Source organism: Oceanobacter mangrovi, assembly GCF_019740315.1.
Lineage (GTDB): Bacteria > Pseudomonadota > Gammaproteobacteria > Pseudomonadales > Oceanobacteraceae > Oceanobacter > Oceanobacter mangrovi.
This window is the reverse complement of the sequence record NZ_JAHXZR010000001.1, coordinates 173,015-228,936: the sequence shown is the minus strand read 5'-3', so window position 1 is coordinate 228,936 and position 55,922 is coordinate 173,015. Positions and strand designations below refer to the sequence as shown.

General features: G+C 56.6%; 58 protein-coding genes (2 of these 58 running past the window's edge). 33 read left to right on the top strand and 25 right to left on the bottom strand.

The annotated features are described in order from the left end of the window. The 5 genes in view from K6123_RS01015 to K6123_RS00995 are tightly spaced (at most 13 nt apart) and all read right to left on the bottom strand, a layout consistent with a single transcriptional unit that may run on beyond the window. Window positions 1-210: the start of a response regulator transcription factor gene (locus K6123_RS01015; RefSeq protein ID WP_221793241.1), read on the bottom strand. It extends 468 nt beyond the left edge of the window; 210 of the gene's 678 nt are visible here — the first part of the coding sequence; the start codon lies at window positions 208-210; the stop codon falls past the left edge of the window. Beyond that, window positions 207-611 carry a PepSY domain-containing protein gene (locus K6123_RS01010; protein WP_221793239.1) on the bottom strand — a complete coding sequence of 135 codons (405 nt, stop codon included), beginning with the start codon at window positions 609-611 and terminating at the stop codon, window positions 207-209. The genes K6123_RS01015 and K6123_RS01010 overlap by 4 nt, the downstream gene beginning before the upstream one ends. Beyond that, window positions 565-1,188, bottom strand: a complete 624-nt coding sequence (locus K6123_RS01005) for a diheme cytochrome c (RefSeq protein WP_221793238.1) — start codon at window positions 1,186-1,188, stop codon at window positions 565-567. The genes K6123_RS01010 and K6123_RS01005 overlap by 47 nt, the downstream gene beginning before the upstream one ends. A gap of 13 nt (window positions 1,189-1,201) precedes the next feature. Continuing rightward, complete coding sequence (locus K6123_RS01000; protein ID WP_221793236.1) at window positions 1,202-1,621, bottom strand: DUF1924 domain-containing protein; 420 nt, start codon at window positions 1,619-1,621, stop codon at window positions 1,202-1,204. Beyond that, window positions 1,608-2,294, bottom strand: coding sequence for a cytochrome b/b6 domain-containing protein (locus K6123_RS00995; RefSeq protein WP_221793234.1), 687 nt, complete (start codon window positions 2,292-2,294; stop codon window positions 1,608-1,610). The genes K6123_RS01000 and K6123_RS00995 overlap by 14 nt, the downstream gene beginning before the upstream one ends. Before the next feature lie 181 nt (window positions 2,295-2,475). Between K6123_RS00995 and rsmG the strand changes: the two genes are divergently transcribed. The 13 genes from rsmG to K6123_RS00930 all read left to right on the top strand — a co-directional run bounded on the left by rsmG (window position 2,476) and on the right by K6123_RS00930 (window position 12,989). Next, window positions 2,476-3,144, top strand: coding sequence for a 16S rRNA (guanine(527)-N(7))-methyltransferase RsmG (gene rsmG / locus K6123_RS00990; RefSeq protein WP_221793232.1), 669 nt, complete (start codon window positions 2,476-2,478; stop codon window positions 3,142-3,144). A 10-nt stretch (window positions 3,145-3,154) separates the two neighbouring features. Beyond that, window positions 3,155-3,925: a ParA family protein gene (locus tag K6123_RS00985; protein WP_221793230.1), complete on the top strand. Its 771-nt coding sequence runs from the start codon at window positions 3,155-3,157 to the stop codon at window positions 3,923-3,925. A gap of 26 nt (window positions 3,926-3,951) precedes the next feature. Next, window positions 3,952-4,875: a ParB/RepB/Spo0J family partition protein gene (locus K6123_RS00980; RefSeq protein ID WP_221793228.1), complete on the top strand. Its 924-nt coding sequence runs from the start codon at window positions 3,952-3,954 to the stop codon at window positions 4,873-4,875. A gap of 269 nt (window positions 4,876-5,144) precedes the next feature. Then, window positions 5,145-5,513, top strand: a complete 369-nt coding sequence (locus K6123_RS00975; protein WP_246624550.1) for an ATP synthase subunit I — start codon at window positions 5,145-5,147, stop codon at window positions 5,511-5,513. Window positions 5,514-5,535: 22 nt separating this feature from the next. Then, window positions 5,536-6,447: a F0F1 ATP synthase subunit A gene (gene atpB, locus K6123_RS00970; RefSeq protein WP_221793226.1), complete on the top strand. Its 912-nt coding sequence runs from the start codon at window positions 5,536-5,538 to the stop codon at window positions 6,445-6,447. Window positions 6,448-6,501: 54 nt separating this feature from the next. Then, window positions 6,502-6,729 carry a F0F1 ATP synthase subunit C gene (gene atpE, locus K6123_RS00965; protein WP_015488783.1) on the top strand — a complete coding sequence of 76 codons (228 nt, stop codon included), beginning with the start codon at window positions 6,502-6,504 and terminating at the stop codon, window positions 6,727-6,729. A 51-nt stretch (window positions 6,730-6,780) separates the two neighbouring features. Further along, on the top strand, window positions 6,781-7,251 hold the full coding sequence (locus tag K6123_RS00960) for a F0F1 ATP synthase subunit B (protein ID WP_221793225.1): 471 nt from the start codon (window positions 6,781-6,783) through the stop codon (window positions 7,249-7,251). Between the two features lie 11 nt (window positions 7,252-7,262). Continuing rightward, complete coding sequence (locus K6123_RS00955; RefSeq protein ID WP_221793223.1) at window positions 7,263-7,799, top strand: F0F1 ATP synthase subunit delta; 537 nt, start codon at window positions 7,263-7,265, stop codon at window positions 7,797-7,799. Between the two features lie 15 nt (window positions 7,800-7,814). Further along, window positions 7,815-9,353: a F0F1 ATP synthase subunit alpha gene (gene atpA, locus K6123_RS00950; RefSeq protein WP_221793221.1), complete on the top strand. Its 1,539-nt coding sequence runs from the start codon at window positions 7,815-7,817 to the stop codon at window positions 9,351-9,353. Window positions 9,354-9,423: 70 nt separating this feature from the next. Continuing rightward, a complete protein-coding gene (gene atpG / locus K6123_RS00945; RefSeq protein ID WP_221793218.1) occupies window positions 9,424-10,284 on the top strand; it encodes a F0F1 ATP synthase subunit gamma in 861 nt (286 codons plus the stop codon). A gap of 38 nt (window positions 10,285-10,322) precedes the next feature. After that, complete coding sequence (gene atpD / locus K6123_RS00940; RefSeq protein ID WP_221793216.1) at window positions 10,323-11,717, top strand: F0F1 ATP synthase subunit beta; 1,395 nt, start codon at window positions 10,323-10,325, stop codon at window positions 11,715-11,717. Between the two features lie 52 nt (window positions 11,718-11,769). After that, a complete protein-coding gene (locus K6123_RS00935; RefSeq protein WP_221793214.1) occupies window positions 11,770-12,198 on the top strand; it encodes a F0F1 ATP synthase subunit epsilon in 429 nt (142 codons plus the stop codon). A gap of 212 nt (window positions 12,199-12,410) precedes the next feature. Next, window positions 12,411-12,989, top strand: a complete 579-nt coding sequence (locus K6123_RS00930) for an outer membrane beta-barrel protein (protein ID WP_221793211.1) — start codon at window positions 12,411-12,413, stop codon at window positions 12,987-12,989. A 134-nt stretch (window positions 12,990-13,123) separates the two neighbouring features. On the opposite strand, the gene K6123_RS00925 is transcribed toward K6123_RS00930, so the two are convergent. From K6123_RS00925 to K6123_RS00915, 3 genes are all read right to left on the bottom strand, one after another. Further along, window positions 13,124-13,975, bottom strand: coding sequence for a histone deacetylase family protein (locus tag K6123_RS00925; RefSeq protein WP_221793209.1), 852 nt, complete (start codon window positions 13,973-13,975; stop codon window positions 13,124-13,126). Between the two features lie 65 nt (window positions 13,976-14,040). Further along, window positions 14,041-16,482 (bottom strand): putative bifunctional diguanylate cyclase/phosphodiesterase, encoded by a 2,442-nt coding sequence (locus K6123_RS00920; RefSeq protein ID WP_221793207.1) that lies wholly within the window; start codon window positions 16,480-16,482, stop codon window positions 14,041-14,043. Further along, the gene (locus tag K6123_RS00915; protein WP_221793206.1) at window positions 16,479-17,411 is read right to left on the bottom strand and encodes an ABC transporter substrate-binding protein; all 933 of its coding nucleotides are present in this window, start codon (window positions 17,409-17,411) and stop codon (window positions 16,479-16,481) included. Before K6123_RS00915 ends, K6123_RS00920 begins: the two co-directional genes overlap by 4 nt. A gap of 177 nt (window positions 17,412-17,588) precedes the next feature. Here K6123_RS00915 and K6123_RS00910 point away from each other — a divergent pair, with 177 nt between their 5' ends. Continuing rightward, entirely contained in the window at window positions 17,589-17,834 is a 246-nt protein-coding gene (locus K6123_RS00910; protein WP_221793204.1) for a hypothetical protein, read from the top strand. A 62-nt stretch (window positions 17,835-17,896) separates the two neighbouring features. Here the strand turns inward: K6123_RS00910 and argH are convergent, their stop codons facing one another. Then, on the bottom strand, window positions 17,897-19,291 hold the full coding sequence (argH, locus tag K6123_RS00905) for an argininosuccinate lyase (RefSeq protein ID WP_221793202.1): 1,395 nt from the start codon (window positions 19,289-19,291) through the stop codon (window positions 17,897-17,899). A gap of 208 nt (window positions 19,292-19,499) precedes the next feature. On the opposite strand from argH, the gene K6123_RS00900 reads away from it, so the two are divergent. Next, a complete protein-coding gene (locus K6123_RS00900) occupies window positions 19,500-20,558 on the top strand; it encodes a sensor histidine kinase (protein ID WP_221793200.1) in 1,059 nt (352 codons plus the stop codon). After that, window positions 20,555-21,313, top strand: coding sequence for a LytR/AlgR family response regulator transcription factor (locus K6123_RS00895; RefSeq protein WP_221793198.1), 759 nt, complete (start codon window positions 20,555-20,557; stop codon window positions 21,311-21,313). The genes K6123_RS00900 and K6123_RS00895 overlap by 4 nt, the downstream gene beginning before the upstream one ends. On the opposite strand, the gene K6123_RS00890 is transcribed toward K6123_RS00895, so the two are convergent. Further along, a complete protein-coding gene (locus K6123_RS00890) occupies window positions 21,305-22,111 on the bottom strand; it encodes a sulfotransferase family protein (protein ID WP_221793197.1) in 807 nt (268 codons plus the stop codon). The two genes, K6123_RS00895 and K6123_RS00890, sit on opposite strands and share 9 nt — an antisense overlap. Window positions 22,112-22,333: 222 nt before the next feature. Here K6123_RS00890 and hemC point away from each other — a divergent pair, with 222 nt between their 5' ends. Genes hemC through K6123_RS00870 form a run of 4 tightly spaced genes read left to right on the top strand, consistent with a single transcriptional unit; the run spans window position 22,334 to window position 26,572 of the window. Further along, window positions 22,334-23,275 (top strand): hydroxymethylbilane synthase, encoded by a 942-nt coding sequence (gene hemC / locus K6123_RS00885; protein WP_221793195.1) that lies wholly within the window; start codon window positions 22,334-22,336, stop codon window positions 23,273-23,275. A gap of 3 nt (window positions 23,276-23,278) precedes the next feature. Then, on the top strand, window positions 23,279-24,028 hold the full coding sequence (locus tag K6123_RS00880; RefSeq protein WP_221793193.1) for a uroporphyrinogen-III synthase: 750 nt from the start codon (window positions 23,279-23,281) through the stop codon (window positions 24,026-24,028). Between the two features lie 49 nt (window positions 24,029-24,077). Then, window positions 24,078-25,382, top strand: a complete 1,305-nt coding sequence (locus tag K6123_RS23440) for a uroporphyrinogen-III C-methyltransferase (RefSeq protein WP_221793191.1) — start codon at window positions 24,078-24,080, stop codon at window positions 25,380-25,382. Beyond that, window positions 25,379-26,572, top strand: coding sequence for a heme biosynthesis HemY N-terminal domain-containing protein (locus tag K6123_RS00870; protein WP_221793189.1), 1,194 nt, complete (start codon window positions 25,379-25,381; stop codon window positions 26,570-26,572). Before K6123_RS23440 ends, K6123_RS00870 begins: the two co-directional genes overlap by 4 nt. 54 nt (window positions 26,573-26,626) lie before the next feature. On the opposite strand, the gene K6123_RS00865 is transcribed toward K6123_RS00870, so the two are convergent. The 9 genes from K6123_RS00865 to K6123_RS00825 form a co-directional block, all read right to left on the bottom strand. Continuing rightward, window positions 26,627-27,868, bottom strand: coding sequence for an ABC transporter substrate-binding protein (locus K6123_RS00865; RefSeq protein WP_221793187.1), 1,242 nt, complete (start codon window positions 27,866-27,868; stop codon window positions 26,627-26,629). Window positions 27,869-27,990: 122 nt separating this feature from the next. Further along, a complete protein-coding gene (locus K6123_RS00860) occupies window positions 27,991-28,839 on the bottom strand; it encodes a mechanosensitive ion channel family protein (RefSeq protein ID WP_343223938.1) in 849 nt (282 codons plus the stop codon). Window positions 28,840-29,017: 178 nt separating this feature from the next. Then, window positions 29,018-30,058 (bottom strand): 2Fe-2S iron-sulfur cluster-binding protein, encoded by a 1,041-nt coding sequence (locus K6123_RS00855; RefSeq protein ID WP_221793186.1) that lies wholly within the window; start codon window positions 30,056-30,058, stop codon window positions 29,018-29,020. Between the two features lie 143 nt (window positions 30,059-30,201). Beyond that, complete coding sequence (gene ubiD, locus K6123_RS00850) at window positions 30,202-31,692, bottom strand: 4-hydroxy-3-polyprenylbenzoate decarboxylase (protein ID WP_221793184.1); 1,491 nt, start codon at window positions 31,690-31,692, stop codon at window positions 30,202-30,204. A gap of 59 nt (window positions 31,693-31,751) precedes the next feature. Next, a complete protein-coding gene (locus K6123_RS00845) occupies window positions 31,752-33,197 on the bottom strand; it encodes an ATP-binding cassette domain-containing protein (RefSeq protein ID WP_221793182.1) in 1,446 nt (481 codons plus the stop codon). Then, window positions 33,194-33,991 carry an ABC transporter permease gene (locus K6123_RS00840; RefSeq protein ID WP_221793180.1) on the bottom strand — a complete coding sequence of 266 codons (798 nt, stop codon included), beginning with the start codon at window positions 33,989-33,991 and terminating at the stop codon, window positions 33,194-33,196. The genes K6123_RS00845 and K6123_RS00840 overlap by 4 nt, the downstream gene beginning before the upstream one ends. After that, window positions 33,988-34,923 (bottom strand): ABC transporter permease, encoded by a 936-nt coding sequence (locus K6123_RS00835; protein WP_221793178.1) that lies wholly within the window; start codon window positions 34,921-34,923, stop codon window positions 33,988-33,990. The genes K6123_RS00840 and K6123_RS00835 overlap by 4 nt, the downstream gene beginning before the upstream one ends. Further along, window positions 34,920-36,470 carry an ABC transporter substrate-binding protein gene (locus tag K6123_RS00830; RefSeq protein ID WP_221793176.1) on the bottom strand — a complete coding sequence of 517 codons (1,551 nt, stop codon included), beginning with the start codon at window positions 36,468-36,470 and terminating at the stop codon, window positions 34,920-34,922. Before K6123_RS00830 ends, K6123_RS00835 begins: the two co-directional genes overlap by 4 nt. 114 nt (window positions 36,471-36,584) lie before the next feature. Then, window positions 36,585-37,445, bottom strand: a complete 861-nt coding sequence (locus K6123_RS00825; RefSeq protein WP_221793174.1) for a helix-turn-helix domain-containing protein — start codon at window positions 37,443-37,445, stop codon at window positions 36,585-36,587. Window positions 37,446-37,585: 140 nt separating this feature from the next. Between K6123_RS00825 and K6123_RS00820 the strand changes: the two genes are divergently transcribed. The 10 genes from K6123_RS00820 (at window position 37,586) to K6123_RS00775 (ending at window position 43,898) form a co-directional block, all read left to right on the top strand. Next, window positions 37,586-38,638, top strand: a complete 1,053-nt coding sequence (locus K6123_RS00820; RefSeq protein ID WP_246624548.1) for a bile acid:sodium symporter family protein — start codon at window positions 37,586-37,588, stop codon at window positions 38,636-38,638. Window positions 38,639-38,755: 117 nt separating this feature from the next. Next, window positions 38,756-39,247 (top strand): hypothetical protein, encoded by a 492-nt coding sequence (locus K6123_RS00815; protein ID WP_221793173.1) that lies wholly within the window; start codon window positions 38,756-38,758, stop codon window positions 39,245-39,247. 294 nt (window positions 39,248-39,541) lie between these two features. Further along, entirely contained in the window at window positions 39,542-39,856 is a 315-nt protein-coding gene (locus K6123_RS00810) for a hypothetical protein (RefSeq protein ID WP_221793171.1), read from the top strand. 264 nt (window positions 39,857-40,120) lie between these two features. Continuing rightward, entirely contained in the window at window positions 40,121-40,237 is a 117-nt protein-coding gene (locus K6123_RS23490) for a hypothetical protein (protein WP_221793169.1), read from the top strand. A gap of 99 nt (window positions 40,238-40,336) precedes the next feature. Next, window positions 40,337-40,723 (top strand): DUF423 domain-containing protein, encoded by a 387-nt coding sequence (locus tag K6123_RS00800; RefSeq protein WP_221793167.1) that lies wholly within the window; start codon window positions 40,337-40,339, stop codon window positions 40,721-40,723. 92 nt (window positions 40,724-40,815) lie between these two features. Then, a complete protein-coding gene (gene trmB, locus K6123_RS00795; protein ID WP_221794390.1) occupies window positions 40,816-41,565 on the top strand; it encodes a tRNA (guanosine(46)-N7)-methyltransferase TrmB in 750 nt (249 codons plus the stop codon). Window positions 41,566-41,702: 137 nt separating this feature from the next. After that, complete coding sequence (locus tag K6123_RS00790) at window positions 41,703-42,119, top strand: nucleotidyltransferase substrate binding protein (protein WP_221793165.1); 417 nt, start codon at window positions 41,703-41,705, stop codon at window positions 42,117-42,119. Continuing rightward, window positions 42,119-42,421 (top strand): nucleotidyltransferase domain-containing protein, encoded by a 303-nt coding sequence (locus K6123_RS00785; protein WP_221793163.1) that lies wholly within the window; start codon window positions 42,119-42,121, stop codon window positions 42,419-42,421. Before K6123_RS00790 ends, K6123_RS00785 begins: the two co-directional genes overlap by 1 nt. A gap of 132 nt (window positions 42,422-42,553) precedes the next feature. Continuing rightward, window positions 42,554-42,847 (top strand): PA4642 family protein, encoded by a 294-nt coding sequence (locus tag K6123_RS00780; RefSeq protein ID WP_221793162.1) that lies wholly within the window; start codon window positions 42,554-42,556, stop codon window positions 42,845-42,847. Window positions 42,848-42,923: 76 nt separating this feature from the next. Then, window positions 42,924-43,898, top strand: coding sequence for a DUF1444 domain-containing protein (locus K6123_RS00775; protein WP_221793160.1), 975 nt, complete (start codon window positions 42,924-42,926; stop codon window positions 43,896-43,898). Between the two features lie 106 nt (window positions 43,899-44,004). On the opposite strand, the gene K6123_RS00770 is transcribed toward K6123_RS00775, so the two are convergent. Together K6123_RS00770 and K6123_RS00765 are read right to left on the bottom strand one after the other, a co-directional pair. Further along, a complete protein-coding gene (locus tag K6123_RS00770) occupies window positions 44,005-44,883 on the bottom strand; it encodes a DUF4382 domain-containing protein (protein ID WP_221793158.1) in 879 nt (292 codons plus the stop codon). Between the two features lie 166 nt (window positions 44,884-45,049). Beyond that, window positions 45,050-45,796 carry a substrate-binding periplasmic protein gene (locus tag K6123_RS00765; RefSeq protein WP_221793156.1) on the bottom strand — a complete coding sequence of 249 codons (747 nt, stop codon included), beginning with the start codon at window positions 45,794-45,796 and terminating at the stop codon, window positions 45,050-45,052. Between the two features lie 274 nt (window positions 45,797-46,070). Here K6123_RS00765 and K6123_RS00760 point away from each other — a divergent pair, with 274 nt between their 5' ends. Beyond that, a complete protein-coding gene (locus K6123_RS00760; RefSeq protein WP_221793154.1) occupies window positions 46,071-46,754 on the top strand; it encodes a nucleoside deaminase in 684 nt (227 codons plus the stop codon). A gap of 127 nt (window positions 46,755-46,881) precedes the next feature. Here K6123_RS00760 and K6123_RS00755 read toward each other — a convergent pair whose 3' ends face one another. The 4 genes from K6123_RS00755 to K6123_RS00740 form a co-directional block, all read right to left on the bottom strand. Then, the gene (locus K6123_RS00755) at window positions 46,882-48,021 is read right to left on the bottom strand and encodes a tyrosine-protein phosphatase (protein WP_221793152.1); all 1,140 of its coding nucleotides are present in this window, start codon (window positions 48,019-48,021) and stop codon (window positions 46,882-46,884) included. Window positions 48,022-48,096: 75 nt separating this feature from the next. Continuing rightward, a complete protein-coding gene (locus K6123_RS00750) occupies window positions 48,097-50,553 on the bottom strand; it encodes a TonB-dependent receptor (protein WP_221793150.1) in 2,457 nt (818 codons plus the stop codon). Window positions 50,554-50,675: 122 nt separating this feature from the next. Continuing rightward, a complete protein-coding gene (locus K6123_RS00745; RefSeq protein ID WP_221793148.1) occupies window positions 50,676-51,884 on the bottom strand; it encodes a hypothetical protein in 1,209 nt (402 codons plus the stop codon). Further along, window positions 51,862-52,707, bottom strand: coding sequence for a hypothetical protein (locus tag K6123_RS00740; RefSeq protein ID WP_221793147.1), 846 nt, complete (start codon window positions 52,705-52,707; stop codon window positions 51,862-51,864). The genes K6123_RS00745 and K6123_RS00740 overlap by 23 nt, the downstream gene beginning before the upstream one ends. Window positions 52,708-52,926: 219 nt before the next feature. On the opposite strand from K6123_RS00740, the gene pta reads away from it, so the two are divergent. After that, window positions 52,927-55,014, top strand: a complete 2,088-nt coding sequence (pta, locus tag K6123_RS00735) for a phosphate acetyltransferase (RefSeq protein WP_221793145.1) — start codon at window positions 52,927-52,929, stop codon at window positions 55,012-55,014. Further along, a protein-coding gene (locus K6123_RS00730) for an acetate/propionate family kinase (protein ID WP_221793143.1) crosses the window boundary here: on the top strand, window positions 55,014-55,922 show its 5' portion. It continues 294 nt past the right edge of the window; the window shows 909 of its 1,203 coding nt (coding positions 1-909); it begins with the start codon at window positions 55,014-55,016; its stop codon lies beyond the right edge, outside the window. The genes pta and K6123_RS00730 overlap by 1 nt, the downstream gene beginning before the upstream one ends.

The window sequence follows — 55,922 nt, the reverse complement described above, 5'->3', positions numbered from 1 at the left end:
TCCTTGCTGGCGCCAGCTTTTGAGCACTTCCAGGCCGTTTTTGTCGGGCAGGCCGAGGTCCAGAATAATCAGGTCAAACGGGCATTCGAGCCCGAGAAACTCAGCATCTACGCCGTTTTCGGCCACTTCCACCGCATAGCCTTCGCGGGTCAGCAAGGGCTTCAGAGCTTCATGAATCAGGCGGTCATCTTCTACCAATAACAGTTTCACTCATACTCTCCTTGCTGTGGTTCAAACTCAGGATGCGGTGGGTGGTCTCTGTGGTGATGAGGCAAGCTATCGGGGTCCGGCCGCCGTTCTCGTGGATTACCACACTCATGGCGGCGCTCCAGAATCAGCGGGGTGCCGGTTTCGGCATCCAGATAGACCTTGCAGCGGTGGCCATCACCACGCAGCAGTTTAACTTCGTAGACCAGATGGTCGTCTTCCCACTCCACCTCGGCATCCAGAATCCGACCTCGAATTGCCGGGCTGGAGAGGATGGTATCAATGGGCAGAATGCGGCCCTGCTCGACCCACTGGCGGATGGTAGCCGGGTCTATTTCGTCGTTGGCAAGGGCGGGATTAATCGTCCCAGCGGCCAAAGCCAGGAATATCCACGGTATCTTCATTAAAGACTCCACGTTTGGCATCGCGATGGCAGGCGTCACAGTTGCTGAAGGAATTGACCTCCGGGTTGCCATTAACCATACGGCGCGGCACTTCATCGTGTTTACGAACAAAGTATGGCAGCTCGGTTATGCGCTGGGGAGTGCGATCGTCACTGATCCGCAGCATAAAACGGCTGTTTTTGAGCGCAGCATGACGCGTGAGGTAGTCGGTAATTTCCTGGCGGGTGGTGTCGTCGAGCGAAGCGTCTTCGCCAAAGTGGTTATCCAGAGTCGCCATGGTCAGTTGCCAGCTGCGGGCCGGTAACAGCGCGGGTGGATAGGCCACATGGCAGGCGCTGCACTCTTCCTGATAAGCCACTGACAGCTCGGCGGACGCCAGGTTATAGCCGCCGTGACGGTCGGATTTTTCGTAACGCTCTTTCGATTCAGATTTTTCGTGTTCGCCGTCTTCGTGCTTGCTGAACAAGCCGCTGGCATAGGCTTCACGAGCCATGCTGGCCAGTGCCAGCACAATAATGGCACTAACGGATAATGCGGCAGCCAGCCCCAGCAGGCGGCCCGTTTTATTGATACTCATGCGAATTCCCCGGTTATTGCTGGCTCAGCCAGCTGATCAGATCACCTTTTTCCTGCGGACTGCATTCGCGCCCCAGGGTCCATTTGCAGTTACGTAGCAACCATTTATCGATAAAGGCGGTGTCGGTCAGGCGTTTGGGGTTGACCGACGGTGCCATTGGCGCAATCGCTTTGCCGGTGCGCTGGTGTTTACCTTCGAGCTTGAGGTCGCTGCCATGACAGCTGCGACAGGAGCGGCCATCAAAGTCTTGTTGCCAGAGGGCAGCGCCACGGCTGGCGGAGTATTCAGTTGTCCCCTGTTGTTGCCACTCAGCCAGTTTTTGCTGGACGGCGGCCTGTTTGGGCTGCGCTTGGGCGGCGGAAGCTGCCGGTGTTGATGTTGCCAGTGCTGTCAGCAGCAGGCTGGCGATCAGAGCCTGATTAACGTTTTTCATGGGCATGCTCCGGAGCTGGCTGGGTTGTGGTGTGCTGGCTATGGTCAATATCTCCAGCACGCGATGGCTTGAGGCCGGTAATCATGGCGCGGACCAGGTTTTCCCGGTGATGCAGGCTGCTGAACAGCACGCCGCCAAGGTGCAGGACGACCAGCAGCAGCGACAGATTGGCGAACAGTTCGTGGGCACCTTTCACCAGCCCAACCGGTAATGCTGTGATGGCCATGCCTGCCAGTGGGCCGTCGCCATCACCGCCGATCAGGATCAATCCCAGCGAGACGGTTGCCGATAATGACAACAGCAGTGCAATCACCATGGCGCCACCGGCCGGGTTGTGGCCGAGATAACGGCCAGAGCGGCCCTTGAGGGTATCGCTGAAATAACGCTTGAGCGTCGCCGGACGGGTCACAAAGTCACTGAAACGGGCGTGGCGACTGCCGATGACTCCCCAGATCAGCCGAAACAGCAGCAGGCCACCAATGCTGTAGCCGGCAATCACATGAACGGACTCGATCTCTTTGGCGCTCAGCCAGGCGATCAAAAAGAAGCTCGCCAGTGACCAGTGAAACAGGCGGGTAGCAAGATCCCAGACGCGGACCCTGGCCGGTGTGGCTGTGGTGTGATGCGAGGTCTGGCCAGCTGGCTGGTGATGATGTTGGTTCGCGGTTGTCATACGACCTCTCCTGCAAGGATATGAGGTCAGCATGACAGCAGTGGCTTAATCCATGCTTAATGCACGGAATTGTTGCCAGAATTTGTAAAATTGCAGGCTGATGGGAAAATTGACCACGCTGGATTTGTGGTATGATCCGCGGCTATTCCCTACCCCGATGATTTGAAGAGGCGCAGTCTTGATGGCGGACCATTCCGTGGCGTTTGAGCAACTACAGGCCCAGTTGGCTGATGGTGCACAGAAACTCGGTATCAGCCTCAGTGAGCAGCAACTGGCTGCCCTGATGGAATACCTGCAGCTGCTGATCAAATGGAACAAGGCCTACAACCTCACGGCCATCCGTGATCCGCGTGAAATGGTGGCGCTGCACCTGCTCGACAGCCTGGCGGTTGACCCCTTGCTGGGCGATGCCCGACGGGTGATTGATGTCGGCACTGGCCCGGGCTTTCCCGGTATTGTGCTGGCGATCATGAATCCGCAGCGCCAGTTCGATTTGCTCGACAGCAATGGCAAAAAAACCCGCTTTATGTTTCAGGTGAAAACCGCCCTGAAGCTGGCCAATGTCACCATTATTAATGATCGGGTTGAGGCATATCATCCGTCTGAGCCATTCGATATTATTGTCAGCCGGGCCTTTGCCTCGCTGCAGGACATGGTCAGCTGGTGTCGTCACCTGGTGGCCGCAGACGGTTGTTTCCTGGCCATGAAAGGCCTGTATCCGGAAGATGAACTGGCAGCCTTGCCTGCGGATATCCAGTTACTGGAAAGCGTCCGACTCGAAGTCCCCGGTGTCGATGCCCAGCGTCACGTGCTGCGCCTGGTCGCTGCCGATCAATCCATTCCCTCTTAGAGTGACAACTATGATTCTGGCGATAACCAACCAGAAAGGTGGCGTTGGCAAGACCACCACGGCGATCAATCTGGCAGCCTCGCTGGCTGCAACCAAGCGCCGGGTGTTGCTGCTCGACCTGGATCCCCAGGGCAATGCCACTATGGGAAGCGGTATTGATAAATACTCGCTGGAAAACTCCCTTTATGAAGTACTGACCAAGCGCTGCGAAATCGAAGATGCGATTGTTGCCGCCGAAGGCGCTGGCTACGACCTGTTGCCCGCCAACGGCGATCTGACCGCCGCTGAGGTTGAACTGATCAATGTGATTGGCCGTGAGCAGCGGCTGGTTCGAGCGCTCGACCGGGTGCGCGACCGCTACGACTACATCCTCATCGACTGCCCGCCATCGTTGAACATGCTGACGATCAATGCGCTGGTGGCTGCTGAAGGTGTGGTGATTCCAATGCAGTGCGAATATTACGCACTGGAAGGTCTGAGTGCGCTGATGGACACCATTGAGTCGATCCAGGAAGCCTACAATCCGACACTGCGCATCGAAGGTTTGCTGCGCACCATGTATGACCCTCGCAACAGCCTGACCAATGATGTATCCGCGCAGTTGCAACAGCACTTTGGTGATCGTGTCTACGACACTGTTATTCCCCGGAATGTGCGGCTGGCGGAAGCCCCCAGCCATGGCATTCCGGTGCTGATGTATGACCGCAACTCCCGCGGGGCTATTGCCTATCTGGCGCTGGCCGGCGAAATGAACCGACGCCACCGCGCATTAACTGCCTGAGCAGACAGGCCAACGGAACAACAAGTATGACTAAAAGAAAGCGTGGCCTCGGGCGTGGCCTGGATGCCTTGCTGGCTGGCTCACATGGCAGCATGTCGGTAGCGGAAGAAACAACGCTGGCGGAAGCGGGTGACGATAGTCAGCCAGTTGTCGTCAGTCAGCGTGATGGCGAATTGACCGAGCTGCCACTGGACGTGATTCAGCCGGGCCAATATCAGCCACGGCGGGCGATGGAACCGGAAGCGCTGGAAGAATTGGCGGAGTCGATCAAGGCCCAGGGCCTGATGCAGCCGATTGTGGTGCGTCGTCTCAGCAGTGACGACCAGCGCTATGAAATCATTGCCGGTGAGCGTCGCTGGCGAGCCAGCCGGGTGGCGGGTCTCAGCAGTATCCCGGTACTGGTACGTGATGTGCCGGACGAAGCCGCGATTGCGATGGCGCTGATTGAAAATATCCAGCGTGAAAACCTCAATCCAATGGAAGAAGCCATTGCACTGCACCGTTTGCAGCAGGAATTCGAGCTGACCCAGCTGGAAGTGGCTCAGGCGGTTGGAAAAAACCGCACCACTATCGCTAACCTGTTGCGTTTGATGAAGCTCAACCCGGACGTCAAGACGCTGCTGGAAAACGGCGATATTGAAATGGGCCATGCACGCGCCCTGCTGGGGCTGGAAGGTCAATCGCAGAGTGATGCTGCTGCCCATGTGGTTGCCAAGGCGCTGACGGTGCGCCAAACCGAAGCACTGGTGCGCGCGCATGAACAAAAACAGGCCGCGCAACCGGCTGCCAAAGCGGTAAGCGATCCGGATGTTGAGCGTCTTGAACGGCTGTTGGGAGAGCGACTGGGGGCGGCGGTTTCCATCAGTCACAACGCCAAAGGCAAAGGCAAGCTGGTTATCAACTACACAAGTCTTGATGAGCTCGATGGCATTTTGAGCCACATTAAATAGCCTGGCGTAGAAGGGCATGCGACCAAAGTTGCATGTCCTTACTCCAAACAGGGTTTCTTTTCTGCTGTGATTGGCCCGTAAGGTAGCAAATCCGGCAGCCACACAGGCGTTAGCTGCATTTCCGTTGATCTGGATCGAAAACCAAAGCAGTACGACCAATTTATTACGGCGAACGCGCGTAACTGGTTGAAGGGGCACCACCTTGCCCATATAATCACGGCGCTTTTGCACTGGCTAAAGCAGAAATCCAGAAAATTCGAGAGGTCAGGTTGTCTACTGTACCGCGCCCGCCAGCGTACCGAATCGTCATCTTGCAGTTGGCGCTGGCCCTGATTTCTGCCCTGATAGCCTGGTTACATAGTGATGTAGCCGCCAAGTCTGCGTTGTACGGAGGCCTTACCTGTGCCCTGCCCAACGCCTACTTTATCTGGCGCGCTTTCCGCTACAGCGGAGCCCGGTCGGCTCCGCAGATTGTGCAATCGTTTTACCAGGGAGAATCCTGGAAGTTTTTGCTGACGGCGCTGTGCTTCATGGTCATTTTCCAGCGCGTCGAGCATCTGAATGTACTGGCACTGTTCGCAGGATTCATAACAGTGCAGCTGGGCCATCTGGCCTCGGCAAAAGTCGCCCGTTTATAAACCTATGAATTGAGAGTAGACAATGGCTGGAAACTCCCAAGAGTATATCTCGCACCACCTTACCAACCTTGCATTTGGCAAACTGCCAGAAGGTTATGTCCGTAAACATGTTGGCGAAAATGGCCACGTAGAGACTCATACCCTTGAGCACTCTGAGTGGACCATCGCGCACAGCAAAGAAGAAGCCGCAGCAATGGGCTTCAACGCTGTGCATCTGGATTCGCTTGGCTGGTCTATTGGTCTGGGCCTGCTGATCATGTGGATTTTCCGCTCAGCTGCGAAGCGCGCTACTACCGGTGTACCAACCGGCATGCAGAACTTCGTTGAAATGATCGTAGAGTTCATTGACAACACGGTTAAAGAAGCGTTCCACGGTCGCAATCCCCTCGTTGCACCGCTGTCACTGACTATTTTCACCTGGGTCTTCATGATGAACTTCATGGACTTGATCCCGGTTGACGTACTGCCTGCCATCTTCGGTGCCTTTGGTGTGCATTTCATGAAAGTTGTTCCGTCTACCGACGTCAACATCACCATGGGTATGTCCCTGACCGTATTCGCCATGATGATTTTCTACTCCATCAAGGTCAAAGGTATCAGCGGTTTCGCCGGTGAACTGTGTCTGCAGCCGTTCAAGGTTTCCAACCCTGTTCTGCAAGCAGTATTCGTTCCAATTAACCTGTTCCTCGAATCTGTTGCCCTGATTGCCAAGCCAATCTCTCTGGCACTGCGACTGTTCGGTAACATGTACGCTGGCGAAATGATTTTTATCCTCATTGCATTGATGTTCTCTGCCGGAGCCGTACTGGGTCTGCTGGGCGGCGTACTGCAGTGGGCGTGGGCTGTTTTCCACATTCTGGTGATCACTCTGCAAGCCTTCATTTTCATGATGTTGACCATCGTGTATCTGAGCATGGCCCACGAAGATCATTAATTTCTAAACCATTAACTTTCAATAACTCACTTAACTAACTTTTGGAGAAAAACTATGGAACAAGGTCTGGTATTCCTGGCTGCAGCTCTGATGATCGGTCTGGGTGCTCTGGGTACTGCTATCGGTTTCGGTCTGCTGGGTGGTCGTCTGCTGGAAGGTACTGCACGTCAGCCTGAACTGGGTCCAATGCTGCAAGGTAAAATGTTCCTGATCGCTGGTCTGTTGGACGCCGTGCCAATGATCGGTGTTGGTCTGGGTCTGTACCTGATGTTCGCTGCCTAAGGGTTCATTTAGAAACGAACTTCCTTAATCAACGAACATGAGGGCCCTGGCGTGAACATTAACGCGACACTTATCGGCCAGATCATCACTTTCGCAATCTTCGTGTGGTTCTGCATGAAGTTTGTATGGCCTCCTCTGCTGAGCGCCATGCAAGAACGCGAAAAGAAAATTGCCGATGGTCTGGATGCAGCCAATCGTGCTGAGCGTGACCTGGAACTGGCTAAAGAAAAAGCCGCTTCCCAGTTGCGTGAAAGCAAGGAAAAAGCTGCCGAAATCATCGAACAGGCTAACAAGCGTGCCAACCAAATCATCGACGAAGCGAAAGAAACCGCTCGCGCTGAAGGTGAACGCCTGATTGCCGCTGCTCAAGCTGAAGTTGGGCAAGAGGTTAACCGCGCTAAGGAAGCTCTGCGCAAACAGGTTTCTGAACTGGCCGTTACCGGCGCAGCCAAGATCCTAGGCAAGTCTGTAGACGCATCAGCTCATGCCGAGCTGCTGAACACACTGACTGAAGAGCTTTAAGCGAGGTTGCCATGGCTGAATTAACTACTCTCGCTCGGCCATACGCCAAAGCCGTGTTTGCTGAAGCGCAAGAGAAGAACGCCCTGGACGCGTGGTCAGACTCCCTGACCACTCTGGCTGCCTATGCAGCCGATGCCAACATGGCCAAGGTGCTGGTGCACCCTTCTCTGACTGCTTCCCAGCAAGCACAGGCGCTTATCGACGTATGTGGCGAAAAGCTTAATGAAGCAGCCAAAAACCTGGTGAACGTTCTGGCAGAAAACAAGCGTCTGCCGCTACTGACTGAAATCGCAGCCCTGTACGAAGAGTACAAGGCCGAACTGCAAAACACAGTTGATGTTGTCGTTACCTCTGCATTTGCACTGAGCGACGAACAGTCAGAGAAATTGGCGCAGGCACTGAAAGCCAAACTGCAACGTGACGTACGCATGTCCAGCGAAGTAGATGAGTCTCTCATCGGCGGTGCTGTGATCCGTGCTGGCGACCTGGTTATTGACGGCTCAATCAAAGGCAAGCTGTCAAAGTTGGCCGAAGCGATGAACTCCTAATTGAGGGACGATTGCATGCAGCAACTGAATCCATCCGAGATCAGTGAAGTCATTAAAAAGCGCATCGAAAGTCTCGATGTGACTTCACAAGCCCAGAACGAGGGCACTGTCGTATCTGTATCCGACGGTATCGTTCGTATTCACGGTCTGGCTGACGCCATGTACGGTGAAATGATTGAATTTGAAGGCGGTGTATACGGTCTGGCACTGAACCTGGAACGCGACTCTGTAGGCGCGGTAATCCTGGGTGACTACCAGAACCTGGCCGAAGGCCAAACTGCCAAGTGTACTGGTCGTATTCTGGAAGTTCCTACTGGCAAGGCTCTGCTGGGCCGTGTAGTAGACACTCTGGGTAACCCAATTGACGGCAAAGGCCCAATCGATGCAGCAGAAATGCGTCCGGTTGAGCGTGTTGCGCCAGGCGTTATTGCCCGTCAATCTGTTGACCAGCCACTGCCAACTGGCTACAAGGCCGTTGACTCCATGGTTCCAGTCGGTCGTGGCCAGCGTGAGCTGATCATTGGTGACCGTCAGACTGGTAAAACTGCCATGGCCGTTGACGCCATCATCAACCAGAAAGGTTCTGGCATTAAGTGTATCTATGTTGCGATTGGTCAGAAGCAATCTTCTATCGCCAACGTAGTACGCAAGCTGGAAGAGCACGGCGCAATGGAACACACCATTGTGGTTGCTGCTGGTGCCGCTGATCCTGCAGCAATGCAGTACCTGGCTCCATATTCTGGTTGTGCCATGGGTGAATACTTCCTGGACAACGGTGAAGACGCGCTGATCATTTATGACGATTTGACCAAGCAAGCCTGGGCATACCGTCAGATCTCCCTGTTGCTGAAGCGCCCACCGGGCCGTGAAGCATACCCGGGTGACGTTTTCTACTTGCACTCCCGTCTGCTGGAACGCGCCTGTCGCGTAAACGCTGACTACGTGAAGTCTGTAAGTGGTGTTGAAGGCAAAACCGGTTCCCTGACTGCTCTGCCAATCATTGAGACCCAGGGCGGTGACGTTTCTGCGTTCGTTCCGACCAACGTAATTTCCATTACTGACGGTCAGATCTTCCTGGAAACCAACCTGTTCAACTCCGGTATCCGTCCTGCGATGAACGCTGGTATCTCTGTATCCCGTGTAGGTGGTGCAGCGCAGACCAAGATCATCAAGAAGCTGGGCGGTGGTATTCGTCTGGCACTGGCTCAGTACCGCGAACTGGCAGCATTCGCCCAGTTTGCTTCTGACCTGGACGAAGCTACCCGCAAGCAGCTGGAACATGGTAAGGCTGTAACCGAGCTGATGAAGCAAGGTCAGTACGCACCTATGTCTACTGCTGAAATGGGTCTGGTGATTTACGCCGCCAACGAAGGCTACCTGGAAGACGTTGATACTGCCAAGATCCGTCCGTTTGAAGCCGCTCTGCTGAGCTACGCCAACAGCACCTATGGTGAACTGATGGCGAAGATCAACGTTAAGGGTGACTACAACGACGAAATCGCGGCTGGCCTGAAAGAGTGTATTGAAACTTTCAAGAACTCTCAGACCTGGTAAGTCCGTTGCTGGCGGTGTTCCCTGAATGACCGCCAGCTGGATTCAACCTTCAACGTAAGGCAGCTTAATTATGGCAGTCGGTAAAGAAATTAAAGAGCAGATTACGAGCGTAAAAAGCACGCAAAAAATTACCTCTGCAATGGAAAAAGTTGCAGTAAGTAAGATGCGTCGCGCTCAGCTGCGTATGGACCAGAGCCGTCCGTTTGCGGACAAGATCCGCGGCGTGATTGGTCACCTGGCCAATGCGACATCTGAATACCGCCATCGTTATCTGCAAGAACGTGACGTGAAACGCGTTGGTTATATCGTGGTTTCCTCCGACCGCGGTCTGTGTGGTGGCCTGAACAACAACATGTTCAAGCGCATTGCTACACAAGCCAAGGACTGGAAAGCCAAGGGTGTTGAAGTGGACTTCTGTGCTGTTGGCGCAAAAGCCACCCTGTTCTTCAACGGCTTTGGTGGTAACGTTCTGGCCGCTACTACCCACCTGGGTGATGCGCCTGAACTGTCCAGCCTGATCGGTTCGGTAAAAGTGATGCTGGATGCATTCGATGACGGCAAGATTGATCGCCTGTTCATCGTCCACAATCGCTTTGTAAACACCATGACTCAGGAACCGGTCACGGAACAATTACTCCCGCTGAAAGCGGCTACAGACGATTCCCTCAAACATCATTGGGACTACATCTACGAGCCAGACGCCAAGGAAATCCTTGAAGGTCTGCTGGTTCGTTACGTTGAATCCCAGGTGTACCAGGGTGTGATCGAAAACAACGCCTGTGAGCAGGCTGCGCGCATGCTGGCGATGAAAAACGCCACCGACAACGCCGGCAACATGATCACCGAGCTGAACCTGTTGTACAACAAGGCTCGTCAGGCTGCGATCACCCAGGAAATCTCTGAAATCGTTAGCGGCGCCGCGGCTGTATAAGCCGGGTTGCAAAGGTTTTAAGTTAAGAGGAACCGAAAATGAGCGGATCTATCGTACAGATCATCGGTGCCGTAATCGACGTGGAATTTCCACGCGACAGTGTACCCAAGGTCTACGACGCCCTGACCGTTGATGGTACTGCAACTACCCTGGAAGTTCAGCAGCAGCTGGGCGATGGCGTGGTTCGTACCATTGCGATGGGCTCCACTGAAGGCCTCAAGCGTGGCCTGAATGTGATTAACACTGGTGCTCCAATCTCTGTACCTGTTGGTACCGAGACTCTGGGTCGCATCATGGACGTACTGGGTCGTCCTATCGACGAATGTGGCCCTATCGGCGAAAAAGAGACTTACTCTATTCACCGTAAAGCACCAAGCTTCGACGAGCAATCCAACTCCACTGACCTGCTGGAAACCGGTATCAAGGTTATTGACCTGGTATGCCCGTTCGCCAAGGGTGGTAAGGTTGGTCTGTTCGGTGGTGCCGGTGTTGGTAAAACCGTAAACATGATGGAGCTGATCAACAACATTGCGAAGGCACACTCCGGTCTGTCTGTATTCGCTGGTGTTGGTGAGCGTACTCGTGAAGGTAACGACTTCTACTACGAAATGGCGGAATCCGGTGTTGTAAACCTGGATGACAAGGCCAAGTCCAAGGTAGCAATGGTTTACGGTCAGATGAACGAACCCCCAGGCAACCGTCTGCGTGTGGCTCTGACTGGTCTGACCATGGCCGAGAAGTTCCGTGACGAAGGTAAAGACGTACTGTTGTTCGTTGACAACATCTACCGTTACACCCTGGCGGGAACCGAGGTTTCTGCACTGCTGGGTCGTATGCCTTCTGCGGTAGGTTACCAGCCAACTCTGGCTGAAGAGATGGGTGTTCTGCAGGAGCGTATTACCTCCACCAAGACAGGCTCCATTACTTCTATCCAGGCGGTATACGTACCTGCGGACGACTTGACTGACCCGTCTCCAGCGACCACCTTCGCCCACTTGGACTCCACTGTGGTACTGAGCCGTGACATCGCTTCCAAGGGTATTTACCCTGCGATCGATCCACTGGACTCTACTTCCCGTCAGCTGGATCCACTGGTAATCGGTAACGAACACTACGATGTAGCTCGTGGCGTTCAGGGTGTTCTGCAGCGCTACAAAGAGCTGAAAGACATCATTGCGATTCTGGGTATGGACGAACTGTCCGACGAAGACAAGCAGCTGGTTGCTCGTGCACGTAAGATTGAGCGCTTCCTGTCCCAGCCATTCCACGTGGCCGAGATCTTCACCGGCGCTCCTGGCAAGTACGTTTCACTGAAAGAAACCATCCGTGGTTTCCAGGGTATCCTGAACGGTGAATTCGACGATCTGCCAGAGCAGGCGTTCTACATGGTTGGTACTATCGACGAAGCGATCGAGAAAGCCAAGGGCATGTAATTCGGGCTGGCGGGGTTGAATGACCCCGCCTCCTCAACATGAGGAAAACGTTATGGCGATTACCGTACATTGCGATATCGTCAGTGCAGAAGAAAGCCTTTTCGGTGGTCTGGTAGAGCGAGTAATTGCTTCAGGCCAACTGGGTGATTTGGGTATCGAGCCTGGCCACGCGGCCCTGCTGACCCCACTGAAGCCAGGTCCGGTTCGTATCGTCAAACAAGGCGGTGCGGAAGAGGTTATCTATGTATCTGGTGGCTATCTCGAAGTTCAGCCTAACTGTGTGACCATTCTGGCCGACACAGCTGTTCGCGCCGATGACGTGGACGAGGCTGCTGCACTGGAAGCCAAGAAACACGCCGAACAGGCACTGGAAAATCAGGGTGCAGACTTTGATTACTCTCGTGCATTGACCCAGCTGGCAGAAGCCGCAGCCCAACTGCGTACTATCCAGCAACTGCGTGAGAAGCTGGGCAAGCACTAAGCTTCCCGGTTCTAAAAAAACCCGCCTTGAGCGGGTTTTTTTATGTCCAATGACGACAGAAACTGAAATTATTTATTGCCTTGCGTCATAATAAGTAAGATCTTCGTATGGCAACATGCCAAGGTTTTAAATTTTGAAATTAATCCGACAGGAAGTTGGTAAAAAGTCCAAGGGTCACTTCTGGTCGCTGAAGTAAAGAAACGGAGTTTCAAATGAAAAAGTCTCTTTTATCTGCATTGGTTTTAGTATCGGCAAGTCTGTCAGCTCAAGCCGGGCAATTCTACATTGGAGCTGGTACCGCTGGCTTGATAGGTTCGGGAGAGGAAGAATGGAGCATGGGGTCGAACTCCATGTCCTATGACTACGATTATTCCGAAACCAGCCTGTCTTTTGGCTATAAATTCAATAATAACCAGCGTCTGCAAGTGTCCTATAACTCGATTGATATCGACTATGATGCAGGTTTTGATAACTCTACCTACTCGGGTTTTGACTTCGATTACTATTTTGCTTTTGGCTCAAGTGACTGGAAGCCTTTCTTGATGGCTGGCCTCGGTAGCTACGTATATGAAGATACCGCAGAATATTATGTCGATGACGAGGATCTGAGTGGTCTGTCGCTTAATCTGGGTGCCGGGGTTATCTGGCAGCCTATTAAGCACGTTGACCTGGAGTTGGCGTATAAATACCGGAGCATCCAATGGCAAGACCAGATAACATTTGGTGGAACCACAATTGAAACAGACTCAAGTCACCACGGTTTAGCCCTCGCTGCTCACTTCCTGTTTTGACGTCGAGGCTGGTTACAAAACCAAAGCCATTGGCTGGGAGACGGTGACGAATAACGGCCAGAATTATTATCTGACTTCTGGCCAGCATGGCGCTGAAGTCGCCTGCCATTATCGTTTCTGAATGCTTTTGGAGTTCAGAAGTGGTGGCTGTTGTAAACCATAGCGGCAGTCTCTATTACTGAAGCATGGCGTCTGGCCAGCCGCTCGTGGTCGGTGTCGTAACCGCCGCCGATCACCGTCACCACGGCAATGCCCCGCTGTTGGCAATAACGCAATATCCATTCATCGCGCTGGCAAATGCCTTCGATCGATATATTCAGATGCCCCAGCGCATCGTGCTCCCAGACATCAACGCCAGCGTCATAGATCACCAGATCGGGCCGTTGTTCAGCTATCAGGCGTTCGAAAGTTTCCATAACGACTGCCAGATAGGCGTCATCCTGAAGATATTTATCGAGGCCAATATCAAGATCGCTGATGGATTTACGGAACGGAAAGTTCTTTTCGCAGTGAATGGAGCAGGTAAACGCTCGTGGCTCGTCAGTCAGAATTGCGGCGGTACCATCACCCTGATGGACGTCGAGGTCAAAGATCAGCAGCTTGCTGACCTCCCCTGTCGCCAGCAGGGTTTTGGCGGTATAGGCCAGATCATTGACCAGACAGAAGCCGCTGCCAAAGTCCCAGTGGGCGTGATGGGTGCCGCCAGCCAGATGACTGGCAATACCGTGTTGCAGGGCCAGCCGGGCCGCTAACAAGGTGCCGTTCGGCGCGGTAAAGGTTCTGTCTACCAGGCCCTGACTCCAGGGCAGGCCAAGTCGCCGCCAGGCTTTGGCTTCGATGGAGTCCTCGCTCAGCCCTTGCAGGTAAACCGGGCTGTGGGCGATGGCCAGATCGCTGACCGAAGCTTCAGCTGGTTGCCAGAGATTGTCCTTGCCGATCAGTCCTTGCTGCTGCAGATAGTTGTACAGGCGCACAAACTTCGACATCACAAATCGATGTTGTTCGGGAAACGGGCAGGAATAATTGGGGTGGTAAACCAGCGGTAATTGCATCAGGCCTTGTCACTCAGATAGCGGACAAAATCGTCGGGTTGCAGCGGTTGGCTGAACAGATAGCCCTGAAACTTCTCACAGCCCAAGGCTACCAGATAATCGTACTGGCGGCTGGTTTCCACGCCCTCCGCAATAATGTCCATCGACAGGTTGTGGCCGAGCTGGATGATGTAGTCGACGATATTGGCGTCGTCCGGGTTGTCCTGCAGGTAATTCACAAAGCTGCGGTCAATCTTGAGGGTCTGGATTGGCAGACTTTGCAGATAATTCAGCGATGAGTAGCCGGTACCAAAGTCGTCCAGCGACACCGAAAAGCCGTGTTCGACCAGCTCCTGAATCAAGAGCTGCACCATGTGCTTGTCGTTGACGAACACGCCTTCGGTGATCTCCAGCTCAATCATGTCCGGGTGTAACTGATAATAGCGGGTGTGTGCCAGCAGCCGTTCGATAAAGTCGGCTTCAAGGAACTGGTGCGGGCTGATGTTGATGGCCAGGCGTTCAAAGCTGTCAGGCATGACACCGTCATCCTGCCATTGCCGCAGCAGCCGACAGGACTCTGCCAGGATCCAGTCTCCAAGCTCAACAATCAGGTTGGCCTCTTCAGCAGCGGCAATAAAAATATCCGGCGGCACCGGTTGGCCACGATTGCTCCAGCGACACAGGACTTCGGCGCCAATCACCTGGCCTTCGGCATTGACCTGGGGTTGCATGACCAGATTAAAGGCCCGCGCCTGAATCGCATCATGCAGGTCATTGAGCAGGTTCAGACGACTCTGGCTCTCCTGCTGCATGCGTTCGTTGTAGATGCTCCAGCCATTACGACCGTTAGCCTTGGCGTAATACATCGCCGTATCCGCCTGACGAATCAGATCGGATGCCGACAGCTGTTTGAACGGGAACAGGGCGATCCCAATACTGGCCGATAGGTGGAAGCTGTGGCGTTCATAATTGAAGGGCAGCCGATACTGTTGCAGTAGCACTGAAGCCAGATCGGTGGCCTTGTCGATCAGCTCGGCGGCGTCGTGATAAAGCTGGTCGATAATCAGCAAAAATTCATCACCACCGAGGCGAGTGCAGGCATCGGACGGCTGGCAGACGGAACGTAAGCGTGAGGCGGCTTCCTGCAGCACCGCATCACCAACGGCATGGCCCATGGAATCATTGATCTTCTTGAACTGGTCGAGGTCAACAAACAGCACTGCACCAAAACATTGTTGCTGTTGCGCCTGCTGCAATTTGATCGCCACCATTTCGAGCGCATGCTGGCGATTGCCAAGGTTGGTCAGGGCGTCGTAATGGGCACGGTATTCGATTTCGATCTGCTTCTGTTGCAGCTCGGTCATATCCCGCAGCACCCACAACACGTTTTGCTGTTGGTTACTCTCACGTACGAATGGCGTCATACGCGATTCAAGAAAATGCCCATCGTGCTGGAAAGAGCGAATCACGGTTTGCTGTTCGGCACAGGCCTGCTGCCAGGCACCACGCACCTGGGCTTGTTGTGAGTCTTCAAGCCAGCTCCACAGCAGCTGGCCGCTGAGGTCGGTTTGTGGGTCCAGCAATTCCGGGCTGCGATTGCCAAAGCGTTCCCTTATGCGGCCTTCAGCATCCACCACAAAGGCAATATCCGGAAACGTGTTGGAGAATGCCTGTTCCAGCGAATAGCGGTTCTTGATGCGGGCAATCGAATGCTGCAAATAGGTGTTGAGCTGCTGAAACGCCTTACCGAGGCGGTAAAATTCCCGGATTGGCGTTGCTGGCAGCACCGCGCAGGCATGGTCATTTTGCAGCTGTTCAACATAGTGGCCGAGGTCACGCAGCGGTTTGAGCACGTAATGGCGCAGCAAGCGGGCCATGCCGAGGAAATAAAGCCCGAGCACCAGTAACAGCAACAGGAACTTCAGTAGTACCTGCCCCTGCATCTGTTGATAGGGCTGTGACAGATCGTATTCGAGTTCGATCAGAATTCTGGCTTGTTGACGCTTGCCGAGCGGGTAATAGGCGGCATAGCTGGACACCAGCCGCTGGTCAGCGCTGCTGCCGGAACGAATCTGGATGCTGTCATGCAGCCCCTTGCTGACCAGTGGTTGCATGGTTGGAGATAGCGCCTCATTGCCAATACGATTGCCAATCCGGCTGCGGCGGCTGGAGAACAGGTAACGACCGTTCTGGCTGACATCAATACGACTGATAAACGGCTGGGTTGCCAGCATCGCCACGGCGCGATCTGCCTGGGTTTTGTCGTCGTTGGCAAGCGCCCGGGTCAGCTGTTGCTGGAGGGCGTTTAGTTCGATGCGGTTCTTGCTGTCCCAGTCGGATAAAAACTGTCGTTTGGAAAGGTCGTACAACAGGTAACCGACGGTAATTGCCAGTATGCTGAGGGCGATAGCTGACCACGACATCAGTACCAGCGTAATCGACTTGCGTTGTGACCGGCTCATTGGCGAGCCTCCGCAACCAGACTGGCGTCAGCGCTCAAATTCTGCAATTCAGCCTGTTCCAGTAAACCGCGGGCAGTCATCAGTGCTGCGAGGCGATGGGCATGTTGCAGAACGCGGGCACTGGCTGAGTCGGAATCTCCTTGCAGTTGTTGCAGATTTTCCTGTCGGTCGGGCAGATTCATGCCTTGCCAGGCCTGACTGAGATCCGCCTCCGGCAGCTTCAGACGCTGATTGGCGATCAGCTGATATTGGCGTAGTGAAAGGCCGCTACGGGCCCGCTGAAAACCCCCAATCAGAGTCACCAGCGCTTGCCGGTGGAGATCAAGCATATCGCTGCGAACGGCCAGCACATCAACAATCTGCCCGGGAATCTCGGCGCTGGTGTACATAATTTTGGCGCCAGCGTCGAGCAGACGGAACATGTGTGGTGCAAAGGTGACTGCAGCATCGATACGATCCTGCTGGTAGGCGTATGGCATGGCTGCCGGGCTCATGGGAAACAGTTCAATCTGGTCGTGCTGCAGGCCTGCACGGTTGAGCAAACCCTCAAGCATCAAGGCACCGGCGGCGCTGGTTTCGGCAGCCAGTCGCTTGCCAGCCAGCTGTTGCAAGGTCTGGATTTCCGGCCGCGCGACAATCACATCAGCACCTTCGGAATCATCACAAACCATTATAATGGTGAGTTCCAGTCCTTCGCTGGCCAGCAACATGGCTTCATCCAGAGTCAGCGCGGCGGCTTCCAGTTTGCCTTGCCTGATGGCCTCCATCACCGTGCTGCTGTCGGGGAATTCGACCAGCCGGATGTCAGACGTCAGCCAGCCTTGCTCGCGGGCAATATAAAATGGCTCATAACCTGGCCAGACATTGCTGCCAACACGCAACAACAGGTCCTGACTCTGACAGCCAGACAGCAGGCAGGTAACGAGCAATAGGACAAACGACCTTAACACAGGCTCAACGGCTCCCGGGATGACTAGCGTTTCAGTGTAGCAGTCTGGCCTGTTCTTGCAGGCCACCGGCATACGACTAATAGCGACTGACCGAAGTGGCGATTCAGTGTAGATTGGACGCTCTGAACGACCGTATTCACCTCTGCGGAGCCGCTGATGAAACAGAACAACAAAAACAATAAATCTGAAAATCAGGCCATCTCATCCTTTGAGAGCTTTTTCTACCGCTTTATCGCCTGGTTCCCGATTCTGATGCTGCCTTCCCTGGTATGGGAAATGATCAGCTCTGGCGATTATGCCGTTGGTGGACTGATTGGTGTGATGCACGCCGTGCTGGTGTTTCGTTTTGTCACCATTGCCAATCAGCAGCAATGGTTCAAGCGTAAAAAGGCGGCTGGCTAACGTCGTCGGTTCTGGAATCAGGGTTATTGGATAGCACCAATAACCCTGCTTACGCCCGACGCTCAGCGCTGCGCCAGCGCTGCTTGAGCCCGTGCGGCAGCGGCACGTACCTGGTTCGGTGCCGTACCACCGATATGGTCACGGGCAGCAACCGAGCCTTCCAGCGTCAGCACGTCAAACACATCTGCGGTGATTTCAGCAGAGAACTGCTGCAATTCTTCGAGCGTCATCTCACTCAGATCCTTGCCGGTCTGCACGCCATAACCAACGGCCTTGCCAACGATTTCATGAGCGTCGCGGAATGGAATGCCCTTGCGTACCACATAGTCAGCCAGGTCCGTCGCGGTGGAGAAACCACGCATGGCGGCTTCACGCATGCTGGCCTTGTTGGGCTGCAGATGCGGCACCATATCGGCGAAGGCGCGCAGTGAATCACGCAGGGTGTCGACGGTGTCGAACAGCGGTTCCTTGTCTTCCTGGTTGTCCTTGTTGTAGGCCAGTGGCTGTGACTTCATCAGTGTCAGCAGGGCAATCATGTGGCCATAAACCCGGCCAGTCTTGCCGCGTACCAGCTCTGGTACGTCGGGGTTTTTCTTCTGCGGCATGATGGAGGAACCGGTGCAGAAGCGGTCTGGCAGATCAACAAAGCGGAACTGGGCGGAGGCCCACAACACCAGCTCTTCGGAGAAGCGGGACATGTGCATCATGATCAGCGAGGCAGCGCTGGTGAATTCGATGGCGAAGTCACGATCAGAGACTGAATCCAGGCTGTTTTCGGTTGGCCCTTCAAATCCCAGCAGTTCGGCGGTGTAGAAACGGTCGATCGGATAAGTCGTACCAGCCAGTGCCGCAGCGCCCAGTGGCATCTGGTTAACCCGCTTGCGGCAGTCCTGCAGACGGGCAAAGTCACGCTCCAGCATGGCGTTCCAGGCCAGCAGGTGGTGACCAAAGGTGACTGGCTGGGCGGTTTGCAGGTGGGTGAAGCCCGGCATGATGGTGTCGGCTTGCTGTTCAGCCAGACCGACCAGACCTTGCTGCAGACGGGTCAGCTCATCGCTGATGACATCGATTTCATCGCGCAGGTAGAGACGGATGTCGGTCGCCACCTGATCGTTACGGGAGCGGCCGGTGTGCAGCTTCTTGCCGGTAATACCAATCTTTTTGGTCAGCGCGGCTTCGATGTTCATGTGCACGTCTTCCAGTGCGACAGACCATTCGAATTCGCCACGTTCAATTTCGATACGAACTTCTTCCAGTCCACGAATGATGTCGTCGCGCTCCTGGGCGGTCAGCACACCAACCTTGCAGAGCATTTTGGCGTGGGCAATCGAGCCCTGAATGTCCTGACGGTACATGCGCTGGTCGAAGTCCACCGATGCGGTATAGCGGGCAACAAAGGCGTCGGTTGGTTCGGAAAAACGGCCGCCCCAGGAGGCATTGGTGGCTTGATCAGTCATGGGTATTCCTCTGCTCGTGCGGTTCAGCCGCAGCTCGGTCAATTCAAGGCGCAACAGTATACTCCGGCAGTGGCAGCGGGTTAACCGTCAGCTGCGGTTGTTGCGCGCGCTGTCAGCGCAAGAATTTGCCGGGTTTGTGGCACATGCCCTTGCCGGGTTGAGTCTCCACCGCCAAACTGGCTGCTCTCCCCCTGTCGGAATTGCCCGGATGCTCAAACGTGAGCCGCTGAATGAAAGTCGCCAGCAGCAAAAGCTGCTCGACGCATTTTTTTTGCCGGATCTGTGTAACACCCGTGCAGTGCTCTATTTATTGGCTGTCAGCGAAGGGCTGGTGATGACGCTGGCGCTGATGGAAGCGCCACTGGAACGCTTTTCACTTGAACGTTTCGGGCTGGTGTCGATGTTTGTACAGTGGGTGGCGCTGGTGTCGGTGGCCTTGTTATGTCAGCTGCGCCATCGGCTGGTGGCCTTTTCGGCGATGGCGGCGGCGGTGCTGGCAATGCTGCTGGTGCAGCTGGTGACCCTGCTGGTGGGGCTGATAGCCGACCGCTTGTGGCCCAGTGTGTTGCAGGGGCCAGACTGGCTCTGGCTGTTACGCAATGCACTGGTCAGTGCCCTGGTGACCGCCCTGGCGCTGCGTTATTTCTATGTCCAGAGCCAATGGCGTATCCAGGCCCAGGCAGAGCTGCGGGCACGCTTGTCGGCCTTGCAGGCGAATATTCGGCCGCATTTCTTTTTCAACACCCTCAACACCGTGGCCTCGCTGATTGTGGTTGATCCGGACAAGGCGGAAACCATGTTGCTGGATCTCGCCCAGCTGTTCCGGGTGGTGCTGAAGGCTGATGATCACCCTTCCTCGCTGGCGATGGAAATTGAACTGGCGCGGCGTTATCTCGATATCGAACACACCCGCCTTGGCCAGCGTTTACAGGTTGAGTGGCTGTTGCCGGAACAGCTGCCAGAGATTGAACTGCCCTCTCTGGTGTTGCAGCCATTGCTGGAAAACGCGGTTTACCACGGTGTGCAGCCACTGCGGCAGGGAGGCTGGATCCGGGTTGAAGTGCTCAGTGCACCCGGCTGGGTTGAAGTGGTGGTGACCAACGCCCGGCCAGAAAACTATCAGGGCCATGGCAATGGCATTGCCCAGCAAAATATTCAGGCGCGGCTGACCGCCATGTTTGACGGTCAGGCGCGTTTGTCTGTGCAGCAGTCGGCGACGGAATATCGGGTGCGGTTGCTGATTCCATCGGAGAAAGAAGATTCATGACGTATCGATTGTTGCTGGTAGACGACGAACCGCTGGCGCGGGATCGGCTGTTGCGACTACTGGAAGTGCACAAGGAATATGACGTGGTGGGCACTGCCGACAGTGGCGAACAGGCGCTCGAATGGCTCGCCGGGGAGCATGCTGATGTGCTGCTGCTGGACATTCAGATGCCCGGCCTGACGGGGCTGGAAACCGCCGCGGTGTTGAATCAGCAGCCCAACTCACCGCTGGTGGTGTTCTGTACTGCCTATGACGATTTCGCCCTCGATGCCTTTGGCGTCAACGCGGTGGATTACCTGCTCAAGCCGATTCGCCGCGATGATCTGGCGCGAGCGCTGCAACGGGTGTCCGAACGGCTGCAGAGTCAGCCGACACCGTTATTACCGCAGCAGCAACCACAGCCGTCTGCGGCGACCAAACCTCACCGAGTTAATCTGACCGCCCGCAGTCACAATGGCCTGGAGCTGATTCCGGTGCAGTCGGTGTTTTATTTTCTGGCTGACCAGAAGTATGTCAACGCCGTCCATGAACAGGGTGAAACCCTCATCGACGAAAGCCTGAAACAGCTCGAAGATGAGTTTGGTGAGCGCTTTGTGCGGGTTCATCGCAGTGCGCTGGTGGCTCGGGATCGCATGGTACGGCTGGAACCCCAGAGCGAAGGTGGTCACAAGATTTACCTTACCGGGCTGGCCGAGGGTATTCCGGTCAGTCGCCGCCATCTGGCGAATGTACGGCGGCTGATGAAGTCACTGTAACAGTTCGGCCGGTGGCGTCAGCTCATAGCCATAACGGCGAAAGTCCTCCGCATACAGCAAACGAATCAGCTGGACATCGGCATCGGTGAGGGTGGGTGTCGGAATTTTCTGGCGTTGCTGGTTAGTGTTATCGCGGCTTGCCCGGTCAGTGGCATTCAGACGACTGTTTAGCTGTTGGCGGGCGAGGTTCTCGCGGCCATCATCAAAGCGTCGCAGCACCGGTTCCATATCCGCGTTGAAGTTTTCCATTTTGCCAAGCCAGTGATAGTCGATCAGGTCGTGCATCAGCAGGCTGCTCTGCGGCCGCCAGTGCCAGTCCATCTGCTTCTCCGGCTGTTCGGCAATGATTTGCAGGAAGGTGCTGAAGTCTGGCGTATAGCGATACGGCCAGCCGAGTTTCTCAAGAAAGCGGCCGTCCAGATCGCGGTTGTAGATCTTGTCCTTGTAGGCCGACACGATGCGGGTGTAGGGGTTGCGCACAAAGCTGAAGCGCAGCCACTCGGGTGAGGCCAGAATGTGGTTGAGTTCGCGGTCAGTCAGTTGCCGGATGCAGCGCTGCGGATGATGGCCATGCAGCGATGGCAGCGACTCCACTCCCGGCAGATCAGCCCACATGATCCGTTTGATGCTGGTGTTGGCGACCTTGGGATTAACCACATAGAACAGCTTGCGATCTTCGTGTAGCGCTGCCATACGACTGATCGAACCCGGGCGACTGAGTTTGAGTTGCTGCTTGGTACTGTTGTGTTTACCGGTAATGGCGTATTGCAATTTTTCCATCAGCAGGGCGTGGGACACAGATTTCTCCTGTAACAGTCTGGTTGCAGAGCGGTATTCACCAGCCGTGCAAGCGTTACAGAAACAACGGTGGACGTCCGCCAGCGTTGACAGAACATTCGTAAAGAACTGATTAATCGGGTCATGCTGGTGTAACCCAGCCTGATCAATACCGATCCCCCCGGCTGGCTGGTATGATGCAGCAATCATTGTTATCGCCGGTCTGGTTACTGAAGGATTCCCATGTCTGCTGTTCGTACACTTCGTATTGCTACCCGCAAAAGCCCGCTTGCCTTGTGGCAGGCTGAACACATCAAGGCGCGTCTGCTGGCACTGCACGATGGGCTGGCAGTCGAGCTGGTGACCTTCTCGACCCAGGGCGACAAGATTCTTGATACCCCGCTGGCCAAAATTGGCGGTAAGGGGCTGTTCGTCAAGGAGCTGGAAAATGCCTTGCTCGACGGTCGTGCCGATATCGCCGTGCACTCCATGAAGGATGTGCCGATGGAGTTCCCGGAGGGGCTCGAGCTGGGCATCATCTGTGAGCGTGAAAACCCGCTCGACGCCTTTGTTTCCAACCAATACAAGAGTCTGGATGAATTGCCGCAAGGCGCGGTGCTGGGCACCTCGAGCCTGCGGCGTCAGTGTCAAGCCCAGCAACTGCGGCCTGACCTGCAGGTGAAATCCCTGCGTGGCAACGTTCAGACCCGTCTGGGCAAACTGGATGCCGGTGAATTCGATGCCATTATCCTGGCTTCAGCGGGCTTGCTGCGGATGGAAATGGACGATCGCATCGCCTCCTTTATTCCGGCGGAAGTATCATTGCCAGCTGGTGGCCAGGGCGCGCTGGGCATCGAATGGCGTTGCGGTGACAGCGATATTCAACAACTGTTGCTGCCACTGGCGGATGCCGATACCACCTCATGTGTGTTGGCCGAGCGGGCGCTCAATCGCCGCCTGCAGGGTGGCTGTCAGGTACCGATTGCAGCCTACGCCACTCTTGATGGCGACACCCTCAACCTGCGTGGACTGGTCGGTTCAGTGGATGGTGAAACCATTCTGCGTACCGAACAAAGCGGTCATGCGGCTGATGCTGAAGCGCTGGGCATGCTGGCAGCGGAACATCTGCTGGCACAGGGTGCCGGTGCGATTCTGCAGGCCGTTTACGGCCATGAGGTCAAATAAGCCTTGGCCAGCTTGATTGTCACCCGGCCGCAGGATCAGGCAGAAGACCTGATCACTGCCCTGCAGGCCGCTGGCCATCAGGTGGCGCACCTGCCGCTGATGCGTATTGAGGCCGTCACCAAAGACAGCCATGAGGCACGGCTTGCCCGTACCGCCTTCATGGATCTGGATATCTACCAGCATGTGATTGCCATCAGTGCCAATGCTGCCCGTGAGGGACTGGAATGGCTCGACGAATTCTGGCCGCAGCCGCCGATTGGCATTCACTGGTATGGCGTGGGTCCGGCCAGTGCTGAACCGCTGCGGCAATATGGCTTCAGCGCCCAATGTCCGGCCAGTCGTTATGACAGCGAAGGCCTGCTGGCCTTGCCAGACTTGCAGCAGGTTGCAGAACAACGCATCCTCATTTGGCGCGGTGTTGGTGGGCGCGAAACACTGGCCAGTGAACTGCGGGCACGCGGTGCGCGGGTGGAATACGCCGAGCTGTATCAGCGTCTGCAGCAGGTCTATAGTCCGGCCGACTGGCAAGAGGTACTGACGCCAGCCAGCTGGTTACTGCTCAGCAGTGGCCAGGCGCTGGAGATAGTGTTGGCGCAAGTCGCCGACCTGCCAGCACGGCTGGCTGGCATAATATTACCCAGCGAACGGGTGGCAGAGAGCGCCCGCCAGCTCGGATTTCAACAGGTACTGGTGCCTGCCAGTGCCCGTGACGAAGATATGATCGCCTGCCTGCAACAGGCTGGTATTGGCTGACTTGAGAATAACCAGGCGGTGACCAGCCGCCCGAGCACAGGATATCGACGTGGACGATAACGGCAAACCATCGAAAACCGATCAGCAGCAGGATGGCGACGACCACAGCCCGGAGAACAAGCCCGGCAGCGGTGATAATCATGACGCCAGTGTCGATGCCAGGGTCAATGTCAGTGACGCTGTGCTGGTAACCGAAACTCCCGCTGACGAAGCACCAGCCCCAAAACCGGCTAAAGCCAAAAACAAGGCTAGCGCTGTCGACTTAGAGCAAACGGCGGAAGCAGACAAACCGGCTGGCAAATCGCGTTGGTTATGGCGGTTGCTACTGGTTCTGATCGTGCTGGCATCACTGGCGGCATCCGCGCTGGTGGTATGGCTCAATCGCCAGCAGGCCCAGCAAATCACCAGCTTGCAGCAACAGCTGCAATCCATCGGCCGTCAGGTCAGCCAGCAACAGCAGCAGGAATCAGCACTTCAGCAAGTACAGCAAAAGCTGCAGAGCGCCGATACCGGACTGCAACAGCAGTTGCAGACTATCAGCCGTCAGGCCGCCCATAACGAGCGTCAGCTGGTGCAACTGGCCGGTTCCGACCGTCAGGACTGGCTGGTGGCCGAAGCCGAATATCTGCTGCGACTGGCCAATCAACGGCTGAATCTGGAACGCGATGTCGACAGCTCTCGAGCGATGCTGGAAGCCGCCGACAAGGTACTGGCCGAAACCCGTAACCCGGCCTTTGATGCCGTGCGCAGCAAACTGGCGCGCGAAATCCAGTCACTGCGACTGGTGCCTGGCGTCGACCGGGTTGGCGCGGTAGTGCGCCTGCAGGCGATGCAGGACGCGCTGGATCAGGTTAACTGGTTGCCAGTCAGCGGTATGCCAACGCAATCTCACACCGCGTCTGCCAGCCCGGTGGTTTTGGCCTGGTACGAACAGCTGTGGCAGGAAATGAAAGCCGGTCTGGCGGATGTGATTCGTATTCGTCGACAGGACACGCCAGTGGCGGTACCACTGTCACCGGAACAAGCCTACTACCTGCAACAGAACGCCCGTTTGATGCTGGAGCAGGCGCAGCTGGCGATGTTGCGGCGCGACCAGAACCTCTACGACCGCAGTCTGCAACGAGTGATCGGCTGGATTGATCAATATCTGCCGGACGAAGACATGGCGACCCGTGAATTGCGAATTCTGGTGAAAGAGCTGCAGGGCTGGCAGGTCAACCCGGCGGTTCCGGATATCAGTGGCTCGCTGCAGTTGTTGCGTGACCGTCTGGCACTGGCCAATGACGGGGTGATGCCGCTGGAGGACGCGACGCAGCCGGGTAGCCAAAGCACGCCAGACGGAGCACAGCCATGAAACGCTGGTTACTGTTTTTTGTCATTACGCTGGTGGTGGGCCTGACACTCGGCTCGCTGACAGGTCAGGATCCCGGTTATGTGCTGATGAGCTGGGGTCTGTACCGGATTGAAACCAGCCTCTGGTTCTTCCTGTTACTGCTGATCCTGCTGGTACTGGGGCTGTATTTCCTGTTCCGATTCAGTCTGGTGATGCTGGGCTCCGACTGGCGCTTTAACGAATGGCGTCGCAATCGTCGAACCACCCGTGCTCGCAAACAAACCACGCGCGGCCTGTTGTCGCTGGCGCAGGGCCAGTGGGCGCGAGCTGAACGACTGCTGACCCGCTCGGCGGCTGACACCGACATGCCCCTGATCAACTACCTGGCCGCCGCTCGTGCGGCCTACGAACAGGGCAAACACGAAACCACCGATGAATTGCTGAATTCGGCCAACAAGAGTACTCGCGGTGCTGAACTGGCGGTGGGGATTTCCCATGCCCAGCTACTGGTATCCCGTGGCCACAAGGAGCAGGCGCTGGCGGTACTGGTGAACCTGCGCGACAAGTATCCACGCCATACCTATTTGCTGAAGCTGCTGGTGCGGCTGTATCAGGACCTCGAAGACTGGGTGGCATTGCACGACATGCTGCCGATCCTGCGCAAGGTCGGCAAGGTGCCGCAGGACAAGCTGCGTGAGCTGGAGGAAAAGGTTTACGTGCAGCTGATCGAACGGACTGCGCGCAGCCAGCATGGCAAGAGTCAGGCCGAAGCCCTGCGCAAGCTGTATCAGTCGATGCCGCGTTATTGCCGTTACAGCGCCACGATTGTCAGCCGCTACACCACGGCCCTGCATGATCTGGGTGAAGATGATCTGGCCGAGACCGATTTGCGCAACGCCCTGGGTCATGTCTGGAACGATGAACTGATCCATCTGTATGGCAGCCTGCATGGTGCCGATACCCGTCGCCGTTTCCTGTTTGCCGAAAAGCAGTTGCAGGAGCGTCCGAACGATCCAGTACTCTTGCTGATTCTGGCGCGACTGGCCAACAAGCTGGAACAGCCGGAGCGGGCACGGGAGTTGCTGCAGGCAGGCTTGCAGTTACGCAATTTGCCTGAGCTGAATGCTGAAATGGGCAAGCTGCTGGTTCAGCAACAGGATCATGTGGCGGCCTGCCGCTATTTCCAGCAAGCGGTGCAGGAGCTCAACTGAGCTGATCGGATATTTATGAGCGCTGCCGCTGCAGCGCTCAACCGGCAAGTCAGCTTATTGCAATTCCAGCGGTGCACCCGCCAGTCGGCGGGTGTCGTCCCATTCAGGGCGGGTCTTGGCGACCTGGTCGCCGCTCACCTTCAGCAGGATATCGAAGTAGTCCTCGTGATACTTGTCCTGCAATACTTCCTCGCGCTGCTTGCCACGCACCACATAGACGGACTGCAGGTTCTGATGGTCGAAGTCACGCCAGGTCTGGGTGTCTTTCAGCAGCACATAACTGTAGTTTTCCAGCGCAGCGATCAGCTTGTCGGTGTTAAGGCTTTTGGTCCGTTCAACCGCATCGCGGAACTGGTAAACGATACTGTAGGCGGACGCTGCTGAGCTGGAAGGATACTTGTTGTAGCGACGGCTAAATTCTTCGACAAAGGTTTTACCTCTCGGATAGTCGAACTGATACGGTACTTTCCAGCACCAGGGTACAGCACCAATCACACCTTCCAGCACCCCGGCACCAGCCGACTTGGCCATCCCCAGCGTCAGGTTTGGCACGACTATCTGCATCTTGTCTTTCAGGCCCATTTTGTAGGCCAGATTCAGGGCCGTGGCCATGTCGTCACCAAACTGGATCAGCATCAGCACGTCGGCACCGGAGTCTGCGGCTGCCTGCAGAGAGGTTTCGAGATCGGACTGGCGTGGTCTTGGAAAGGGTACCAGCACGCCTTTGTGCAGCACTGAATCTGTGGTTTTGGTAAACATCCGCAGCGACGATTCGGTGGAGTGCCCCCAGCTGTAATCGGCAGTGATATAGAACACCCGTTTATTGGCGAGGTCTTTTTGCAGATAGGCTGACAGTGCCTTGGCCGCCATCCAGGCGTTATAGGTTTCCCGGAACATATGGCGGTGGCCATCTTCATCGGTGGTTTCGTTGGCGTAGGTGAGAGTGCCGAAATAGATCAGGTTCTGGTTGGCTGCTTCCTTGCCTGCGGCAATCGCCACTGCACTGGAAGAACCGCCAAACAGCATCGACACGCCCTGGGCGGCAAGATCCTTGACGTTCCCAACGGCGCGGCCGGGTTTGGAAGCGGTATTGGCGGTCAATAATTCGAGAGGACGTCCCAGCACACCGCCAGCGGCGTTGATTTCCTCAATCGCCATCAGTGCGCCACGGGCCTGGGCAATGCCCTGTTCCTTGTAGCGTCCGGTCGATGGATAGTTGAGGCCGAGCTTGATCGATTGTTGGGCGTGGGCGTGCAGGCTGATGCCTATCAAGGCTACAAAGAGATAGCGAATCATGGCGGAATCCTGGGACTTTTTTTGTTGTTGTGACGCCATCATTGCTGTTTTTAGCGACCAAGGCCCTATGGCTTTGGTCGCATAGTTGAGCCAATTCACACTGAATTGGCTCGATTTCACACTTATTCTGCGCTGGTATCTTCCTTGTGCAGATGTACATCCATTTGAGGGAAAGGAATTTCGATACCCTGGGCGTCAAATGTCAGCTTGATACGCTCGATCAGATCCCACTTGGTGGCCCAGTAATCGGCGGCGTTGACCCACGGGCGGACGACAAAGTTGACTGAAGAATCGGCCAATTCGGACACGCCAACGGTATAGTTGGGATCTTTCAGCACCCGTGGTTCGGCTTCCAGAATGTCCTTCAGAATCTGTTTGGCTTTGAGCAGATCGCTGCCGTAGGAAATACCAATGATCAGATCCAGGCGGCGGGTCGATTCTTCTGAGAAGTTCACCATGGTGTTACCAAACACATTGGAGTTGGGCACAGTCACCACGCGGTTATCCGGGGTTTTCAGACGGGTGCTGAAGATGGTGATGCGGTCTACCGAACCAGCGACGCCATCGACTTCGACATAGTCACCGACTTTGAAAGGACGGAACAGGATCAGCATCACACCTGCCGCGAAGTGCGACAGCGAATCTTTCAGCGCCAGGCCAACGGCCAGACCGGCGGCACCCAGCAAGGTGATCAGCGAGGCGGTTTCCAGACCCAGCTGCGACAGCGAAATCACGATTACCAGTACCAGCAACAGCGCATTCAGCACGGTGCTGACGAAGTTGGTGAGGATCGGATCGACCTTGGCCTTGGTCAAGGCACCATTGACGCCTTTCAGCAGCAATTTGGCGATAAAACGACCAATGATAAAGACCAGGATGGCAATGATAATCTGGGTGCCCCAGGGCAGCAGGTAGTTAGACCAGATGTCCTGGGCGGAAATCGAATTTTGCAGTTCGTTGAGGGAATCCACGCTTTATCTCCTTGAATAGCCGATCGGCACGTCACCGTAGCAGTTTTCTACCACAGTTCAGGGCCAAAATAGTGACAAAAGTTTGCACTATCGGAATTGGACTGAACAGGCCGTCAGATAACGACTGTCAGAGAGGGAACAGCCATGGCAACCAGCACGCTGCCACAGCTGGGCGAAGTCAGTCTTTGGTTGGACGAGTGGCCCAGGCAAAGACGTCAGAATGCAGATTGGCTTCGGTCAGGCCAATCGGTTCGAGCTGGTCGAGGGTACCGAACACCATGTTGGGCGAACCACAGGCCCAGGCATGAATGCCGGACAAATCGGCGAAGTCATGCTGAATAACCTGATAGATCCAGCCTGCGCGGCCGTTCCAGTCTTCCGTGGCCTGTTCCAGAATCGGATGGAAATGGACATTGCCGTACTGCTTCACCCACTCAAATGGCAGCTGGTTCAGATAAAAACCACCGCTGTGGCGGTTGGACCAGTACAGGTGCACTTCGTGATCCGGCCTGAGCGCCAGAATGCCTTCCGCCAGCGCCTTGATCTGGGCAAAACCGGTACCGGCACAAATCAGCAGAATCGGCTTGTCGCCAATCTCCTGAAGCTTGCTGGCCGACACAAAACAGTCGCCCATCGGCAAGGTCGCCGTTACCACCGGCTGGCTTTGCAGATACTGGATCACTTGGGCGGCGGTATCGCTGGCGTTGGCGATATGCAGTTCCAGAAGACGTACATCCTTGCCGGTCATGGAGCCGGGAGCGCTGGCGATTGAATAGGGCAACTGGCGGGCTTCCCCGTTCACCTCAACGTGCAGCATCAGATACTGGCCAGGCAGGAAATCCAGCGCCTTGCCGGCCGGAGCCAGCAGCTCGACGACCATGACTTCATCGTTGGCAGCGGTGACAGACTGCACCTGAAACGCCAGGCTCAGTTGCGGTTTGTCATCCGGGTGTTTGACGTTAGACATAAAAATCTCGGTATCTGTAGTCGGTATGGCTACACAACATAGTACCTGATTCTGTTTCTCAAGCACGTGCTGGCCAATCGGATTACTGAATTCCACCTCGCCATGTCGCAGTTGGGCCTTACAGATTTCACAAATGCCGTTTTTGCAGGCGATCTTCATTTTGATACCCGCTGCCCTGGCGGCATCCATAATGGTCTGGCCAGGCTCGCAGGAAATGGAAATATCGGCGGGCAGGAAATGGAGTTGCGGCATGGTTTGGCTCTGGTGAAGTGTTGTAGATCTGTCTGTAGTTCGGATGAGCCTGCGCCATCCGACAATCCGCTGTTGGATGGCACTCGCTGCGCTCGTTTATCCAACCTACGTCCGGTCCGTGGAGCAGGTTGGCGACACCCGACTCAAATATTGCCACCCTGCTCCGGCAGCTGAATCCCCAGCTGGTCCCAGATTTCATCAACATGAGCAACCACGTCCGGGTCTTTGACAATCGGTGTGCCCCACTCGCGGGTGGTTTCGCCCGGCCATTTGTTGGTGGCGTCGAGACCCATTTTCGAGCCCAACCCCGACACAGGTGAGGCGAAGTCGAGGTAGTCGATCGGGGTGTTTTCAACCAGCGTGGTGTCGCGGGCCGGGTCCATACGGGTGGTGATGGCCCAGATCACGTCTTTCCAGTCGCGGGTGTTGACGTCGTCGTCGACCACGATCACAAACTTGGTGTACATGAACTGACGCAGGAACGACCACACGCCCATCATCACCCGCTTGGCGTGACCGGCGTACTGTTTCTTCATGCTGACAATGGCGAGCCGGTAGGAACAGCCTTCCGGCGGCAGGTAGAAGTCGACGATTTCCGGGAATTGCTTCTGCAAAATCGGTACAAATACCTCGTTCAGCGCCACCCCCAGTACGGCGGGTTCATCCGGTGGACGGCCGGTGTAGGTGCTGTGGTAAATCGGGTTGCGGCGATGGGTAATACGCTCGACGGTAAACACCGGGAAGCTGTCGACTTCGTTGTAATAACCGGTGTGGTCGCCATACGGTCCTTCCGGTGCCATATCGTCCGGGTGGATCACGCCTTCCAGCACGATTTCCGCTGAGGCTGGCACCAGCAGATCGTTGCCGATGCTTTTCACCAGCTCGGTTTTGCTGTCGCGCAGCAGTCCGGCAAAGGCGTATTCGCTGAGCGTGTCTGGCACGGGGGTGACAGCGCCCAGAATCGTCGCCGGGTCAGCTCCCAGAGCAACAGTGACGGGGAAAGGCTTGCCCGGATGGGCTTTTTGCCACTCCTGGAAATCCAGTGCTCCGCCACGATGGCTGAGCCAGCGCATGATGACGCGGTTCTTGCCGATCACCTGCTGGCGGTAAATCCCCAGATTGTGGCGCTCCTTGTTGGGCCCCTTGGTGATGACCAACGGCCAGGTGATCAGTGGTGCGGCATCACCGGGCCAGCACTTCATCACCGGAATGGTCGACAGATCCACCGCGTCGCCTTCAATCACCACTTCCTGACAGGCGGCCTTGCGGACTTCCTTTGGCCCCATGGTCAGCACCTTTTTGAACACCGGCAGTTTTTCCCAGGCGTCTTTCATGCCTTTGGGTGGCTCAGGCTCTTTCAGGAATGCCAGCAGCTTGCCGACTTCCCGCAGCGCTTCCACCGACTCCTCGCCCATACCCATGGCGACCCGCTTGGGAGTGCCAAACAGGTTGGCCAACACCGGCATGCCGTAGCCTTTGGGGTTTTCAAACAGCAGTGCCGGGCCGCCGGCCCGCAGGGTGCGGTCGGCGATTTCGGTGATTTCCAGATGCGGATCAACCGGGTGGCTGACGCGTACCAGCTCGCCCTGTTTTTCCAGTTGATCGATAAAGTCACGCAGGTCGTCGTATTTCACTTCGGTGCCTCACTTGCAGATGGTGGCATGATAGCAAGTGGGCGGAACCGGCCGCCAGTTCAGGCCAGCGTACAGAGTGTCCCGTTGGCCAGTTTCAGCACCCGGTCGCAACTATGACGCAGCTGCTCTTCGTCGTGACTGATCAGCACGCTGGCGCACTGGTAGCGGCGCAGGGTTCGCACCATCAGCAGGGTGACATCGCGGGCGCTGATCGGATCGAGACGGGAGGTGGGTTCGTCGGCAATCAGCAGTCGTGGCTGTAGCAACAGGGCCCGTAACAGCGCAATACGTTGTAGCTCGCCACCACTGACCTCGCTGGACGGCCGTTGCAGCAGGCTGGGGTCGAGCGCCAGTGACTCCAGCATGGCGGGCAAGCGGCTGGCGTTGAGCCGGTGCAGCCGGATGACGTCATCCAGCAATTGGCCGAGTGGCAGCTGCTCGGCAAACGAGGCCGGAGGGTCCTGATACAGCTTGAGTCTTTGCTGGCGCGGCACGCTTGCCGACCAGCTCAGCTGGCCACTGTTGAGCGGCAGCAATTCGAGCAAGACGTCGGCCAGCGAGCTTTTGCCGCTGCCACTGTCGCCGCACAAGCCGATGATTTCGCCTGCCGCAAGCGTCAGGTCGAGTTGTTGAAACAGCCATTTGTCACTGCGCCGCAGACTGGCTTGCCGCAGTTGCAGCAGTGGTGTTTTGTCGGCCTCTGCTGCCAGCCCGGTCGGTCTGCTCTGCTCGACTGGCCAGTTGGCCGGATGAGCGTCGATCAGCGCGCGGGTGTAGGAAGAGCGGGGATTGACCAGCAGTTGTTCGGCCGGGCCGGATTCCAGCAGCTGGCCCGCTTTCATGACCATGATCTGGCCGCCCAGCTGGCGGGCAACCTCAATATCGTGGGTGATGGTCAACAAGCCTCGCGGATTATCGCTGGACGACTGTTCGATATGTTGCTGCAGCAAGCGCACCAGCTGGTCACGACGGCTGGCGTCCAGCCCCTTGGTGGGTTCGTCGGCGAGAATAATCGTCGCTCCGGCCGCGGTCGCGGCGGCGAACGCCAGTCGTTGGGCCATGCCGCCAGACAGCTGGGACGGCAGTTGTTGGCTGGCTGGCTGCAACCCCAGCGCGGTCAGCTGTTGCTGGCCGAGCTGCCTGCTCCGGGCAGCGCTGTGGCGGTTGACCAGCCGGTGGACTTCAACCACCTGTTGCGCCGCGCGCATGGTGGGATCGAGGGCATGCCAGGGCTCCTGCGGCAACAGGGTCATGCGGGTGCCCCACAAGGACTGACGCTCGCTGGTGCCCAGCAACTGGCCATCAATCCGGATACTGCCCTGACAGCTGAGGCCGTCGGGTAATAACCCCATAATGGCCTGCGCCAGTAGACTTTTACCTGAGCCGGTTTCGCCCAGAATGGTCAGGGGCACACCGGCTTGCAGGGTCAGGCTGAGGGCTTCGGTGATGGTCTGCCCGGCACTCTGAATGCTGAGGTCAGCGACTTCAATCAGGGGTGACTTCATGGTTTGCGGGTCGCCAGCAGGTTACAGCCCAGCACCAGCAGGAACAGGGCAATCATGGGTTGAGCCAGCACCCAGGGGGCTTCGGCATAAAAGGGAAACAGCTCAACAATCATCAGCCCCAGCTCGGCGGTGGGGGGCTTGAGTCCGACGTAGACAAAACCGGTGGCGGCCATCGCCAGCACCGAGGCGCCGCCGCCAAAGGCCATCAGGGTCAACACCTGGCCTGCCAGATAGGGCCAGATATGGCGGCGAAACAGATAACCATAACCAAACCCCAGCATGGCCGATGACTGCAATTGCGGACTGTGTACCCGCTGGCGGGTAATGGCCCGCACCAGCCGGAAATATTCGACCCAGAGGGTCACCGCAATGCCGATGTACAGCAGCACAAAGGAACCCGGCACTATGGCGGCAAACAGCAGGATCAGCACCAGTCCCGGCAGCGCCAGTACGGTGGTGACCAGCATATCCAGCAGCCGGTCGATCCAGCCGCCACGCCAGCCTGCCAGCACGCCCAGCACCACTCCGAACAGCGCCGCAGTGGTGACCGACAGCAACGCCAGCAACAGCGACAGTCGCACCGCCTGGGCCAGTCGGGCAAGATTGCTGCGGCCAAACTGGTCGGTGCCGAGCCAGTATTCGCCAGACGGTGGCAGCAAACGCTGGCTGAGTGCCTGGCGGGCCGGATCAGCACTCCCCAGCGCCGCTTCCAGCAGCGCGAACAGCAGTAACAGCAGCAGGATGATCGCGCCCAGCCACTGGCTGGCCGACAGCGCCTGATAAAACCGTTTCATGTTGCCTGCCCCCGTGGATCGAGCCACAAACAAAGGCCGTCGACGGCGGTATTGATCAGCACAAACAGCACCCCCATCAGCAGCGCGCTGCCCTGGATCATCGGCACATCACGGGCAAAAATCGCGTGCGAGAGGGCATGGCCAATGCCGGGCCAGGCGAACAGGCTTTCGATCATGATGACCCCTTCGATCAGCATCACCGTCTGGATGCCCAGATAAGCGACCACAGGCACAGCAATATTGCGGCCACCGTGGTGACAAAAGGTCTGCCAGCGGCTGAGGCCCTTGATACGGGCAAACTGGTAATAGGGGGAGCTAATCACGCTGGCGGTGCTGTTGCGGATGATGCGGCTGGAGACCGCAGCCATACTGATGCCGAGGGTCAGGGTAGGCAGAATCAGCTGTTTCAGCTCCCCAAAGCCAGCCACCGGCAACCAGTGAATGTTCAGCGCCAGCAGGAAAATCAGCAGCAGGCCAACACTGAACACCGGCTGGGCACGAATCAGGGTCGATAGCAGCAGGCTGACATGATCCGCCAGTCGATCACGCTGCCAGCCCGCCAGCAAGCCAATCGGCAGTGCCAGCAACAGAGACACCAGCAAGCCGCCCAAGACCAGCGCGAGGGTAAAACCGAGCTGATGTTGCAGGCTGTCAATCACCGGGTCACCACTGACCAGACTGTTGCCGAGGTTGCCCTGCAGCAGTTCGCCCAGCCAGTTGAGATAGTGCTGCCAGGCGGGCAGCTGCAGCCCCAGTTCGGCCCGCACGGCGTCGGCGGCGGCGTTGGTAATGGCGTCATCGCCGTAGCGTTCGGCGGCAATCCGGTAGGCCATATCGCCCGGCAGCGAGCGCACCAGCACAAAGGTCAGGGTGCCAATGCTCCAGGCCATCAACAGCAACTGTAACAGGCGTTTCAACAGCATCCGCTTCATGGCTTCACGATACTCATATCAGCAATGCCAAATGAACGTTCCCAGGGATCAAAACGAAAGCCCTGCAGCTGCTTGCTGACGCCGGTGCGCTGTTGATACCAGCTCACCGGAATCAGTGGTAATTGCTGCGCCAGCAGGCTGCTTGCCTGTTGCGCCAGCTGGCGCAACTGCGCCGGGTCGGTGGTATTTTCCATCTGCGTCAGCAAACCGGACAAGGCGCTGGACGACCAGCCCATCGGCCCCCAGCCACTGCCGTCCGGCGTACGGAAGTCGTTCAGCAACAGCGCAAAAATATCCGGCACCGAGGCCAGGTTACGGGCGATCAGGGCAGTCTGCAGGGTGCCGTTGCGATGGCCTGCTGGCACGGCACTTGAATTATCGACCAGCACATTAAGCTGAACGCCAATATCGGCCCACTGCGCCTGAATCGCGGTGGCGATACTGATCAGCTCGGGGCGGTTGGCGTAGGTGATCATCTCAAGAGTCAGCGGCTGGCCCTGATACAGGCGCCAGCGGCTGGCACCTGGCCAGTCGAGCCCGAGTTGATCCAGCAGCTGATTGGCCTGCTGCAGATTACGCTCGGCAGCGGCAATGCTCGGGTTAAACCATTGCCCCAGTGACGGCCCAAACAGTTGATTGGCCGCCGCCTCCGGCACCCGCAGGATGCCCGCAGCAATGCCCTCACGATCAAGCGCCAGGCTCAGCGCCTGGCGCATTGGGAGTTGTTGCAACAGCGGATGGCCGTTGTTCAGCTTGATCACAATGGTACGCGGAATCGCCACACTGCTGACCCTGACATGCTGCTGCTGTTGCAGCATGGCGACACTGGCCGGATCAAGGTTGTAGACGATATCTGCCTGACCATTTTGCAGCATCAGCGCCCGCGTTTCGGAACGGTGGCCGGTGATGTAGTCAGCACTGGCAATGGCCGGTTGCTGGCCCCAGTAGTTGTCAAAACGACGGGTTAGCAGACGGTGTGGCATGGTCAGCTGGTCGACCTGATAAGGACCGGTACCGATCACCTGTTCGACGTGCTGGTCATCGGCCCGATAGGACGCCGGGGCCAGAATCGCTGTGGAATAATTGGCCAGTACGGCCGCCAGTGGCCGGTAGGGATGCTCAAGCCGGATATGCACCACAGCGTCAGCGGCTGTGGTATCGGCTTCGATAGCGGAAATCGCGATTTGACTCAGCGGTCCGGGGTTGTGACTGGCGATGGTCAGGCTGTTGGCGACGGCAGCGCTGGTCAGTGGGGTCTGGTTGTGGAAGCTGACCGCTGGGCGAATGGTAAAGCGCCAGTCGCGAAAATCAGCGGAATGTTGCCAGCTGCTGGCCAGCCCGGGCTGCAGTTCACCATCCGGGTCAACATCGACCAGGGTTTCAAGCACCTGCATGCGGGTAAAAATATAACCGGCTTCGGCCGGGTCCTGACTGACGATTTCAAACGGACCACTGATGACCAGTTCGGCATTGGAGGACGGCGGTTGTTCGCGGGAGCAGCCGCCCAGCAACAACAGCAAGGTAGCGCACAGAGTGAAAGGCTTCATGGGCAAGACAGGTCTAAAAAGCGGCTAATGGTTAATTGTTACAGTGTACCAGTTAGCGAGCTTGTGTCTTGTATGCTTGTGTCTTGCTCAGCTGTGTCGTGTGCCACTGGGCAGTCAGTCGGCGTCGGGATCGCTGAACTGGGCGGGCGTGACACCAAACTGTTGCCGAAACGCCTGGATATAGGCCGAGGTGGACTGGTAACCACAGTCGATGGCGGTGTCGGTGATGCGTTCGCCGCGTTCCAGCAGCCGTAATGAATGCAGTAACCGCAGCCGCTGCCGCCAGAGCCGGAAGCTGAGGCCGGTTTCGCGCTGGAACAGCCGGGTGGCGGTTTTTTCGGAAATACCCAACGGCTCAACCAGCTCGGCCAGCCGTTGTGGCAGGGCCGGATCGTCACTGAGTAGCTGGCAGATCTGTCGAATGCGCGGATCATCCGGCCACGGTAGCCGGAAGTCCGAGCGCTGGCAGCGTTTCAGCTGATCAATCAGCACGGTCACCAGCCGACCGTCTTCACCACTTTCATCGTATGCCACTGGCATCTGGCTGAAGGCCTGAATCAGCTCCCGTAACAGTGGAGTGATTTCCAGCACCTCGCAGTCGCTGTTGGCCACCACTTCCGCCAGTGCTGGCTGCAAGTCGAGCCGGGCCGACAGATACAGCGAACGCATACGGGTGTGGCGGGTACTGTTGACCCGGTGAAAGCAGCCGGGCGCGACCAGAATCGCCCGTCGCGGTGGCGCGATATAACGGCTGTGAGCGGTTTCGACTTCCAGTACACCACGAGTCGCATAGGACAGTTGATACCAGGGATGGTCGTGCCAGGCGGTGGTCGCTTCGCGGTCGAGGTCTTCCTTGCGGGCATACACTGGCCGTGGCAGTTCCGGTAGCTGCGGAATCGAGCGTTCGAAGCGGTTGCCGGGCTGGCTGCTTGGCTGGGTCACAGGCTCGGAAATCGGCTGTCCGTTTATCGACATAAGGCGTCTCGGTAGCGTTAGTCAGAAATAATCATCCGGGTAGATTAGCGGCTGTTGCAAGCAGATTTGTGATCTGCCGTGTTTGTCATTGCCAGCCATTGCCTGTTGTTGGCAAAAACGTTGAGTGAAAGAGGTTCAACATGTCTGACCCCAAAGCCCTAACCCAAAAAAGCCTGATGTCCCGTCTGGGACGCTTTTTACCGGATGCCATGATTCTGAAAATGCTGGCGGCGCTGCTGCTGGCGTCGCTGTTGCCAGTGCAGGGCGCAGCGGTGGAATGGTTCGATGGTCTCACCAACATTGCCATTGCGCTGCTGTTTTTTATGCACGGTGCCAAGCTGTCGACCCGCTCGGTGATTGAAGGTCTGACCCATTGGCGGCTGCACGGGCTGGTGTTCAGCATCACCTTTGTGTTGTTTCCGCTGCTGGCCTGGTTGCTGCGGCCCTTGCTGGAACCGCTGCTGGGTGAACCCCTGTATCAGGGGGTGTTGTTCCTCAGTGCCTTGCCTGCCACGGTGCAGTCAGCGATTGCCTTTACCTCAATGGCCGGTGGCAATGTGCCCGCGGCGGTTTGCAGCGCGGCGACTTCCAGCCTGATTGGTATTTTTATCACACCGGTACTGGTGCTGTTGTTATTGGGCACGGCGGTTGCCGGTATCGACCCGTTGCAGGCAGTGGTCGATATTTCGGTCAAACTGCTGTTGCCGTTTATTGCCGGTCAGGTCGCTCGGCGCTGGATTGGTGAATGGGTAGGCCGCAACAAAAACTGGCTCAAACAGCTGGACCAGGGCTCGATTCTGCTGGTGGTTTACGGCGCTTTCAGTGAAGCCACCGTGGAAGGTGTCTGGGGCCGCTTGCTGGCCGGTCAATGGCTGGGGCTGATTCTGGTGTGTCTGGGCGTGCTGGCGCTGGTGATGGTGCTGACCACGGTAGCGTCGAAGGCACTGGGGTTCTCTCGTGAAGATCGCATCACCATTCTGTTTGCCGGTTCGAAGAAAAGCCTGGCAACCGGTGTCCCGATGGCGCAGGTACTGTTTGCTGGCACCTCGATGGGCTTGCTGATTCTGCCGGTGATGCTGTTTCACCAGCTGCAACTGATGGTTTGTTCAGTATTGGCAGGACGGTTTGCCCGCGCAGGGGCTGCTGCCAGCGCGCAAGCTGAGGTTTTAGAACCGGCAGCCAGCGTGCGCTGAGTCGATTCGGTCGGAGAGCGGCTGACAAGTATCCGTGCGTAATTTGCCAAGAATCTGGGCTATATCGACGTTTTAATAGCCTCATACAAACAGCACCTGAGAATTGTGAGGTATTCAATGACGGATCATATTTGCTCTCCCGGTTGTAACCATCACAGCCATATTGGCGAAGCAGAAAAAACCGGTTTTGCCGATAGCCGTAATCATCTGCAAAACGATATTGGCAATGGCGCTATCAGCGCTGTTGCCAATAGCCGGGATATCAAACCGGATAGCCGCGGTATTATTGAATCCGGCCAGCATTATTATATGCCTGCCAATGCCGATACCGTGCACTGGGGTTATTTCAGCCATCAGGAAGCCCCACGGCTGACGGTTAAATCCGGCGACTTTGTGACCATCGAAACCCTCACCCACCACAGCGGTGATGATTACGATCGCATGATCAAGGGCGATGCTGGTGCCGAAAGCGTGTTCCACTGGACCGCCACCGAAAAGAACGTTGATCGTCGTGGTGCCGGTGCGCTGGATGCTGAAATTGGCTCTGGTGGTAGGGATATAGTCTTCACTGACATCCAGCGCAGAACTGCTCAGGCCCTCGAAAAATGAATCTGAATGGAAGGTACTCATGATGCCCACTCCAGTTCGCCTTAAAGGCATATCACTCACATGAGTCCGGGGCAGTGGATACTTGGCGGAACGTGCGCGACGAATAGTGCCAGCGGCTGATCGTGGCTGTTGTAGGGCCTGGCAAACGTCCCAACATGTCTGGAATCTCACAAAATGATCCCGAAAAACTTCAATAAAATCAGAGTAATGAGATTGGCCCGAAAAATGAAACAGCGGTTGCACATGTGAGGTTAGCGCCTGGCGAGAGTCGGGCATTTTGCAGCAGAGGTAGCCATGTCCGAGATTCTCCAGTTCCCTGTCGACCGGCAACAACGTTCGGATCTTGAAGTCACCATAGATGCTGCACTGCAGCAGGTGCCCAAACCGTCGCGCGAGAAAATCCGCTTCGAGCTGGTGCGCACCATCGACAGCTACGACGCCTTTTTTACCGAGTGGGATTTGCAGATACCGGCGGGCAGCAGCGAGAGTTTCAAAAAACAGATCTACGACGTTGCCCACCAGGAGCACGAGCGGAAGATGCGGATGTTGAAAGACATCATGAAATACAAGATTCAGGTGTTGGTGGCGGAGTATCAAAAACAGCATTAATGGAGGAGTATCAGCGGCGTTACTTGCTGTAGGTTGGGCCGCGCCCAACGATATGCTGATGGGCATCACCCATCCTACGATTACTCGTCGACACGCGATTGTGCGGGTGGCGGAGTATCAGCAGCAGGACAGCGATGCCGCCTTTGACGTGATTCTGGCTTCGACGGGGGCGCGGATACGGGTTTCCGAATCGGAAACCATCACAGCTGCGCTGGCGCGTGAAGGGGTCGAGATTCCGGTGTCTGCGGCAGCTGCAAAACTGCAGTGCTGGCAGGCCAGCCGGATCACCGCGACTATTTCCTCGATGACAACGACCAGCAGCACTACATCATGCCGTGCTGCTCCCGCTCGCAAACCGCCGAACTGATCCTTGATCGCTGATGGCCGTTGATCAACGGCCGGGGCCATGACCTCGGCCACACTCTGCTCTATAATGCCCGGCTGTTTTCAGGCTGACAGCGCACTGCCGGGTCCTTTCTCATGCAAGCACGTACTACCCTCACTGTAGCTGCCATTGCCGGGTTTCTGGCGGTGGCGATTGGTGCCTTTGGTGCCCACGGTCTCAAGCACGTTCTGAGCCCGGAGATGATGACGGTCTACCAGACCGGTGTGCAGTATCATCTGGTGCATGCGGCGGTATTACTGGGGCTGGGCGTTTGGCAATTGCAGCACAGCAACAAGTGGCTCGACCGCGCGGCGGTTTTTATGCTGGCCGGACTGTTGCTGTTCAGCGGCAGCCTTTATGCCATGACCATTTCCGGCATTCGGCCGCTGGGCATTATTACTCCCTTTGGTGGTACCAGCTGGCTGCTGGGTTGGCTGTGTCTGCTGCTGGCGGCGCGTCAGGCAGCAATCAAGCCAGTTTGAAACCGGCCAGAACAGCCAAACATTCCTAACTCTTTTTATTTGGGCGATAACTCGTGACGCAACAGGATTCTCAGGAACCACAATTGAACACCATGGATGAATCAACCGAGCTCGAACAGGTGTCTGATGAAGTTCCTGCAGAGCAGGCCACGGCTGACGACAAACCGGTTTACCGCCGTGGTATCAAAAGCTTTGTGATCCGTGCTGGCCGCCTGACCAAGGGTCAGGAACAGGCGCTCGAACGCAAGTGGGGCGAATGGGGCGTGGAACTGTCAGACGGTGCCATGGTGCCAACCGAGATGTTTGGCCGCGATGCCCACACGGTACTGGAAATCGGTTTTGGCATGGGCCAGTCGCTGGTGGCCATGGCGCAGGCGGCACCGGAGAAAAACTACTTCGGCGTGGAAGTGCACCTGCCGGGCGTAGGTTCGGTACTGAACCTGGCCGAAGAAGCTGGCATCAGCAATCTGCGGGTTTCCAAGGACGATGCTATCGAAGTGCTGAAGCGCATCCCGGATGCCAGCATCGACACCGTACAGCTGTTCTTCCCGGACCCATGGCACAAGAAAAAGCACCACAAGCGTCGTATCGTGCAGACCGAATTTGCCCAGACCCTGCGTCGTATCCTCAAGCAGGGCGGCATTTTCCACATGGCCACCGACTGGGAAAATTACATGGAGCATATGCTCGAAGTGATGGATGCCCAGGAGGGTTACGAGAACATCGCTGGCGCGGGTAACTGCATCGACCGCCCGGCCGACCGCCCTTACACCAAATTTGAAAAGCGTGGTGAGAACAAGGGTCACGGTGTCTGGGATATGAAATATCGCAAGATCGGCTAACGGTCTGGCGTCAAACGCCGGGGCTGCTGGTGTAATACGCGTTCCGCTATTACACCCTACCCAGGTTCGGATCAGCCGCCTGATTGAAGTTAACGTTGGGCACGGCCCAACAGCATTCACCAGCATCCGAGGTGTCCATGCAACAGGATATTCGTTGGCAACAACGCTTCGCCAATTACCAGCGGGCGCTGGCCCAGCTGACTGATGCGGTCAATCTGGCGGCGCAGCGAGAGCTGTCCGAGCTGGAAAAGCAGGGCACTATTCAGGCGTTTGAATATACCCACGAGCTGGCCTGGAGTTGTCTGAAGGACTTCCTGCAGTATCAGGGACAACAAGACATCTATGGCTCTCGTGATGCGACACGCAAGGCTTTCGAAGTTGGCCTGATTGCCGATGGCAGTGTCTGGATGGACATGATTGCATCCAGAAATCGCAGCTCCCACACCTACAATCAGGCCACCGCCAACGCGATTCTGGCAGCGATAACCGGCTCTTATCAGCCCTGTTTTCAGCAGCTGGCGGACAAGCTCAACGAGCTGAAAGACGATCACTGATGCGTTACGGACTCCCTGACAACAGCCTTCAACAACTGCTGCAGTTGTTCGCCGGGCAGCCAAAGGTAAGACAGGTGATCCTGTATGGTTCCCGCGCCAAGGGCAATTATCGCCCCGGTTCGGATATCGATCTGACACTGGTCGGTCCTGAGCTTGAGTTGCAGGACCTGAATCGTATCGAGCAGCAACTGGATGACCTGCTGCTGCCGTGGTCGGTTGATCTGTCGCTGTTTGCCGACATCGACAACCCGGATCTGATCGATCATATCCAGCGTGTCGGACAGGTTTTGTACGAGCGTTAGTCTAGCGGTTTCTGAAGGGATTGATTTTCGTAGGTTGGATAAGCGAGCGCAGCGAGTGCCATCCAACACGGCCTTGTCAGATGGCAGCCGCTTCGCGTCTTTATCTGACCTACAACTTAAGCGGAGAAATTTATGCAAAAGAAAGACAAGGAAAAGGTATTTGGTGGCGAGTGGAACAACGACCAGCTGGGTCAGTTCCTCAATGTCAGCAGCTACGACGGTGATGACGCTGACTACATTGCAGCGATTCGTGCTTACCGTCATATGGTGCCGGAAACCTTTGGCCAGTACGTCGAGGTGTTCAAGGCCCAGGGCCATGACCTCAATGCCAAAAACCGCGATGGCGTCAGCATTCTGGCGACCATCCGCCAGCACGCCAAGGGCGCTCCGTACGCTGAACTGCTGCAAGCGGCTGGCGCTGCCTGATCGCGTTTGAACGGCTGCTGGCCTGTCTGTCGGGCCAGCGGCGCCTCTTCCCCTGCTGATCGCCATGGATTCTGCGATGTCTCAACGTAAATGCCCCTGTTGTGGCCAGCTGCTGGATTTCCAGACGCTGGTGTTGTCGGTCAATCCGTTTGCCATCCAGTGTGTGGGCTGTGAAACCAAGATACGCCCGAACCCTTCGGTGATTGCGGTGCTGGCAGTCGTGTTGTTTGTGCTGGTTTACAGCAGCTGGACCGGATTGCAGCAGCTGGGGCTGAGTTTCAGTGTCATCGCCGGGCTGGTGTTTGTGCTGTTTCTGGGATTCGAATACCTGTTATATCGGGCGCTCGACAGTGGCCTGCTGGCCAGTAATCTGATTCCACAGCAGCAACCCACAGCCGCCCAGCAAGCTGTCGCGCAAGCCATGGCGGCGGCGCAGTCGGCTAACGCTGGTGAGACTGCGGATCAGACAGCAGATCAGACAATCATGCAGCAGATCATTGGAGCCAGCCCGCAACAGCTGCTGCCGATGATCAAGTCACGGGCTTATCTCGAACAGCTGCAAGGCATGATGGCGGACGATTCGCCATCCATGCCGCTGCTGCAACCCTTGGTTGGCGATCTGTTGGTAGCGACCGCGATTGATACCCCGGAGCAGCGTATTGCCCTCAGTCCGGCGCTGTTCCAGCAATCTGGTCTGGCGGCCCAGCTGACGCAGGAGCAGGTTCGGGGCCGCGCGGAAGCCAATGCTCTGGCGGGCTTGCGCACCATTCGCCAGCACGAGCAGGACGGCATTGTGCGGCTCAGTTGCGACAATCACCTGATGGCCACCGGGCTGTTGTTTGCGGCCTTGTGGGATCAGATTGAACAGGACGGCGCCGTGGTGATCGCGGTGCCGCATCGGGATGAAATCTGGTTTGTCCGGCTGGCCGACCCGGCTGCTATCGAGGCATTACGTGAGGCTGTTGCTGGCTTTACGGCCAGCGATAACCACGGGCTTTCCTCGCTCTTGTATGTGCGTGAGGAAGGCGAGTGGGAAGTGTTTGACGACTGAGTTCTGATAACAAACCGCTGGCAAGGCATGCCTTGCCCCTGCGCTGTTTGGTTACCAGAATTGGTAGGGTCCCGGCATGCCGGGACTGATACCGATAGTCCGCTTGTTACAGGTTCAGCTGCGCCTGTTCAAAGTCAGACTCGACGGTCTGATCCAACACCACAGTGACGTTCTGGGCGTCGCTGGCGGCACTGATGTCTTCGTCCGTTTCCGGATCATCAGCATCACACACCATATAGAGTGAGTAGTCACCGGCCAGCAGGTAACCCAGTTCGTATTCGTAGGCAGCGTTGTCTTCGTTGTAGCTGATCAGGCTGGAGGTGACTGGCGCGGCGTTGGAACCCTGATCATCAAAGGCGCTGTCGCTGCCTTCAAACGCGTAGACCTGTGGCACGGCACAGTCGGTCAGCAGCTCGGCGGCAACGGTGCCGTGGATATGGCCAACTTCCGCCTGATCGACGATGCGCAGGGTAGGCCGCAGTTTGTATTCGCCATTGGCCAGCGTCAGTGACTTGGCAACGTCGAAGTCGATCACAAAAGTGGCGGCCTGGTTGGCGGGCAGAGTGAATGGCGTGTTGAGCTTCAGGCCAGTCTGGGCATTGCTCGGAATGCTGATGTCGTGCTGGGCGCTGTCGTCGGTGACCAGGTAGCTGGCGTCTTCATCGATGTAGAGGCGCATCCATTGATAGTCACCGGCGCTGACGGTCTGGTCGGTAAACAGGTCGACGCTCTGGGCGCCTTGCAGCGCCAGCAGGTCGAAGGTTTTGGCTTCGTTGTTGAGAGTGATGGTGCGGGTAGTGCCATCGGAGCTTTTCAGTTCAATACTGTCGACGGTCAACATCAGGCTGGTGGCGTTGTTGACGGCTGCGTCGGTCATGGCCATCGACAGCTGGGCGGTGTCGCTGCCACCGGAACCGGAGCTGCCGCCACAGGCGCTCAACAGGGCACTCACCAGCGGCAAAATCATCAGGGCGGGGGTTTTCATCTTCTTCTCCTCAAACGGGAATTGTCAGGATTTTGTCAGCCTGACTGTCAAAAAGGTTCTGTATATTCCCGTTGAGATAATGACGATGTGATACGACTCGCAGTTATCAGAATTAATAGGAATTAAAAAACTGATAGAAGAACGATTGTTTTAAGAATGGTCAGATTTATCTTGGTTCAGAGTCCGGTGGCATCTCTGCCTGGTATTGCTGGTAAATGGCTTGCAGTTCTCCGCTGGCCTTCAACTCATGGATACGCTCGTTGTAGATCTCGATCAGTGGTTTGGCTGATGGAACATCATAAAAGCCGACGTACACACCTTTGCCATCCGGCAATCGCGTGAGGCGGTAATTACTGACTTCGCGTTGGTTCTGTTTGAGGTAGTCAAGCAGCGCTTCACGGGAGTCGATAACGTAATCAATTTCGCCCTTGTCGAGCATTTCTATCGCCTGTTCCGGATTGCGAAACTCATGGATTTCAAAGGGTACGCTATCTGCGGCAAACAGGTCGTAACCTTTCTGCCAGCCGACTCTGACACCGGCTTGCTGAAGTGGGGTGTCGAAGCCTTGCCGTGCTAATGCATAGAGGTACACCATTTCCAGTGGCATTTGCGGGAACACCAGTGGTTCTCTGGTATCCAGCACTTCGCCGACAATGCCGCTGTACAGGTAATATTCGGTCACCATCTTCATTGCCCGGTTCCAGGCCGCTTCGGAGGTGTGGACGGTGATGCCAAGCGGTTCATAAACCCGATGAACAATATCCCAGTACAGACCAGTACCGTCAGCGTTGGTGAGACCCGGCCAGTCGGGAGCAACCAGTTTGACCGACTTGATGAAGCTTTTGTCATAGACCGGGTCAGCCGACACTGGGCTGGTGATCAGTATGGCAAGAATTAGCAGAAGTGCTTTCATATCCACCTCAAAAAACAGAATTGATTCTATTTTTAGAATGAATAGGTCAAGTTGTCATCAGTAAATGTCTGGTATGGCGTGAAATCAACCATCCCTGCTTTCCAGACAAGCTGTGTGCCGGGCGCATAAATGCGGGTTTTCACGTGGAACATTGTTTGTGAATTCAATCACTTCCATGTTCCAGACAGACTGCTGAACGGCCCCGATTGCCCTGTTGCGAGCCCCAAGTCGCTGCCATTATGGGGCGACCTGTAAATTTCCAAAGGGCAGTCAGATGCCAGCACACAAAGATTTTCGGGACTGGATTGCAGCCCGCTTTGATACGCCGCCGCCGGCCCGTTTGCCCGATGATGGCTGGGCCCGTCTGTGCTGTGAGCTGGCCTGGCAGGCCGGTCAGCAGGGCTGTTATCCGGTTGGTGCGGTACTGGTAAATGGTGCCGACGAGCTGGTCTGTTCAGCCGCCAATCAGGTGTTCGATGGTCATTACCAGAGCCAGCGCCATGCTGAAATGGAGCTACTGGATCAATTTGAACGCTACTTTGCCGATCAGCCACGGGACGATCTGACGCTGTATGTGTCGCTGGAGCCATGCCTGATGTGTACTGGCAGAATTCTGCTCAGCGGTATTCGGCGGGTGCGCTATCTGGCGGCCGATAAAAACGCCGGTTTTGCCCGTCATATGCATGGTCTGCCACCGGCGATGGCATCACTGGCAGCACGCACAACGGTATCGACCATGCTGGCGGAACCGGTCTGGACGGCAATTGCCGGTGAGCTGGTGCGGGAGTCGGCGGATTCGATGCGGCAGCAGGTGGTCAAGGCCTGGCAGGGACAGTTGGCGGTCAATGATGTGCGTCTGATTGGATTTGATGGCGATAGCGGCTTGGCAGGTGGGAGCAGTGCTGAGCAAAACTCCAGCCTTGAGGATGAACCCGGCCGCTGGGGGCGCAAGGGCTGAAACGTCTGGTCGATAGTGCAGACGGGATTGTTTAGAGCAGAGCCGGTTTCGAAGGGTAGCCGGGTGACCACTGGGGATGGTACCCGGCTGCTGGCTGTCAGCTGGCGGTTCCAGGCCGCCGAGCTGATCAGATCAGGTAGTGCGAGCGCATGGCTTGCAGGTCTTGCTCGGAGACACCCAGCTCTTGCTGGATATAACCCATGACGCTGCCGTATCCCTTGTTCATGTAGTCGATGGTGGCACGCAGATATTCTTCTTCCACGCCCATCAGCGCCTGCAGGGCTTCCGGTGGCATCATCTTCATAAAGGCGCGCATTTTGGCGGCTTTCTCGTCCTCTTCTCCGTCTTTGGCGCCGTGTGACAGCTTGTGCGGGTCGAGGTAACGGTTAGACGCCAGGTAGTCGTTCATGATGGTGTCTTCCGGTACGCCCAGTGCGGTCAGAATCAGCATCGAAGCGACACCGGTACGGTCTTTACCGGCACTGCAGTGATACAGGATGGTTTCGTCGTGACGCACCATCAGGTCGAACATTGCCTGGTAGGTTGCTTTTTGCTGTTGCGCCATCTGCGGGTAGAAGCCCGCCATCATGGCGATGGCGCTTTCACGGGTAATGCCGTTTTTCACCAGCTCGCCAAAACCAAAGTCACCGGCGTAATAATCCTGCTCGATCCGACGTACCGGGCTGGCCTGCCAGTCGGTTTTGTCAGTCTCACGTTCTTCGATGGAACGGAAGTCGGCCACGGTGCTGATCTTGAGGCCGTCGATCACCTGATAGTCATCGGCGCTCAGGAAGGTCAGTACGCCGGAGCGGTAGATCTTGCCCCATTTGACGGTATGACCGTCGGCAGTCTGGTAACCGCCCAGCTCACGGAAGTTCTGGCCGCCCGGCATTGGCAGCTGACGGCTGGCAACCACGGTGGCCTGGCCTTCCGCCGGGGTCAGTACAAAGTACCAGCGCTGGCCTGGCTGGCTGTTGGTCCACTGGTATTCACCACTGCTGAGGTTGCTGGCAATAATTTCGGCAGCGCTGCCGTCGGCCTGACGGCTGACTGACAATGTAACTGGCTGGCTGCTGTTCCAGCGGATCTGGTAGCTGCTGCGGTCTGCGGCAGGTTCTACGTCCGCCGCAGAGATGGCTGGCGTTTCAGCTACTGATGTGGCAGCAGTCGCGGTTGCTTCTGCCTGATCTGGCTTGCCTGACATGGCGTACAGGCTGGATGGTGCTGCAATGGCGGCGGCCAGCAGCAAAACAGAAAATGATTTCATTATGGGCTCCGGTGATACCCCGGCGGGCTTGCGCCAGCCGGGGTATCAGGGGTTAGACAGGTTGCAGGAAGCGGATTAGTAGTTCACGCGCAGGCCAACCAGGTAGCTGCGGCCGTAGCTTTCAGACTGGTTGATGGTGCCGTTGCCCGCGTAACGGTTGTCCGTTTCGTTGCTGAGGTTGTTACCGTTGAAGTAAACCGAGCTCTGCTCGCCTTGCAGGCTGAATGGCAGTTCGTAGCTCATGGTCAGATCAACACGCTGCTGCTCGCCCCATACTTCGCTTGGATCTTCCAGTGGTGAGATCCATTCGTCGCGGTACATGTAGTTCAGACGAGCAGAGAAACCGTAGTTTTCATAGAACACCGAAGCGTTGTAGATGCTGGATGAGGTTCCTGGCAGGTCAAACTTGTTGCCGTCCTTATCCTTGAACTCGCTGTTGATGAAGGCGGCGTTCAGGCTCATACCAAAGCCGCTTTCCAGCGCGCCCATGAAGTTCAGCTCCAGACCCTGCATCTTGCCGTCAGAGCCGTTGAAGTAGCTGGTGTATTTCCAGTCGTTACCGGCTTCAGCTGCGATGAACTCACCGCCGTCAACGGTACGGGTGCTGGCGTAGATAACGTTGTCGATGGCGCGGTAGAAAGCACTGACAGATGCCAGGCTGGCAGGTGCGAAATACCATTCCAGCGAGGTATCAATGCCGTTGGATTCTTCAAACTTCAGGTTCGGGTTACCACCGGTGGCTGTTTTTTCGGTCACGTCAGTGCCGATAGAAGCACGCCATTCGTTGTAGTTTGGACGGCTGATGGCAGAGGTTGCCGAACCACGCCACATCAGCTCGTCACTGACATTGACGTTGACGTGCAACGACGGCAGGACGTTGGTGAAGGTGTCTTCAGCCTCGATTTTTTCGCCGTTCATGGTGCCAGAGCTGCTGTAGTCGGTTTGCTCTACACGGGCACCGACGGTGAAGTTACCCCAGCCCATTTCGGTAGTGGCCATGGCATAGGCAGCCATGACTTCTTCATCGATAGCAACCTTGTTGGTATCGCTGACGGCGAAGTTGCCGTAGGCACCAGCAGCTTCCCAGGCCTTGCGCAGAGCGGTGTTGTTGTAATAGGTGCCGCCAATGGTGTTGGTGGTGTTGCTGTCCCAGGCTTTGCCGGTGTTGAAGCTGTCGATATCCACCGCGGCGATGGTGGTGAAGTCGAGGGTGTAGCTGCCGGTGAAACCGCGGGCTTCACGCTTGTCGTACTGGGCACCCAGTGCCAGTGTCGCTGGCTGGTTCAACAGGGTGATGTCCTTGCTGCTGTCGAGTTTGAACTTGTGTTCGTCGATATGCATCTGCATGGCGTACGGCATGCCGTAGCTATAGGCATAAGCAATATCAGACAGATTGTCGTCGAGCTGCAGGTTTGGATCTTCAATATCGGATAGATCGTAGCTACCGGTCGTCGAACCACCACCGCTGCTGATGATCGGCAGGAACATATCCTGACGGGTTTTGGTGAGGGTGAAGCTTGGCGTCAGGGTCCAGCCGCCCGCCAGCAGGTCAGCACCAATGGTGTGGCTGCGGGTAGAGGTCTTGTAGGTACCGTCTTCCAGCATTCGGCTGACACCGATGGTGACGTTATCGGCAGCAGTACCAACACTTTCGCCCATGTCGAACACGAACTGGTTACGCTGTTCGTAATCAACAAACTCGCTGTACAGCGTGCTCAGGTGCAGGCGTTGAATCACACCGCCGTTACCCGGACGGTATTCAATGCTGCCGCCCTGGGCCTTGTTTTCACGGGTGACCTTGTAGCTGCGGAAATCCAGCTCGTTAACCTGCAGCTGACCATCATCGGTGCGCTCCAGATCGTATTCACGGTTGTCGGTGATCTGGTCGACCGAGTTCTTCGACATGAAGGCGACCACGCCGATTTTTTCACCGGACCAGGACAGACGCAGGCTGCGCTTGCTGACGTCGCCGTCGCCCAGCTCCTGTACACCTTTGGCGACATCAACGGAGGCACCAAAGCCTTCCACGCTGAATGGATCAAAGGTTTCAACGTTGATGTAACCGGCAACCGCTTCACCAGGCATGCTTGGCAGAATCGCCTTGCTGGCTTCCAGACGGCTGGTAATGGCAGCCGGGAAGCTGTCGAAACGTGGCGTACGGCCGTCTTCGGCACCCGGGATATCAATGCCGTTGATGGCGATTTTGGTGTAACGGAAAGGCGCGCCACGGAAGTTGATGTAACGGGCCTGGCCCTGGTCACGCTCAATCGCCAGGCCTGGCAGACGACCCAGTGAGTCGGCCAGGTTCTGGTCCGGGAAGCGGCCGATTGTGTCGGCTGAAATCACCTCCATGCTGTTGTCGGCGTTACGCTTGGCTTCTACAGCGGCTTCCTGGCTATCACGAATCGGTGATGCAACAGCAACAACTTCTTCAATAACCTGTTCTTCTTCAGCGTGTACGGCAGTGCTTGCCATGGCCAGGGTGGTGAGTGTCACCGCCAGTGCCAGCGGGTGCTTTTTCGGCTTGTTCATAGGTGATTCCGATAGGGTTGTTTTGCGAGTTGGCGAGCATGCTGAACAGCTCAGGTGGCAACTCTGTGAAAACAATCTCTATCCGTTTTTATAGATGTCTCTAAAAAATAATCCCTTAAAAATCATTGATTTACATGATCTTTAAGGGTGCTCTCCAAACTCGCCGGGGAACTTTCTGTGATCTCTACAGCCGTGCCTGGCAGACTCAGGCGGTATCTCGAGCGGCCACTTTGCAGATCCCGTTCGGTATCGAACAGGTAGTGACCAGCAAGCTGCTCTCCGAGTCGGCTGGTGAGTTCATCCTTGATCTTGCTGCGATTCTGATCGAGGGTTTTGGACTTCAGGCCGCTGGCGACAAGATCGTTAATCGCCTTGCCGTGGCCACCGTAACGGGCCATCAATTCACTCAGCTGACGGCCTTGCTCAATGTCGGGGCGATTGGTGGCCGGATTGGTAAACCAGCCCAGTTGTTCGTCACTTTGGCGACGTTGGGCGTACCAGAGGTAATAGAGGTAGGGCGTCACCGGCAGTTGTATGGTGAGACCGTGAATACTGACCAGCCGTTGTTGGGGATCGAACCGCAGGCTATCGGCAGCACTGGCAATACGCAGTGCGTCGGTGGGGCTTTCACCTTGCTGCAAGGCGATGTCCAGCCATTGGCCGTCAACCTTGTCCGGCTCGGCTTGCGCCAGCAACATCAGTAGCTCTGCCAAGGGTTGCTGGCTGTGTTGCAGCAGCAGCTCCAGCAGGCTCTGGCTGTGTTGATCGAGCTGACTGAGTTGGCGGGCGTACTGGCGTGCTAGCCGTCCAGGTTCGCCGCGATGCAGCAGTTTTTCATACCAGTGCCGTTGTGATTGCCCCAATGGCACTGGCAGCCAGCTGATCAGCAGCAGCGCCAGCCCGGCCAGTAGTGATTGACTGCCAAGCCAGACGCCCGGATGCGGCTGGCAACTGAGGGCAAAAGGAAAGTCCTGCACGCCGTCGGTGGTGGTGCGCTGCAGCGTGAAATGGCGGTCGGCAGTGTTCTCAACCGGTTTGCCATCGCCGAGCGAATAGAGTCTCAGCTGGCAGCTCTGTAACAGTGGCAGGGTTCCGTCAAACTGCAACTGCTGGAGGTCGTGATTGATATGGCTGAGCAGCGTCTGATCCTGCGAATACTGGTTCAGCCGGTAACCTTCGTCAGCAATGATTTGTGGCAGCAACTGTTGTTGCAGTTGTTGCTGCAGACTGTCGGCCGCGGTGTTGATTGCCTGTTGCCAGGATAACCACAACAGCAGTGCAGTCAGGGCCAACCAGCCCAGTAGCCATCTAGCGATCTTGGGGACAGTCATAAGCAGCGCTTGCACCGGAGAAAAAATTGGCCAGGTACTGCTCCAGCGCCCGGTGGAGCGAGCAATACACGGACGCAGCAACCTGATGACTGAGATACCAGTTACCGGGGTACATATGGTCGGAAATGGTGGTTAGTGCGAGCTGATCAGGTTGTTTTGTCAGCATTCCACTGGTTTTGGTGGTGATATCGATCTGGCCCTTGTCGAAGGCTGCCGTCAGCGCTGCCATATCACCAAAATAGTGGATTTGTGGGCTGTTGGGCTTGAGGCCAATCCGCGCCAGCTGGTCGAGTGGCATGATGTGGAAGCTCTGGCTGCGGCTGTCTTCCAGCAGACCAATGGTTTTGTTGACGAACCACTCGCGGCTTAACTGCACCGGCTGCTGGTGGCTGGCCCAATAAAGGCTGTAATAGGGCGAGCGGTGAAAGCCGCTGTAAAACAGCTGGTAGTTGGGGGCAATGCCGGTGACCACGTGTTCACGGTTGAAAAACAGCTCGTAACGGCTTTCCTGAATCAGCTCAAGAGTCAGAAAATCCCGTCGCCGCCAGCGGATCGAAACACTGCCATAGTGTTCGGAAAATTCTGCCTGACCACAGAGATTATCGGCCAGTTCGCGGGCATGGTCAGCGGATAACGTCAGAATCCGGAACGTCGCTTGCTGGCTGCTGCCGGTCTGGCACTGGTAGCTGTAATAGTCGCTCAGGTGCAGCGGCTCGGCTTGCTGGCGGGCGGCCAGCGAAGACAGCGTCAGGATGGCAATCAGGCCGATGGCCACGACGGCCAGATACAGCGGCTGATTCCAGTAAGTCGTCGGTAACGTCACAGCAAGGGATACCGGAGTGAGTGGCAAACCGCGAGACATTACTGCAGTTATATGACAGGCGGGTGACTTCAGGCTGTCGGATAATACGACTTTGGCCGCTCTGCGGTCTGGAGACAGACCGTTGCGACGACCGGCTGACAGACGTCACAAACTATTCGCATGAGGCTGGTCATACTGGCTCAGCTGATTGGCTTATAACTCGGGCATTGGGAGCACGCCATGGAATCACAGAGTTTGTATATCGCTTCACTGGAAAAATACGCCGGTAGTCTGATTGTGACGCTGGGTATGATGGAACTGTTAAAACGCCGCTACAGCCGGGTGGCTTTCTTCCGCCCAATCGTCGATCAGAACGGCAAGCGCGATGCCGATCTCGATTGTGTGTTAAGGCATTTCCAGCTGCAGCTGGATTGCGACGATTGCTGGGCGTATCGCCGTGAAGACGCCGAAACCCTGATCGCCGAAGGCCGTTCCCATGAGCTGGTGGAAGGGGTCATTCGCAAATTCCGGGCGCTGCAGCAAAACGCTGAGTTCGTCTTGATTGAAGGTCTCAGCCGCGCCAGTTTTTCTTCCGCGCTGGAGCAGGATCTGAACTTGCAGCTGGCGCGCCATCTGGGCTCACCACTGGTGTCGATTATTAACGGCCGTGACCGCAGCGCTGCACAAGTGGCGGAAGCGGTGCGGATGGAAAGCGAAGTGATCCGTCAGCACGGCTGTACCCATTTCGCCAGCTTCGCCAATCGCCTCAGCCCTGAGGTGAGCGAGCAGTTACAAGCCGGGCTGGCAAACATGACGCCGCCGCTCTATTTGTTGCCGGAACTGGCCGAGCTGGATACTCCCACCATTGCCGAAGTCGAAGCGGCGCTGAACTGCAACTCGGTCTTCAATAACGATCAGAGTCGTGGCCGTACGGTACAACGTACGCTGGTGGCGGACATGACCCTCGACCGTTTCCTGCCAACCGTGCAGGACGGTGATCTGGTGATTACCTCGGTCGATCGCAGCGACCTGATTCTCGCCTGTTTTGCTGCCATTCATGCCCGCAACCTGCCGACCATTGCCGGGCTGTTGTTGACTGGTGGGGAATTGCAGCAAGGCGCGGTAGCCGGTCTGCTGGAAGGGCTGGAAGCACTGTTTCCATTGCCGGTACTGACCACCTGGAGCGATACCTTTACCACTGCGGCGCAGGTGAAACAGGTGGCCGCGCAAATCACCCCGGAGCGCACCCGCAAGCTGGCGCAGGCGCTCGGCTTGTTCGCCCGTCACGTGGATGCCGAACAGCTGGAAAGCCGTTTTGACCGGGTGCGGTCGCAGGTGATGACGCCAATCATGTTCGAATATCAGCTGTTTGAGCGGGCCCACCGTGATCGCAAGCGCATTGTGCTGCCGGAAACTGCCGACGAGCGCATCCTGCGGGCTGCCGAAATTCTGCTCAACCGCCAGGTGGTGGAGCTGATCCTGCTCGGTAACCCGGACGACATTGGGCACCAGTGCTCGCTGCTGCAGCTGGATCTCAGTGGGGCGCAAATCATTGATCCAAAAACCTCGCCGTTAAAAGCACAGTTCAGCGAGCAGTTTTACCAGCTGCGCAAGGAGCGTGGGCTGACGCTGGAGGCCGCCACCGATGCGATGGAACACATCAGCTATTTCGGCACCATGCTGGTGTACAACAATCTGGCCGACGGCATGGTTTCGGGAGCCAGCCATACCACCGCTGACACCATTCGCCCGGCACTGCAAATTGTCAAAACCCTGCCGGGCATTTCGGTGGTGTCGAGTGTGTTCCTGATGTGTCTGGAAAATCAGGTGCTGGTGTATGGCGACTGTGCCGTGAACCAGAACCCGGACGCCGCGCAGCTGGCACAGATCGCCGTCAGCTCAGCCCAGACCGCGCGCCAGTTTGGCATCGAACCAAGAGTCGCCATGTTGTCGTATTCCACCGGCAGTTCCGGCAGCGGGGCGGAAGTTGAAAAGGTCCGCGAAGCGACCCGTATTGCCCGTGAGATGGCTCCTGAGCTGGTGATTGAAGGGCCGATTCAGTACGACGCCGCCGTCGAACCTTCGGTGGCCAGACAGAAATTGCCGAACAGCCCGGTGGCAGGACAGGCCACGGTGCTGGTGTTCCCAGACCTCAATACCGGCAACAACACCTACAAGGCGGTGCAGCGCAGCGCCAATGCCATCGCCATCGGCCCGGTACTGCAGGGCCTGAAACGGCCGATCAACGATCTCAGCCGGGGCTGTCTGGTCGAGGATATTGTCAACACCGTGGCGATTACCGCGATTCAGGCACAAGGAGCCGAGTGATGAAAATTCTGGTTTTGAACAGTGGCAGTTCGTCGATCAAGTTTGGCCTGTTTGAGATGGACAGCCGACAGTCGCTGGCCAGCGGCTTGATTGAACAAATCGGCGAAGCCAGCGGCCATGGCAAGTTATCCACCGCTGAAGGGGAAGCCATCGAGCGCCAGCAGCCGATTGCCGATCATCAGGCCGGGCTGACCCTGATGGCGGAATTGCTGCAGCAAAGTGGCGTGCTGAGCAGCTTTCATGAACTGGATGGAATCGGCCACAGAGTCGTGCATGGTGGCGAAGCCTTCCGGCTGCCGACCCTGATTGACCAGCCGGTGATCGACACCATTCGCCAGCTGATTCCGCTGGCACCACTGCATAACCCGGCTAACCTGGCGGGTATCGAAACCGCCATGGCACAGGCCGCAGAAGTGCCGCAGGTCGCTGTGTTTGATACCGCCTTCCACCAGACTATCCCGGAAAAAGCCTATCTGTACGCGTTGCCGCATGAGTTCTATGAACAGCATCAGGTGCGCCGCTATGGTTTTCATGGCACCTCTCACTATTACGTCGCCAAACAGGCGGCGGCTTTTATTGGCAAGCCGCTCGAGCAGCTCAATCTGATCACCATGCATCTGGGCAACGGTGCCAGCGCCTGTGCCATTGAAAAGGGCCAGAGTGTCGATACTTCCATGGGCATGACACCGCTGGAAGGGCTGGTGATGGGCACCCGCAGCGGCGATATGGACCCGGCGATTATCTTTTATCTGGCCCGTCAGCTGGGGCTGGATATTGACCAGCTTGATGCGCTGGTGAACAAGCAGAGCGGCCTCAAGGGGCTCTGTGGTGCCAACGATGTTCGTACTGTCATTGCCGATGCCAAAGGCGGTGATTATTGGTCGGAAAAGGCGCTGTCGCTGTTTGCT

What these genes read in the sequence shown, in the direction of transcription:
- K6123_RS01010 (WP_221793239.1), bottom strand. Translation starts at nt 611, where the DNA reads ATGAAGATACCGTGGATATTCCTGGCTTTGGCCGCTGGGACGATTAAT.
- K6123_RS01005 (WP_221793238.1), bottom strand. Translation starts at nt 1,188, where the DNA reads ATGAGTATCAATAAAACGGGCCGCCTGCTGGGGCTGGCTGCCGCATTA.
- K6123_RS01000 (WP_221793236.1), bottom strand. Translation starts at nt 1,621, where the DNA reads ATGAAAAACGTTAATCAGGCTCTGATCGCCAGCCTGCTGCTGACAGCA.
- K6123_RS00995 (WP_221793234.1), bottom strand. Translation starts at nt 2,294, where the DNA reads ATGACAACCGCGAACCAACATCATCACCAGCCAGCTGGCCAGACCTCG.
- rsmG (WP_221793232.1), top strand. Translation starts at nt 2,476, where the DNA reads ATGGCGGACCATTCCGTGGCGTTTGAGCAACTACAGGCCCAGTTGGCT.
- K6123_RS00985 (WP_221793230.1), top strand. Translation starts at nt 3,155, where the DNA reads ATGATTCTGGCGATAACCAACCAGAAAGGTGGCGTTGGCAAGACCACC.
- K6123_RS00980 (WP_221793228.1), top strand. Translation starts at nt 3,952, where the DNA reads ATGACTAAAAGAAAGCGTGGCCTCGGGCGTGGCCTGGATGCCTTGCTG.
- atpB (WP_221793226.1), top strand. Translation starts at nt 5,536, where the DNA reads ATGGCTGGAAACTCCCAAGAGTATATCTCGCACCACCTTACCAACCTT.
- atpE (WP_015488783.1), top strand. Translation starts at nt 6,502, where the DNA reads ATGGAACAAGGTCTGGTATTCCTGGCTGCAGCTCTGATGATCGGTCTG.
- K6123_RS00955 (WP_221793223.1), top strand. Translation starts at nt 7,263, where the DNA reads ATGGCTGAATTAACTACTCTCGCTCGGCCATACGCCAAAGCCGTGTTT.
- atpA (WP_221793221.1), top strand. Translation starts at nt 7,815, where the DNA reads ATGCAGCAACTGAATCCATCCGAGATCAGTGAAGTCATTAAAAAGCGC.
- atpG (WP_221793218.1), top strand. Translation starts at nt 9,424, where the DNA reads ATGGCAGTCGGTAAAGAAATTAAAGAGCAGATTACGAGCGTAAAAAGC.
- atpD (WP_221793216.1), top strand. Translation starts at nt 10,323, where the DNA reads ATGAGCGGATCTATCGTACAGATCATCGGTGCCGTAATCGACGTGGAA.
- K6123_RS00935 (WP_221793214.1), top strand. Translation starts at nt 11,770, where the DNA reads ATGGCGATTACCGTACATTGCGATATCGTCAGTGCAGAAGAAAGCCTT.
- K6123_RS00930 (WP_221793211.1), top strand. Translation starts at nt 12,411, where the DNA reads ATGAAAAAGTCTCTTTTATCTGCATTGGTTTTAGTATCGGCAAGTCTG.
- K6123_RS00925 (WP_221793209.1), bottom strand. Translation starts at nt 13,975, where the DNA reads ATGTCGAAGTTTGTGCGCCTGTACAACTATCTGCAGCAGCAAGGACTG.
- K6123_RS00920 (WP_221793207.1), bottom strand. Translation starts at nt 16,482, where the DNA reads ATGAGCCGGTCACAACGCAAGTCGATTACGCTGGTACTGATGTCGTGG.
- K6123_RS00910 (WP_221793204.1), top strand. Translation starts at nt 17,589, where the DNA reads ATGAAACAGAACAACAAAAACAATAAATCTGAAAATCAGGCCATCTCA.
- argH (WP_221793202.1), bottom strand. Translation starts at nt 19,291, where the DNA reads ATGACTGATCAAGCCACCAATGCCTCCTGGGGCGGCCGTTTTTCCGAA.
- K6123_RS00900 (WP_221793200.1), top strand. Translation starts at nt 19,500, where the DNA reads ATGCTCAAACGTGAGCCGCTGAATGAAAGTCGCCAGCAGCAAAAGCTG.
- K6123_RS00895 (WP_221793198.1), top strand. Translation starts at nt 20,555, where the DNA reads ATGACGTATCGATTGTTGCTGGTAGACGACGAACCGCTGGCGCGGGAT.
- hemC (WP_221793195.1), top strand. Translation starts at nt 22,334, where the DNA reads ATGTCTGCTGTTCGTACACTTCGTATTGCTACCCGCAAAAGCCCGCTT.
- K6123_RS00870 (WP_221793189.1), top strand. Translation starts at nt 25,379, where the DNA reads ATGAAACGCTGGTTACTGTTTTTTGTCATTACGCTGGTGGTGGGCCTG.
- K6123_RS00865 (WP_221793187.1), bottom strand. Translation starts at nt 27,868, where the DNA reads ATGATTCGCTATCTCTTTGTAGCCTTGATAGGCATCAGCCTGCACGCC.
- K6123_RS00855 (WP_221793186.1), bottom strand. Translation starts at nt 30,058, where the DNA reads ATGCCGCAACTCCATTTCCTGCCCGCCGATATTTCCATTTCCTGCGAG.
- K6123_RS00845 (WP_221793182.1), bottom strand. Translation starts at nt 33,197, where the DNA reads ATGAAGTCACCCCTGATTGAAGTCGCTGACCTCAGCATTCAGAGTGCC.
- K6123_RS00840 (WP_221793180.1), bottom strand. Translation starts at nt 33,991, where the DNA reads ATGAAACGGTTTTATCAGGCGCTGTCGGCCAGCCAGTGGCTGGGCGCG.
- K6123_RS00835 (WP_221793178.1), bottom strand. Translation starts at nt 34,923, where the DNA reads ATGAAGCGGATGCTGTTGAAACGCCTGTTACAGTTGCTGTTGATGGCC.
- K6123_RS00830 (WP_221793176.1), bottom strand. Translation starts at nt 36,470, where the DNA reads ATGAAGCCTTTCACTCTGTGCGCTACCTTGCTGTTGTTGCTGGGCGGC.
- K6123_RS00825 (WP_221793174.1), bottom strand. Translation starts at nt 37,445, where the DNA reads ATGTCGATAAACGGACAGCCGATTTCCGAGCCTGTGACCCAGCCAAGC.
- K6123_RS00820 (WP_246624548.1), top strand. Translation starts at nt 37,586, where the DNA reads ATGTCTGACCCCAAAGCCCTAACCCAAAAAAGCCTGATGTCCCGTCTG.
- K6123_RS00815 (WP_221793173.1), top strand. Translation starts at nt 38,756, where the DNA reads ATGACGGATCATATTTGCTCTCCCGGTTGTAACCATCACAGCCATATT.
- K6123_RS00810 (WP_221793171.1), top strand. Translation starts at nt 39,542, where the DNA reads ATGTCCGAGATTCTCCAGTTCCCTGTCGACCGGCAACAACGTTCGGAT.
- K6123_RS00800 (WP_221793167.1), top strand. Translation starts at nt 40,337, where the DNA reads ATGCAAGCACGTACTACCCTCACTGTAGCTGCCATTGCCGGGTTTCTG.
- trmB (WP_221794390.1), top strand. Translation starts at nt 40,816, where the DNA reads ATGGATGAATCAACCGAGCTCGAACAGGTGTCTGATGAAGTTCCTGCA.
- K6123_RS00790 (WP_221793165.1), top strand. Translation starts at nt 41,703, where the DNA reads ATGCAACAGGATATTCGTTGGCAACAACGCTTCGCCAATTACCAGCGG.
- K6123_RS00785 (WP_221793163.1), top strand. Translation starts at nt 42,119, where the DNA reads ATGCGTTACGGACTCCCTGACAACAGCCTTCAACAACTGCTGCAGTTG.
- K6123_RS00780 (WP_221793162.1), top strand. Translation starts at nt 42,554, where the DNA reads ATGCAAAAGAAAGACAAGGAAAAGGTATTTGGTGGCGAGTGGAACAAC.
- K6123_RS00775 (WP_221793160.1), top strand. Translation starts at nt 42,924, where the DNA reads ATGTCTCAACGTAAATGCCCCTGTTGTGGCCAGCTGCTGGATTTCCAG.
- K6123_RS00770 (WP_221793158.1), bottom strand. Translation starts at nt 44,883, where the DNA reads ATGAAAACCCCCGCCCTGATGATTTTGCCGCTGGTGAGTGCCCTGTTG.
- K6123_RS00765 (WP_221793156.1), bottom strand. Translation starts at nt 45,796, where the DNA reads ATGAAAGCACTTCTGCTAATTCTTGCCATACTGATCACCAGCCCAGTG.
- K6123_RS00760 (WP_221793154.1), top strand. Translation starts at nt 46,071, where the DNA reads ATGCCAGCACACAAAGATTTTCGGGACTGGATTGCAGCCCGCTTTGAT.
- K6123_RS00755 (WP_221793152.1), bottom strand. Translation starts at nt 48,021, where the DNA reads ATGAAATCATTTTCTGTTTTGCTGCTGGCCGCCGCCATTGCAGCACCA.
- K6123_RS00750 (WP_221793150.1), bottom strand. Translation starts at nt 50,553, where the DNA reads ATGAACAAGCCGAAAAAGCACCCGCTGGCACTGGCGGTGACACTCACC.
- K6123_RS00745 (WP_221793148.1), bottom strand. Translation starts at nt 51,884, where the DNA reads ATGACTGTCCCCAAGATCGCTAGATGGCTACTGGGCTGGTTGGCCCTG.
- pta (WP_221793145.1), top strand. Translation starts at nt 52,927, where the DNA reads ATGGAATCACAGAGTTTGTATATCGCTTCACTGGAAAAATACGCCGGT.